The organism is Frigoribacterium sp. CFBP 13712 (assembly GCF_014842255.1).
Lineage (GTDB): Bacteria > Actinomycetota > Actinomycetes > Actinomycetales > Microbacteriaceae > Frigoribacterium.
Genome location: NZ_JACYVH010000010.1, coordinates 1 through 55,949 on the forward strand (window position 1 = coordinate 1; position 55,949 = coordinate 55,949).

Genomic DNA, 55,949 nt, shown 5'->3' on the forward strand with positions numbered 1-55,949 from the left:
ACTGGAGCGTCTCGCGCTGGCTCGGCAACGCGCCCTACACCGCCAAGGTGATCCAGTCGAAGAACGGCACCCCGCTGACCGCCACCCACACCGGGCCCACCATCACCCCCGCCCAGTAACACACCGGTCTGACCCGCCGAAGGGCGGGAGTCGCCTCGGCGACACGATGAAGCCCCGGGGCGAGCAAGCTGCTCGCCCCGGGGCTTCGTCGTGCGCGGGGTGCGGACGCCGGATGACGGCGCCCGCACCCGGTCAGGGCGCGGCGTCGGGCAGCGCCTCGTCGGATCGCAGGGCATCCCGCACGGTCTCGAGACCCGCCGGGTCGATCGCGAGGTACGACTGCCCGTCCGCCGACGTGCCCCCACCGGCGACCGGCAGGGTGACGGCGTGCAGGCTCGACGGCGTCAGCCCGCGCGAGCTCCAGCCGAGCTCGAGGAGGCGCGCCGGGGTCAACGACGCATCGACCGCCAGGTGGTCCGCCGTGACGCCGACGAACTCCGACACCCGAGCGGGGTCGGTCAGCGTGCCTCGGCTGACGACCCCCTGGGCCAGACCCGTCAGGAACGCCTGCTGGTTGCGGACCCGCTGGTGATCGGCGTCGGCGAACGAGTAGCGCTCGCGCACGAAGGCGAGGGCCGCGTCGCCGTCGAGGCGGTTCAGCCCCTGACGGAACTCGTGCGGACCCGCGGTGAAGGGCTGCTCGGAGTCGACGACGACCCCGCCCAGGGCGTCGGTCATGGCGCGGAAGCCCTCGAAGTCGATCTCGGCGACGTGGTCGACCCGCACCTCCAGCAGCTGCTCGACGGTCTGGACGGTGAGCGGCACGCCTCCCCAGCTGTAGGCGGCGTTGATCTTCGCCTCGCCGTGACCGGGCACCTCGACCCATGAGTCGCGCATGATCGAGAGCACCTCGACGGACGAGCGGTCGGCCGGCAGCCGGACGAGCATGATCGTGTCGGAACGCCCGCTCTCGCCCTCGACCCGGGTGTCGGACCCGAGCAGGAGGACGTCGACCGCCCCGTCGTCGTCGGCGGCCGGGCGCCCCTCGTACTCGGGGAGGGCGCCGGCGATCGTCGTCGAGCGGTCGTCGAACGACGCCCCCAGACGGACCAGGTAGCCGGCGCCGACCACCGCGGCCAGGACGGGCACGCCGACGAGAACGGCGAGCGTGACGACGACCACGGCCAGTCGCCGCCTCCGCCGCCGCTCGGCCTGTCGGCGTGCGCCCCGCGAGGGTGCGGGCTCGAGACCCAGCTCGGCGAGACCGTCGACGCTGTCGCTGCCCACGTCGCGGCCCGAGCGGGGCGCTCCGCCCGACGCGCTCACCGCACACCTCCGGCGGTCTCGGCCGCGTAGGCCTCGCCCAGCGTCGACGCCACGAACTCGGGGAACGACTGGACCTCGGGGTCGAACAGCTCCCCGTTGACGATCGCGGTGGGCGTCGACGTGATCGCCTCGACCGAGTCGTAGGGCAGGGGGCCGGCGAGCGCGCGGCTCGTGGCCGCGGTCACCCAGCCCGCGAAGCGCTGGTCGGCGACGCACTCGGCGACGGCCGAGGGATCGTCGAAGGGATGGGCCTCGTCGACGATCCGAGCCAGACCCTCGATCGAGTGCCCCCGGCTGCCCGGGTCGGGCTGAGCGGTGAAGAGGGCCTGGTTGACCGCCCAGAACCCGTCGGGCTCGAGGTCGGCGACGCAGGCGGCCGAGGCGGCGGCCCGCGTGGCGTACCGCGAGCCCAGCGACGACCGGTCCGTGACGGACAGCGGGTGGATCTGCACGGTCGCCGCGCCCGACTCGACGAGACCCGTGAGGTAGTCGGCGTTGTCGAGCTCGAACTGCGCGCACCCCGGGCAGTGGTAGTCGACGTAGACCGCGATGTCCGCCACGTCGGAGGCCCCGGGGGTCGGCGAGGCGTCGGGTTCGGCGTCGACGGCCCGGGCGGGCGATCGCTCGGCGACGAGACCGGTTCCGATGCGGACGCCGTCCGCGGCGGTGTTGGCGGGGCCCGATCCCGTCGGCGACGAGGCCGACGCCACGAGCACCGCGGCCACCGTGGTCACCAGCGCGAGCGCGACCACGGCCGAGCCGCCCTTCACCAGCGCGACTGTCGCGCGCTCCCGACGACGGGCTCGCCGTCGGCCCTCCTCCGCCTTGATGCGAGCCGCGGCCCGCGCATCGCTGCGCGCAGCATCGGGCCACCCGTCCGTCTGTGCCCCGTGGTCGTGTCGGGTGCCGTCGTCGTCGAGCATCCGCCCTCCTTCATCCTAGATAATTCCTCACATCATATTTCACGGGGGCGGTGCTGGCAATATCTCGGAACGAGCCTCCACCGCAGGGACGACGACAACGTCGGGGGCCAGCCCTAGGCTGACGCCGTGACTGCCTTCGACGACGACTACGACATCCGCACCTTCCCGGCCGCCCTGGCCCCCGAGTCCACCGACGACGAGCCGCGGGCCGATGCCGAGACGGCCCGCTGGGTCCGTGCCGAGGCGCTCGGATTCCACGAGGCGGCCCCCGACGAGAACGCCGTCGGCCGCACGGCCCGCCGACTCGCGGCCGACGGCCGCACCGAGACGGGCGTCTACCCGCGCGAGCCCCGCGACGGTTCCCTCGACGCCGAGGGCCAGCCCGTCGCGACATTCGAGTCGTTCGTCAAGTCACTCAACGTCGGCGGCGGCCGCCTGCTCGACGCGCATCTGATCTCGGGTGTCACCGTGCAGCCGACCCATCGTCGCCGCGGGCTCCTCCGCCGTCTGATGACCGACGACCTCGCGCGCGCCAAGGGCGCCGGTCTCGCGGTCGCCGCGCTGACCGCGAGCGAGGGCTCCATCTACCGTCGGTTCGGGTTCGGGGTGGGGGTGCGCGAACGCACGATCGAGGTCGACCAGCGCCGCGCCTCCGGCCTGCTCGGCGACCCCGAGGGCAGCACCGAGCTCGTCTCGCGCGACGCCCTCGTCGAGCTCGCGCCGGCGGTCTTCGCCCGGTACCACGCCCGCACCCCGGGCTCGATCGACCGACATGAGGGCGCGTGGAACCGCCTGCTCGGGCGCGAGCGCCCCGACGGCACCCCCGACCCCGCGGTGCGCGGCGCGGTGCACCGCGACTCGTCCGGGGTGGTCGACGGCTACGTCGCGTACCGCCTCGAGGGCGCCGACGGGGCGCGCACCCTCGTCGTGCTCGATCTCGTCTCGGCCACCGACGACGCCTACCTCGGCCTCTGGCAGCTGCTGCTCTCCGTCGACCTCGTCGCGACCGTGCAGTACGCCGGTGCGCAGCAGAGCGATCCGCTCGGGCACGCCCTCGTCGACGGGCGGGCCGTGCGGGTCACCCACGACGAGGACCACGTCTGGTTCCGGGTGCTCGACACCGTGGCGGCCCTGCAGGCGCGCCCCTGGGCGGCCGACGGGGTCGTGACGATCGCCGTGGGCGACTCGCTCGGGCACGCCGCCGGCACGTTCCGCGTCACGAGCGAGGGCGGCAGCGCGACCGTCAAGCGGGCCGCGGTGCGCCGGGCCGACATCGAGCTCGACGTGGCGACCCTCGGCTCACTCTGGCTCGGCGGCGTCGACCCCGTGACCCTCGCCGCGGCGGGGCTCGTGCGCGAACGCCGCAAGGGCGCGGTGCAGACCGTGCGGGCGATGATCGCCGCCGATCGACCGCTGCACAGCATCACCCACTTCTGATCCCGGCTTCTGATCCCGGCGTCGAGGGGTCACGACGCACCGCCGAGCCCCGAGGCGGGCGGCACGTCGTGACCCGTCGATGCGGAGACGCAGGAGACGCAGGAGGCGCGGGTCGGGTGACCCGCGCCTCCTGCGCCCTGGGATGGGGCACGGCGCCGCCGCGGCACGCGACGACGCCGTGGTCTCACACGGCCGAGCTGCGCTCGAGGCCGTTGGCCTGCGCCACGCCGCCGTACCAGCGCGCGCTGGGCTTGGGGGTGCGCTCGAAGGTGTCGCGGTCCCAGCCGATCAACCCGAAGGTGGGGCGGAATCCGCTGGCCCACTCGTAGTTGTCGAGGGCGCTCCAGTGCTGGTAGCCGAGCACCTCGATGCCCTCGTCGATGGTGTCGTGGATGTGCTCGAGGGCGCCCTGCGTGTAGGCGATGCGGCGGCTGTCGTCGGCGGTCGCGATGCCGTTCTCGGTGACCATGACGGGCACGTGGCCGCTGAGCTCCCACGCGCTGCGGATGCCCTCGGCGGCGGCCGGCGGCCAGAACTCCCAGCCGGTCAGCGTGGTCTCGAGCCCGTCGGCGACCGGGCGCGGCCCCTCGGGGCCGACGAAGGTCTGCGTGTAGGCCTGCACGCCGACGAAGTCGTCGCCGGCCGCCATCTCGCTGTACCAGTCGTCGCGGATGTAGCCGTACTCACGGGTCTTCTCGGCGGCGCCCGGCTCGTCGACGGCCTTGAACGCCTGGGTCGCGACCGTCCAGCCCGACTTGACGCCGGCGATCTGCGACAGCACCTCGCGGCTGCGCTTGTGCGAGGCGAGCAGCGCGTCGGCGACCTCGAGGTCGGGGTTCGGCAGACCGTACGCGACCAGGTTCGAGGCGTCCTCTCCGCCGGCGAGCATCGCGGCGATGTTCGGCTCGTTGATCGTGCAGACGTAGCGGACGCCCTCGCTCACCACCGGCAGGGCGAGCTCGGTGTAGCGGGCGAAGAGGTCGGCGGCGTCGGGTGCGCGCCAGAAGCCGTCGCGCTCGAACCAGCGCGGCACCGTGAAGTGCATCAGCGTGACGATCGGCTCGATGCCGAACTCGTGGCAGGTCTCGACCATGCGGCGGTAGTGCGCGATCTGCGCCTTGCTGACGACGCCGCGCTCGGGTTCGATGCGGGCCCACTCGATGCTGAACCGGTAGCTGTTCAGCCCCAGCTCGGCGAGCAGGCGGATGTCGTCGCGGAACCGGTTGTAGCTGTCGGCCGCGTCGCCGCTCGGCTCGACGATGGTCGTGCCGGGCGTGTGCTCGTGCACCCACCAGTTGGAGTTGACGTTGTTGCCCTCGATCTGGTGGGCCGCCGTCGCGGCGCCCCAGAGGAAGTTCTCGGGGAAGGTGAGCACGGAGTGCTCCTTTCGGTGATCGTGGAGGAGGAGCGGGTCAAGAGGCGCGGGTCGGCGCCGGCACGGAGCCCCAGAAGTCGGCGAGCAGCGCCACGGTCGCCTCGGGTTGCTCGATCTGCGGCGAATGCCACGCGCCGGCGACGATCTCGTAGCGGGCGCCGAGCCGGGAGGCCATGTCGCGCTGCCACGGGATCGGCCACGCGGCGTCCCATTCGCCGTGCGCGACGAGCACGGGCACGCCGGTGGCGGCGAGAGCCGCGGTGGTGTCCTCCGGCAGCTCGAGGATCCGCGCACCGCCGATCAGGCTGTGCGGGCTGGTCCGCCGCATGCGCATCCGGACGAACGCCAGCTCGGGGTCGAGGGCGGCGAGCTCGGCGTCGTCGAGGCCGAGCGTGATCGGGTTCGTCGAGTCGAACAGCGCGGCGCCGCCCTTCTCGGCGACGAGGTGCCGCTCGAGGTGCTTGCGATCGGGCCAGCCGTGCGGGCCCGAGCAGAGCATCGTGTACGACGAGAACAGCTCGGGCGCCTGCAGCACGGCCGCGCGGCCGACGACCCCGCCGAGGCTGTGGCCGAGCAGGTGCACGGGGCGACCGTCTGCGAGCAGCGGGGCGATGCGCACGATGTCGCGCGCCTCCTCGTCCAGGGTGTGATCGTCGAGCGAAGGAGGCGCGACCGAGTCGGCCTGACCGCGTCGCGAGACCACGATCACCTCGAAACCGGCGTCGCGCAGCAGCGGCATCGTGACGCGGAAGTCCTCTTTCGACCCGGTGTAGCCGGGGACGACGAGCACGGTGCCGACGGCGGGCCCGTCGGGCACCACGCGGTAGGCGCTCAGACGGCCGACGGGCAGGTCGATCGCCACCGTGTCGACCCCCTCGGCGACCGGCAGATCGCCGAACACGGGGTGCGGCGCGAAGTCGCGCAGGCTCATCGGAGCTCGCCTCGTGCGAGGGAGCGCCGCGGGTTCGGCACCGCGTCGAGCAGCTTGATCGTGTACGGATCCGTCGGCCGCTGCAGCACCTCGGCCGTGCCGCCCCGCTCGACCACGGCGCCCTGGTTGAGCACCATGATGTCGTCGGTGATCAGCCGCGCGCTGAGCAGGTCGTGGGTGATGTAGAGCAGCGAGACGCCCCACTGCTCGCGGAGATCCTCGAGCAGGGCGAGCACGCCGGCCCGCAGCGACACGTCGAGCATCGAGACCGGCTCGTCGGCGATGATCACCTGCGGGTCGCTGGCCAGAGCCCGGGCGATGACGACGCGCTGCCGCTGACCGCCCGACAGCTGGTGCGGCAGCTTCGCCGCGAACTGCTCGACCGGCGTCAGACCGACCGTCTCGAGCAGTTCGAGCACCCGGCGCCGCGCCTCCTGACCGGTGAGGCCCGTGAAGTTCACGACCGGGCGGGTGAGCGTGTACTCGACCGTGTGCAGCGGGTTCAGCGCCGCGTACGGGTCCTGGAAGACCATCTGCACGTCGCTGCGGAAGCTCCGCAGCGCGCGGCCCCGCAGCTTCGTCACGTCGGTGTCGCCGAACGTGACGCTGCCGCTGGTCGGGCGCTCGACGCCCGTCACCAGCTTGGCGATCGTGCTCTTGCCCGAACCGCTCTGACCGACGAGGGCCAGCGATCGACCCGGCTCGAGGCTGAACGAGACGTCGCGCACCGCGCGCACGGGCTCGTCGCCCCGCCGAGGAGGCGCGTAGGTCTTCGACACCCCGCTCACCACGATGGGCTGCTGCGCGATCCGCTGCCCGCGGGTCGACACGGTCGGCACCGAGGTGGTCGTGTCGACCCGGCGCTCGCCCCGCGCGTGACGGACCGAGCGGTCTTCGAAGCCCGGCAGCGAGACGACCTCGGCGCGCGGGTCGGCGTAGTGCGAGAGCAGCATGCGGGTGTAGTCGTCCTGCGGGTCCTCGAGCACGTCGAGGCTCGCCCCGTCTTCGACGATGCGGCCCTCGTGCATCACGAGCACCCGCTGCGCCGACTCGAGCACGATGCCGAGATCGTGGCTGATCAGCACGGCCGTGAAGCCCTCGCTGCGCTGCAACGCGATGATCGTGTCCATCACGGCGTGCTGCACGAGCACGTCGAGGGCCGTGGTCGGCTCGTCGAACACCATCAGCTGCGGCTCGAGCGAGAGCGCCAGGGCGATCGACACGCGCTGCCGCATGCCGCCCGACAGCTCGCCGGGGAACCTCGCGAGAACACTCGGGTCGAGCTCGACCTTCGAGACGAGCTCGACGGCTCGGCTGTGCCACTGGTCGCGCGGCACGTGACCGTGGGCCTTGAAGACGTCGACGAAGTGGTTGCGGATGGTGCGCACCGGGTTCAGCGCGTTCATGCCCGACTGCAGCACCATCGCGAAGCCGCCTTGCCGCTGCTGACGGAGGGCCTCGGTGCCGAGCGACTGCACGTCGGCGCCGTCGAACAGGATGCTGCCGCCGTTGGTGCGGGCCGGCGGCTTCTGCAGCCGGGTGAGCGCGTAGCCGAGCGTCGACTTGCCCGACCCCGACTCGCCCACCAGCCCGACGAACTCGCCGCGCTTCAGCTGGAACGACACGTGGTCGACGGCCTGGACCGGCTCGGCCCCGGCGCTCTCGTACACGACGCTCAGATCGCGCACGTCGAGGAGGACGTCCGCGGAGGCGGCGGTGGAGGCGGTGCGCTGGTTGGTGGGGTCCGTCGCGGTCATGCTTGCGCCTCCTTGGCCTTCTTGGCTCCGCCTTCGCGGAGGCGGGGGTTGCCGACGGCGTCGACGCCGAAGTTGATGAGGGTGAGGCTCATCGCGAGCAGGGCGATGCAGAGACCCGGTGCGAACAGCAGGATCCACTGACCGGTGAGCAGGGCGTTCGAGTTCTGCGCCCAGTAGAGGATCGTGCCCCAGCTGACGATCGACGAGTCGCCGAGCCCGAGGAACTCGAGGCCCGCCTCGGCGAGGATCGCGCTGGTCGCGGCACCGAAGAACGAGCCCGTGATCAGCGACGTCATGTTCGGCAGGATCTCGCGGAACACGATGCGCCCCGAGCTCTCGCCCGAGAAGCGGGCCGCCGTGACGAAGTCCCGCGAGCGCAGCGACTGCGTCTGGCTGCGGAGCACCCGCGCGCCCCACGCCCAGCCGGTCACGACGATGACCGCCATGATGACCAGGATGCCGCCGTTCTGCAGGTAGGCCGCGATGACGATCATCAGCGGCAGACCCGGGATGACCAGGAACAGGTTGACGATGAAGCCGACGACGTCGCCGCCGAAGCCCTTCATGTAGCCCCAGCTGAGACCGATCGCGACGGCGATGACGGTCGACAGCACGCCGGCGACGACACCGACGAGCACGCTGATGCGGGCGCCGTAGATCAGCTGGCTCAAGACGTCCTCACCGGCGGCGGTGGTGCCCATCCAGTGGGCCCAGCTCGCGTCGGCGCTGCGCTCGAAGCCGTTCTCGCTGCCGCCGTAGGGGGCCAGCAGAGGGGCGAAGATCGCCGTCAGCACGAAGACGCCGAGGATGATCACGCCGATCTTCGCCTTGGGGTTCGACCAGATGGTCGCGGCCATGCGGCCGATGGTGAGCCAGCGACTGGGCGCCTTCTGCTCGGCGGGGCCGCTCGGCGGCGCGCCCTCGGGCAGGTGGACGGACACGGTGGAGGTCATCGGCGGGTCCTTGGGTCGAGCACGCCGTACAAGATGTCGACGAGGAAGTTGGCGACGAGCACGCTGACCGTGATCATCAGGAAGAGGGCCTGCATCAGCGGGTAGTCCTGGCCGATGACGGCGTTGAAGAGCAGGTAGCCGATGCCGGGGTAGCCGAACACCTGCTCGACCAGGATCGAGCCGCCGACCACGCCGCCGAGCGCGAGACCGAAGCCGGTGAGGTTCGGCAGGATCGCGTTGCGGGCGGCGTAGCGCACGGCGACCGTGCGGCCCTTGAGGCCGTTCGCCTCGGCGAAGGTGACGTAGTCGTCGCCGAGCGTCGAGATCATCGCGTTCCGCATGCCGAGGATCCAGCCGCCGAGACTGGTCAGGAGGATCGTGATGGCGGGCAGGACGGCGTGCAGCAGGGCGTCGCCGACGAACGCGGGGGTGAACCCGGGCGTCGTCGTGGCCCCGTAGGCGCCGGTGGTCGGGAACCAGTGCAGCACGTAGCCCAGGAAGAACAGCAGCAGGAGCGCCGTCCAGAAGTACGGGAACGTGCTCATGAAGCTGCCCGACAGGGTCGGCAGCGAATCGAGCCAGGTGCCGCGCTTCCACGCGGCGGCCACGCCGATCAGGGTGCCGAGCACGAAGGCGATGATCGTGCAGACCCCGACGAGGATCAGCGTGTACGGCAGCGCCTGGCCGACCAGGTGGCCGACCGTCTCGGGGAAGAACGTGTAGCTCGTGCCGAAGTCGAGGCGCACGACCTGGCCGAGGTAGCTGACGTACTGCTCGAGCACGTTGCCGCTCGGCACGCCGAGCTGGGCCTCGATCGCGGCCCGGGTCGCGTCGGTGACGGGCCCGTTCTGCGACAGCTTCGCGATGGCGGCGTCGGTCGGGCTGCCCGGCATCAGCCTCGGCAGGATGAAGTTCAGGGTGACCGCGGCCCACAGGGTGAGCACGAAGAGACCGAGTTTCTGGGCGGCGTACTTCACTGGTCTCCCCCGTCGTTCTGCACGCGCTTCAGCTTCGTGAAGATCAGCAGCGGTGCCTGGTCGTAGTTCTGCGGGGCCATGTACGGGTCCTCCGCGGTGGGCCAGCCGGTGAACTTGGCGTCGTTGAACAGACCCCAGAGCCCGCCGTAGTAGAGACCGATCACGGGCAGCTGGTCGTAGACGACGTTCTGCAGCTGGTACGAGAGCCGCTGCTGGTCGGCGGGGTCGGTCGAGGCCTTCCACTCGTCGAGCAGCTCGTCGACCGCGGGGTCGCTGAAGCGCTCGTAGTTGGCGGCCGTGGTCTCGCCGATCGGCGTCGCGAAGTCGCTGTTCAGCAGGTTGTTGAACGCCTGGTACACGTTGCCGTTGCCCATGCCGCCCATCGCCATGTCGAACTCGCCGTTCGCGATGGCCGACTGGTAGCCGGCCGGCTGGGGAGCCTGGATCTGCACGTCGATGCCGATCGCGCCCAACTGGCTCCGCACCTCCTGAACCGCCCGGAGCCAGTCGGTGTAGCCGTTGGCCGTGAGGATCGTGATCTTCAGCTGCTGACCGTCGGGGCCGACGAGCCGGTCGCCCTGCTGCGTGTAGCCCGACTCGGCGAAGGCCGCGAGGGCGCCGTCGACGTCCTGCTCGATGATGCCGTCGTTCGGGATCGAGGGGTCGAGGTCGTCCTCCTGGTTGGGCAGGATGAGCCCGGTCTGCCCGGCCGGCTCGAGGTAGCCCTCGGTGGCCGACTCGGCGATCGGACCGCGGTCGAGCGCCAGCGCGATGCCGCGACGCACGTTCACGTCGTCGAAAGGCGCCTTGGTGAGGTTCGGCACGAGGCCGATCACACCGCCCGGCGGGAACCAGAAGTGGTTGTCGGGACTGGCCGCACCCCAGGTGCCCTCGACGTCGCTGATGAACGAGTACGACCAGTCGTAACCGCGCGTGACGGTGTCGAGCTGGTTGTTCGTCGCCGGCAGGATGAGGTGGCCGATCTCGATCTTGTCCGCCTGCCAGTACGACTCGTTCTTGTCCATCGAGTACTGCTGCGGCGAGTAGTTGCCGAGCGTGAACGGGCCGGTGCCGACGGGGTCGGGGTTGCGGAACGTGGTGGGGTCGTCGACGTCCTTCCACAGGTGCTCGGGCACGATCGTCGTCTGGCCGATGATCTCCATCGCCGGCACGTCGTCGGTCTGCAGGTGGAAGACCACGTGGTCGCCCCGGGTCTCGATGGTCTCGATGTGCTGCCAGGCGCCCTTGAGGTCGAGCGACGGATTCTCCTTGATGAGGTCGAACGTGTACACCACGTCGGCCGGGGTCATCTCGGTGCCGTCGGACCACTCGACGCCGCTGCGGATCGTCATGTCGACGGTGCGCGCGTCGGGCAGCGTCGTCTCGCTCGCGAGCCACGGCGTGATCTCGTTGTCGAGCGGGTTGATCTCGAGCAGGGGCTCGTAGATCCACGTGGAGGCGGTGCGCTTGTTCGTGAGGAACGGGTTGAAGTTCCGCTCGAACTGCGGGTTGCCCTTGTCGGCGTTGATCAGCATCGTGTCGTCGCCGATCGTCGGATCGGGTTGGCTGCGGATCTGGATGCTGCAACCGGCCAGCAGGAGCGCGGCCGCCGTGGCGGCCGCCGCTGCTCGCACCAGCGCGCGGGGTCTTGACGTGTGCTTCATCGCCACGGTTCTCTCATTCGTCGTCGAGGTGAGTCTGATGAGTGTAAGCGCATACATGGCGCAACGGCAAGCGGGTTCGCGGGGTGCGGCGGGTTCGTGTCATCGGCGGCGGGTCAGCGCTGACCCGCCGCCGGTGACGGGAACCCGCCGAACANTCGAGATCGAGAGAGTGCGCAGCCGGCCCTCACCTCGACCCGCCATCATCGAGAGCAGGCCGGGAACTCGATCCCGCCGCCGCCGAGGGAGGATGCCCATGGTCACCGCATCGCAGCTCGCCGCCCTCGCCCGCACCCTGCCCTCGGTCGAAGCCTCCGCCGACGCGATCGCGGCCGACTTCTACGATCGGCTGTTCGCGGCCCGACCCGATCTGCTGCGCGACCGCTTCAACCGCGGCGAGCACGCCCAGGGCCGCCAGGCCCGCGAGCTCGCCCGCACGATCGTGGCCCTCGCCGAGGCGATCATCGACGCCGCTCCGGGCAGCGGGACGAGCAGCAGCGCCCGCGCCGCCGAGACCCTGCACCCGACGGCACGGCAGGCCGGCGCCCCCACGCTCGCCGGGTCGACGGCGGCGGAGATCACCTCGCGACTCGCTCAGCGCCATGCCGCGCTCGGCATCCGCCCGGGCGACTACGCCGTGTTCGAGACGTCTCTGCGGGAGGCGATGCGCACCTCCCTGGCTTCGGACTACGACGCCGACGCCGACGAGGCGTGGACGGCGCTCTACCACCAGGTCACCGACGAGGTCGCGGCGGCCGTGACCGATCTCTACGCCAAGGCCGACCTCGAACCCGACGAGGAGTGGCGCGAGGCCCTCGTCACCGAGCACCGCATCGAGGCGGAGGACGTCGTGGCGCTGACCCTGGTCTCGGCGGACAGCGAGGCGCTGCCGCGGTACCGCGCGGGCCAGTTCGCGTCGGTCCAGGTCGAGCTGCCCGACGGCGCCCACCAGATCAGGCAGTACAGCCTGCGCGGCGGACACGACGAGCAGTGGCGGATCAGCGCGCGCGTCATCGACGGCGGCGGGTTCGTGCCCGACGGCGAGGTGTCGCAGCATCTGCGCGACGCGATCGCGGTGGGCAGCATCGTGCGGGTGTCGCCGCCGATCGGCTCGCTCACCATCGACGAGCTGGACGACGCGCCCCTGCTCTTCGTCTCGGCCGGCATCGGGTGCACGCCCGTGCTCGGCATGCTCGACCACCTCTCGCGCACCGAGCCGGCGCGCCGCGTCACGGTGCTGCACTTCGAGCGGACACCCGAACGGCACGCCCACCGCGCCGAGCTCGAGGCGCTCGTGGCCGGCATGCCGAACGCGTCGCTGCGCGTCAGCTACACGCAGGGGAGCCTGAGTGCGCTGGGGGCCGGGGCCGGCGGCGGGGGTGCCGGGGCCGGGTCGACCGGCGGCGGGCCGGTCGCGTTCGCCGGCGAGTCGATCGACGGCCCGGGCTCCTACCTCGACCCCATCGACCTCGGCACGGTCGCCCTCACGCCGCAGCACCGGGTGTTCCTCTGCGGGCCCGTGCCCTTCATGGCGATCGCCCGCGCCGCCCTGATCGGGCACGGCGTCGAGGCGGATCGGGTGCACTACTTCGTCTTCGGCCCCGACGACGGCAGCGTGACGGGCATCGACACCGGGCAGCGCGGGCGGTAGCCGGTCCGAGGAGGCGCGGGGGCCGGGCCGAGGAGGCGCGGGCCGGGTTCACGAGGCAGGGGCCGGGAGGTCGAGGGCCGGGCCGAGGAGGTGGGGGCTGCGGAGGCGCGGGCCGGCCTCAGGAGGTGCGAGCCGAACCCAGGAGGGGCGGGCAGCTCTCGCGGAGCAGGACCTCCACGGGCAGGGTGACGCGCTGCGGCGGCATCCCGGGGTCGGTCAGGCGCCGGACGATCGAGCGGACGGCGACGCGCCCCAGCTCGCCCATCGGCTGCCGGACCGTCGTGAGACGCGGAGTCGAGAAGCGACCGGCCTCGATGCCGTCGAAGCCCGTCACCCGCACCCGACCGGGCACGTCGACACCGGCCCGATCGAAGACGTCGAGCACCCCGAGCGCCGTCTGGTCGTTGGCGCACACGACGGCGTCGGGCAGCGCGCGCCCGCCGACCGCGGGCCCGGCACCGTCACGGGCACCGGCACCGGCACCTGCACCATCACCGGCAGAGCCCGATCCGGGGGCGAGCAGCGCCTCCGCGACCCGGCGTCCGCCGTCGCGGCTGAAGTCGCCGCGCTCGACGCGCACCCGGAGATCGGCCCCGCCGGCGGCCCGGCGTCCGGCGACGGCCTCGTCGAACCCGCGATGCCGGTCGGCCTCGTCGGGCGAGTCGGAGGGGCCGGTCACGTAGACGACGTCGGCGACCCCGCGCCCGTCGAGCACGAACGAGGTGAGGGCGCGCATGCCCGCGACGTTGTCGACGCTGACGTGATCGAGCTCGTCGCCCGGCCGCGAGTCGGCGAGGACGACCACGGGGATCCGCCGCGACACGTGCGCGAGCAGATCGGCCGGCACGGTCTGCGCCAGCACGGCGAGCCCGTCGACCCGCCCGGCGATGTCGTTGACGATCACCTCGCGACTCGACCCGCGACCGGCCGCGACCATCAGGGCGAACCCGCGCCGCCACGACTCGACCTCGGCACCGCGCAGAACCTCGTCGAAGTAGAGGTTGGCCGGGTTCGACCAGTGACCGCCGGTCGCCACCGGCCCGGCGACCCGCGCCTCCCTGTCGTCGAGGAGGGGGATGCGACTCGAGTCGGTCAGCACCGCCCAGTCGGGTTCGGGCTCGTCGATGGCGTCGTGCCCGGGGAGGAACAGCCCGAGCACGCCGTGCCGCCGCCCCGCCAGCCCGCGGGCCGCGCCACTCGGCACGTACCCGAGCGCGCGCACGGAGTCGAGCACCCGGGTGCGGGTCTCGGGGCGGACGTCGTCGGGTCTGCGGAGCACCCGCGACACCGTCGCGATCGAGACGGCGGCGTGCGCGGCCACGTCGTAGACGGTGGGGGCCTTCGTCACGGAGTCCTTCTTCAGCTGGCGGTCCGCACCATCCTAGGCATGCGACGAGGAGGCGCGGGTCGACCCGTGCCTCCTCGTCACGCCCTCGAGGGCGTCGGTCGCCTGCTCGGCGCGGCGCCTACTTCTCGGCGGGCAGCTGCAGCACCTGACCGACCGTGATGACGTTCGGGTCGGTGACGGTGTCGAGGTTCGCACCGGCCAGGGTGATCCAGCCGCCCTCGATGTCGAGGTCGGTGGCGATGAGGTCGAGGCTGTCGCCGGCCTCGACCGTGTAGGTCTCGCCGCTGGTCGGGACGGCGGCGATCTCGGGCACGACCGGCGCGGCGGGTGCCGCGGGCGCTGCCGCCTCGGCCGGGGCCGTCGTGGTCGACCCGGTGCTCGGCGCGGCGGCCTGGGGTGCCGGCGCTGCGGCGGGCGCGGGTGCCGGTGCCGGCGCTGCGGCGGGCGCGGGTGCCGCACCGCTGGTGCCGCTCAGTCCGAGCTGCGACGAGCACGAGGGCCAGGCGCCCCAGCCCTGCGACGCGAGGACGCGCTCGGCGACGGCGATCTGCTCGCTCTTGCTGGCGTTCGCGGCCGACCCGGTGCCGCCGTTGGCGGCCCAGGTGCTGGGGCTGAACTGGAGCCCGCCCGAGTAGCCGTTGCCGGTGTCGATCGACCAGTTGCCGCCGCTCTCGCACTGCGCGAGGGCGTCCCAGGTGGCGACGTCGGCCGCGCTCGCAGGTGCTGCGGCGAGCCCGATGCCGGCGCCGGCTAGGGCGACGACCGCGGCCGTGCCGAGCAGACCGCGGGTCTTGCCCCGGCCGGTCTTGGTGCGGGCGGACCCGGCGTCGTGGGCGGAGGTGGTGGCGCGTGTGATTCGTGACATGTGTACGTGTGCTCCGTCGAGGTCACCCCGGCACGGCGCTGACGCGCTCGAACCGCTGCCCGCCTCTCACCAGATAGGTCGGATGGCGGCGACCGCAGCCCGGGCAGCGGGGTGACGTGCGGTGCCGTCGTGACGCCCGCACGACGGCGGGATGTCTCGAGCCCCTGAGCGGGACAGCGGCCCACCGTAGTCACGAGGCCCGGGCGGGCCAAGCCCGACCGAGCGGTCCACCGGAGGCGCGGGTCGGGTTCTCCACAGGCCGATCGCGATGGCCATCGGCGACGACCCCCGAACGTCCGTGTTCGCTGGGAATCGGTCACGGCGCCTCGCCGAAGCCGGTCACCCCGGCGGCCGCGAGACTCTCGCCGAGCGCCGGAGCCATGTCGACGGCGAACGGGCCGGAGTAGTGCACGTAGTCGATCTTGACGACGGAGTCGCCCACGAAGGCCGGGCAGACGTTCTCGAGGCAGGTGAAGTCGCGGGCGTCGATCCACGGCTGTTCGCGGGCTGCGACGACCTCGCCGATCGCGACGGCCCGCTCGAGCCAGGGCCCGCCGACCCGGGTGATGCAGTCGACGGGCGACCCGCCGGGCCGGTAGCACTCGCGGACGCTCGCACCGGGCGGCGGGGGCGACAGGTGCACCACCTGTCCGACGTGCGGCTCGATCCGGTCGAGGTACCGGGCCAGCCCGTCGGCGAGCTCGGCCACCGTGGCGTCACGCCCCGCGTCGGCCAGGGGCATGGGCTCGTAGGTGTTCTGCACCACGACCACGTCGGGCTTCGTCGCCTCGACGGCCTCGAGCGTCGCGGCCCGGTAGTCGGCGCAGTCCGCGGTGTCGTCGGTGTCCCACGCGAGGTCGACGAACGAGCAGGCGAACCCGACCCGCCCGACGACCCGCAGGTCGCTGTCGGGCGCCTCGGCGAGCGCGACGAACGAGTCGAGCTGGTGCGCCGCCGTCGAGTCGCCGACCAGCATCACCGTCGTGCTCGCGTCGGCGGGCCCGAACGTGCAGCGCTCGACGGGGGCGAGTCTCGTGATGTCGCCGCAGGGCAGATTCGCACCCCCGGGCACGACCCCGTCGACGGGCGGGTCGAGCTCTGGCCAGGTGGTCGTGGCGAGGGCCGCGGCCACCTGCTCGCGGAGGGCCGTGCCGGCCGGGCCCACGGCCGGGGTGCCACCGGCCTCGTCGACGCCACCCGCGCCTCCTTCAGGTCCGTCGCCGTCGCCCGCTCCCCCCGCGGCATCCGTGCCGGAGGAACCCGGCGACCCCGAGGCACCGGTCGCACCCGCCGCGATCACCGGCGGCGCGGGCAGCGGGCGGACGTTGTCGGCCGCGAGGGCCACGACCGCGGCGGCGACGACGGCGAGCGCCCCGACCGCGGCCACTCGCTGCTCGCGGCCCCGACCGGGCGTGCGGGGGCGGTCGCCCCGACGCGGCCGGTCGCGGAGGCTCCACGACGCGGTCATGGCCGGCTTCTCGACGAGGTGGTGGCAGACGACGGCGAGCGAGGACGCCGCGATGTACACGGCCGCCGTCGACTCGGGCGCGATCGACCGGATGACGACGAGTGCCGGGAAGTGCCAGAGGTAGAGCGAGTAGCTGATGTCGCCGATGTAGCCGGCGACCCGGTTCGTCAGCACGACCGGCGATCGCGCGCCCGGCACCGAACCGCCGGCGAGGACGGCCAGGGTCGCCGCCACGGGCACGACGGCCCACGGGCCGGGGAACCCCCAGGCCTCGTCGATCATCGCCATCGAGGCGACGATGACCAGCAGCCCCAGCCACGACAGGAGAGTGCCCACCGCAGGAGGCGCGGCTCGCCAGACCCCGATCGTCACGGCCAGCAGCGCCCCCACGCCCAGCTCCCATGCGCGGGTGAGCGTCGAGTAGTAGGCGAGCACCGGGGCGTCCGCCGTCTGGACGACCGCCCAGACGAAGGAGGCGGCGCACACCACCACGAGGACGGCCGCGAGCACCCCGCGCAGTCGCCGGGCCGAGACCGCGGCGACGAGCAGCACGACGAGGGGCCAGACGAGGTAGAACTGCTCTTCGACCGACAGCGACCAGAAGTGCCGGAAGGGCGAGATCGGCCCGTCGGCGGCGAAGTAGTCGGTGCCCTGCGCCGCCTCGTGCCAGTTGGCCAGGAAGACCGCCGACCAGCCGGCGTCGACGGCCGACGAGATCAGACGGTTCGTCGACAGCAGACCCGCCACCGCCGCGAGGGTGACGACGAGCACGGCGAGCGCCGACGGCATCAACCGCTTGACCCGGCGGAGGTAGAAGCCGCGCATCGAGATGCGCCCCGTGCGGCTGTGCTCTCGGACCAGCAGACCGGTGATGAGGAACCCGGACAGCACGAAGAAGACGTCGACCCCGACGAAGCCGCCCCGGGGCCAGCCCGACACGTGCTCGACGACGACGGCCAGCACGGCCACCGCCCGGAGGCCCTGGATGTCGAGACGTCTGCCGCGGGGTTCTCGGCGGACGGCGCGACCCGCGGGCGCGCTGCCTTCTTGCGACATGGATCCTCCCGGGGTCGTCGACTCCCGGGAATGCTACATGCTTTTATGCCTCATGCCTGTGTAATCCATGATCAGGCCGCTGTTGTCCACAGGCCCTAGGCGCGGCCGCCCCTGGGGAGGGGAGATCGACCTCCGTCATCCACAGGCGAGGACGAGGACGAGCCCGAGCGGCGGCGACGGACGCCCCCGCCCACGACGAGCACGACACCGGCGATCACGAGAGCGGCTGCGGCCCAGAGACCCTGCGCAGGCTCCGACCCCGTGTAGGCGAGCTGCGCGGGCCCGCCGGCCGCGACCGCTACGGGCACCGTGCCCGCCGGGTCGGCCGCGTCGGCCGCGTCGGCCGCGTCGGCCGCGTCGGCCGTGCCCGCCGGGTCGGCCGGGTCGGCCGGCGACACGGGCACCGGCGAGTCGGGCGCACCCGGCCCACCAGGCACGGCGGGCGCACCCGGCACCTCGGCCGCAGCCGCCCTCACGCTGAAGGCCACGGGCTCGCCCTGCCCGGAGACGCTCCCGCTGAGGAGCACCTGCACCAGCCCCAGCGCGACGTGGTCGCCCTCGGGGACGCCGGTGAACTCGACGCGCCAGGCTCCCGTGGAGTCGGCGGTGACGGCCGTGGCGGTCACCGCGGAACCGGTGTCGAACGGCTCGGGAGGCGCGGGGTCGCCGCCGGCCTCGGCACGATCGGCCGCGGCGGCCAGGGCCGCGGCCGCAGCGGCGGACGCCTCCGCCCCCGCGACGCCGCCGGGCGGGACCAGGGCGACGGCGACGGCGGCACCCGGTGCCGCGAGACCCGTCACCACGACGCGGGAGCCGACGACGACCTGGCCCGCGGAGGGCGAGTCGATGCGCGGACCGGCCAGAGGGGCGCCGATCTCGACGTCCACCCGGTCGCTGCTGCCCGAGCTCCCGGTCAGCACGATCGTGCCCGGCCCCACCGGGGTGCCCGGGTCGAGTCGGCCGATCGATCCGAGGCGGCCGTCGGCGTCGGCGTCGAAGGCGGTGAGGTCCGCGGCCGGGCGGCCGACCCCGCCGACCTCGAGCGTCGGGGTCACCGTCTCGCCGGGCGCGAACCCGGCCCCGAGCAGTCGGAACGGCACACCGGCCTGCACCCGGCCGTCCGCGACGGCAGCGGTCGGGCCGAGGTCGAGGTCGTCGGTCACCGCCGCGAAGGCGTCGACCAGGCCGGCGCCGTAGAGCGCGGTGTCGCCGAGGTCGGTCGCCTGCGAGATCAGCAGCGCCCGCAGTTCTGCGGGCCCCGCGTCGGGGTGGACCGATGCCAGCAGCGCGGCCACGCCGGCCACGTGCGGCGACGCCATCGACGTGCCGCTGTACACGTCGAAGCCGCCCCCGAAGACGGTGCTGACGATGCCCGAACCCGGGGCGGCGATGTCGATCTCGCCCTCGCCGTAGTTCGAGAACGACGACTTCGCGACGCTGCCGTCGGGCTGCTGCGCGACCGAGGCCACGGTGACGACGCCGTCGACGCCGGCGGGCAGGTCGACGCAGCCCTGCGAGACGTCGCGGTCCTCGATGATCCGCGGCCCGGACACGTAGGCGCCCGCGGCGTCGTAGACGCCGTCGTCGGGGCTCGTCGACTCGGTGGTCTTGTTCGCGAGGTCGTAGTCCTCGTTGCCGGCGGCGGCGATGTTCAGCACGCCCTGCTGCTGCGACCAGGCGACGGCCTTCTCGACGGCGTCGAGCGCCGGCTGCTGCTCGGGCTGCCCCTCGCACCAGAACGCCCAGGGGTCGACGTAGTAGCTGCTGTTCGTGACGTCCATGCCCTCGGCGGCGGCCCACATGAAGCCGCAGAGCGCGTACTCGGGGTAGATGAAGCCGTCGTGGTTCACCACCTTGACGCTCGCCAGCGTGACGCCCGGCGCGACGCCGGTGATGCCGTCGCCGTCGGCGTCCGCGCCGATCGTGCCGGCGACGTGCGTGCCGTGCGATTCGCTGTCGTCGACGGGCACCCAGGCCGCCTGGTCGCCGTCGGGGATGCCATTGACCGAGCAGCCGACCGATGCCGCGGGGTCGACCTGCGACGCGAGGTCGGGGTGGTCGACGGCGATGCCGCTGTCGAGCACGCCGACCAGCACGTCGGCGTCGCCGGGTTCGATCGAGCGGGCCTCGGGGGCTCCGATCGCGTCCATGTCCCACTGCTGCGAGTCGAGAGGCGCCGCGGTGACGGCGGCCTCGGCGCGGGGCCGGTCGATGGACAGCGTGCCGCCCTCCCAGTCGGCCGCGACGGCGCCCTCGGTGACGGCCGCCTGGCGCGTGGGCCCGGCCGACTGCACCGCCGAGGAGGCGCGGATCGCGTCGAGGAACCCGGTGGCGGTCGACTGCGCGGTCACCACCCCGATCTCGGGGTAGCTCATCAGCACGATGCCGCCGGCTGCCACGACGGCCGCCCGCACCTCGGTCGTCGCGGCCTCGGTGGGGGCGACGTTGACGACGTAGTTCATGAGCTCGCCGGGGGCGAGCGCCTCCGGGGCGAGCGCCTCCGCAGCAGGCGCCTCCGCGGCAGCCTCCGCAGCAGGCGCCTCCGCGGCCGGCGCCGATGCGTCCGCGGCGGGGGCCGTGTCGACGGCGGGCGCCGGCTCGACGACCGGAGCAGGCGCCGGTGCCGGCTCCGCGGCGGACGCCGCCACCGGGGCGAGCACGAGCGCGCCGGCGAGCGCGAGGGCGGTGCCGAGGCGAACGCGCCCACGACCGGTCGGGTTGGTCACGTCTGCTCCTGTCGTCGCGCCAGGAGTCGTCGCGATCCGGCGCGGGCGCCGACCGACGTCCGGAACGGAGTCCTGCTCAGAGTAAGGCGCGACGCGAGATTCCGCACGACCCGCCGTGTTACGCCGGGTTGCCCGCCGCCCGATGCCGCGCCGGGGCGACTCGTAGCATCGACGGATGGCGACGACCGACACCATCTCGAATCTGCTCGACGAGCGACGGACGTTCCCCGCGCCTCCTGGGCTCGCCGCGACCGCGAACGTCACGGCCGCCGAGCACGCCCGCGCGGCAGCGGACCCGGTCGCCTTCTGGGAGGAGCAGGCGCACCGCCTCGACTGGGAGACCCCGTGGCGCACGGCGCACACCTGGTCGCCGGTCGCCGAGGGCCCCGACGGCGAGCTGACCGTGCCCGAGGCCACCTGGTTCGCGGGCGGTCGTCTGAACGTCGCGGTCAACTGCGTCGACCGGCACGTCGCCGCCGGTCGGGGCGACAAGGTCGCGCTGCACGTCGAGGGCGAGCCGGGCGACCGCCGCGACATCACCTACGCGCAGCTGCAGCGCGAGGTCGTCAAGGCGGCCAACGGACTGCGATCGCTCGGTGTGACGAAGGGCGACCGCGTGGTCGTCTACCTGCCGGTGATCGCCGAGACGATCGTCGTCACCCTCGCCATCGCCCGGATAGGCGCGATTCACTCGCTCGTCTTCGGCGGGTTCTCGGGCGAGGCCCTGAAGTTCCGGGTGGAAGACACCGGCGCGAAGCTGCTCGTCACCACCGACGGCCAGTTCCGCCGAGGAGGCGCGGTGCCGGTCAAGGCGAACGCCGACCACGCGGTCAGCGGCGACAACGGGATCGAGCACGTGCTCGTCGTCCGCCGCACGGGCGATCGGACCCCCGACCTGCCCTGGACGGACGGACGCGACCTCTGGTGGCACGACGTCGTCGACCCTCAGCCCGACACCGACTCCCCCGAGCACTTCGACGCCGAGACGCCGCTGTTCATCATGTACACGAGCGGCACGACGGGTCGGCCGAAAGGGCTCGTGCACACGAGCGGCGGCTACCTCACGGCCGCGAGCTACACGCACTGGGCCGTCTTCGACGCGAAGCCCGACGACGTCCACTGGTGCACGGCCGACCTCGCGTGGGTCACGGCGCACACCTACGAGATCTACGGGCCGCTCTCGAACGGCCTCACGCAGGTGATCTACGAGGGCACTCCCGACACCCCGCACCCCGCCCGGCATCTCGAGATCATCGAGCGGTACGGCGTGACGACGTACTACACGGCGCCGACCCTCGTGCGGACGCTGTCGTCGTGGTTCCCCGACGGACTCCCCGACACGTACGACATCTCGTCGCTGCGCCTCCTCGGCACGGTCGGCGAGGCCATCAACCCCGAGGCGTGGGTGTGGTTCCACGAGCAGTTCGGGCGCGGCGAGTGCCCCATCGTCGACACCTGGTGGCAGTCCGAGACGGGTGCGAGCGTCATGGCGCCTCTGCCCGGGGTCGACACTCTCAAGCCCGGCTCGTCGCTGCGGGCGCTGCCGGGCGTCTCGACGGCCGTCGTCGACGACGCCGGAGCGCGCGTGCCGAACGGCGCCGGCGGCTACCTCGTCGTACAGCGGACCCCGCCGTCGCTGGCCCGCACCGTCTGGGGCGACCCCGAGCGGTACCGCGACTCGTACTGGGCGAAGTACTGGCGTCAGGGCTGGTTCTTCTCGGGCGACGGCGCGAAGTACGACGCCGACGGCGACATCTGGGTGCTGGGCCGCGTCGACGACGTGATCAACGTGTCGGGACACCGGCTGTCGACGATCGAGATCGAGTCGTCGCTGGTGGCGCACCCGCTGGTGGCCGAGGCCGCGGTCGTCGGGGTCGCCGACGAGCGCACCGGGCAGGCGATCGCCGCGTTCGTGGTGCCGGCGGCGAGGCCCGCAGGAGGCGCGGTGCCCGACGCCGGGTCCGCTTCCGAACCGCAGGTCTGGGCTCCGCTCGCGGGGTCGCTGTCGAGCGTGCTGCGAGCGCACGTGGCCGACCAGATCGGCCCCATCGCCAAGCCCGCCACCGTGCTCGTCGTGCCCGACCTGCCGAAGACCCGCTCGGGCAAGATCATGCGCCGGCTGCTCGGCGACATCGTCGACGGTCGCCCCCTCGGCGACACGACGAGCCTGCAGGACGACACGGTGCCCGGTCGGGTGGCGGCGATCCTCGCCGAGGCGACCCGCGCCTCCTGACGCCCGCTCAGACCCCGGGAACTCGCTCAGACCCTGGTTCGCGCACCGGGGTCTGAGCGGATTCCTGGGGTGTCGATCGAGGTGACTCGAACTGGGCCCGGCAGGCACCTCAGGGCACCGTTCGGGTCACCTCGATGCGCCGACCGCGACCCGCAGGCCGCCGGCCTCGCGCGGCGCGACCTCGACCGCCCACCCGTGGGCGCGGGCGATCGAGGCGACGATCGCGAGACCGAGGCCGCTGTGCCGGGCGGGCACCGCGCCTCCGGAGCCTGCAGCCACCGGTGCCGCCACCGGTGCCGCCGTCGGAGCGACGCGCGTGAACGGCCGCGTCAGCGTGGCGGCGACCTCCGGGTCGACGACCGGCCCCGAGTTCTCGACGACGACGACCGAGTCGACCGCGTCGACCGCGTCGACCGAGCCGCTCACACGCACCCACCCGCCGGGCTCGTTGTACTCGACGGCGTTGGCCACGAGGTTGCGGACCAGCTGCCCCACGAGCACCGCATCGCCCTCGACGGTGCGGAACGAGCCGCGGTCGACGACCAGGTGCACCGAGGAGGCGCGGGCCGCGTCGGCGACGCCCGTCACCACCTCGTCGACGACGTCCCCGACGGCGACCGGCTCGAGAGCCCCGGCGGCCAGCCCGCGGTCGGCCGTCGCGAGGGCGAGCAGACTCTCGACGAGGTGCTCGCTGCGACGGTTGACCTCGAGCAGCTGATCGCGGATCGCGACGACCTCGTCGGGCGTGGGGTCGTCGAGGCCGATCTGCAGCGCGGCGCGCTGCACGGCCAACGGCGTCCGCAGTTCGTGCGACGCGTAGGCGACGAAGCGGCGCTGGGACTCGAACGAGGCCTCGAGCCGGTCGAGCAGCCCGTCGATGGTCGACGCGACCCGCGAGAGCTCGTCGCTCGGGCCGGTCAGACCGATGCGCTCGTGCAGGGTGCTCGCCGTGATGCGCTGGGTCGCGGCGACGATGTCGTCGATCGGGCGGAGCAGGCGGCGGCTCACGAACCACCCGGCCCCGGCCGCGATCACGGACGCCGCCGCGACGCCGACGGTCGACCAGATCAGCTGCTGCCGCGCCACGATCGTCCCGACGACGCGAGCCGCGGTCAGGGTGTCGTCGCCCGGCTCCGCGCTGCCGACGGGACGCTCGACGGCGATCGGCGAGCCCGGCGACGACGCAGACCCCGAGGACGACGGAGACCCCGGTGACGACGGAGACCCCGGTGACGACGGGACGCCCTCGAGGCTGAGGGCGACGCCCTGCGACGTCGCGACGCCGACGGCGAGCAGCACGAGCGCGGCGAGGACGGCGAAGACGACCCCGAACGTGGTCGCCGTGCGGAGGCCGATGCTCCGCCGCCTCCGGTTCAACGACCCGAGACCGTCGGCCGCCGGAGTCGTCGGGGGCGTCGGAGTCGTCGGGGCCGCCGGGGGTGCCGGTCTCACAGCCGGTAGCCGCGACCGGGGACGGTGCGGATCGGATCGGGCTCGCCGAGCTTGCGGCGCAGCTTGCTGACGGTGACGCGCACGGCGTTCGTGAAGGGGTCGATGTTGGCGTCCCAGACCTTCTCGAGCAGCTCCTCCGCGCTGACGATGCGCCCGTCGGCCTGCAGCAGGACCTCGAGCACCATGAGCTCCTTCGTGGACAACCCCAGGTCGAGCCCCCTGCGGGTCGCGAGGTGGCGGTTGGTGTCGAGCTCGAGGTCGCCCGATCGGAGCACCGGGGGCGTCGCCGCCCCCGAGCGGCGTCCGAGCGCTCGCACCCGCGCCACGAGCTCGGGGTACTCGAACGGCTTCGCCAGGTAGTCGTCCGCTCCGAGCTCGAGCCCGCCGACGCGATCGTGCAGGTCGCCGGCCGCCGTGAGCATGAGGATGCGCGTCGCGTCGCCCCGCTCGGCGACCTGTCGTGCCACCACGTCGCCGTGGAGGCCCGGCAGGTCGCGGTCGAGCACGACCACGTCGTAGTCGTTGACCGCGAGCATCTCGTCGGCCTCGTCTCCGCGGTAGGACACGTCGACGGCCATCGCCTGCCGCGACAGCCCCGCGGCGACCAGGTCGGCCAGCGCCACCTCGTCGTCCACCACCAGGACTCGCATCGATCCCCTCCCGTCGTCCTCCGCCGCCGCCGTCCAGGCGACGAGAATTATTCACATCATATTACGGACATCGCGTTTCGCCGACGTAACCGTCGAGGCCACGGCCCCGAGACACCGCCCTCGGTGAGATGGTCACCGATCTCCGCACGACGACCCGGTACGGAGCCGCCCATCATCACGCCAGAGAAAGGCACCCCATGACCTCCACCTCCCCCGCATCCGCGTCGTTCCGTGACCGCCGGTCCGCGCGTCGACGCACATCCGCCCTCGGCACGCTCTCAGTCTGCGCCGTGCTGCTGCCGGCCCTGCTGGCCGGATGCAGCACGGACGACGACGCCACCTCCGCCGCCACGTCGGCGGGCGGCGGCACGAGCGCGTCGGCCCAGCTCGGACAGTGCCTCCGCGACGCCGGGTACGACGTCGACGATCCCGACCTCGACGAGGGCATGGTCGTGGCCGTCCCGAACGGGGCGGACGCCGACGAGTACGCGGCCGCGTTCGCCGAGTGCCGTGAGGGCCTGCCCGAGTCCGCGGTCGGCGGGGAGGCCGCCGAGGAGCCCTCCGCGGCCGAACTGGCCGAGTGGCAGGAGTCCCAGCTGAAGGTCGCCGAGTGCGTCCGCCAGGAGGGCTTCGAGGACTTCCCCGACCCGGTCGACGGCGCGTTCCCGCAGACGAGCTGGAGCACCACCAGCAGCACCCCCGAGCAGGACGCCTTCTTCGCCTGCAGCGAGCGGTTCGGCCCCTCCGCCGAGGGGTCGGGCGAATGAGCCCCGCCCGCCAGCCCGACCGCCCCCCTGGCCACCGCCCGGCGCACCGCCGGGCCCTCGTCGGCGTCGTCGCGGGCGCGCTCTGCGTCGCGGCTCTGACCGGCTGCTCGCTCATCGAGGGCGGGGCCGGCGGCAGCGCTCCGTCTGCCTCGGCCGTCGGCGCTCAGCGCCCCACCGCCCCCGTCGTGCTCGGCGACCTCGTCGACGGCAAGCGGATCCCCGCGGCCCTCGGCTACGGCACCCCGGTGCCGCTGACGTCCGCCGGGACGGGCGTCGTCACCGGGCTCCCGGCCTTCGGCGAGGAGATCGGCCGCGACGGCGTCCTCTACTCGGTGGACGAGAGCCCGGTGCGGGCGATGCACGGGGCCGTGCCGCTCTGGCGCCCCCTCGTGCAGGGTCTGCGCGGGGCCGACGTCGCCCAGCTGAAAGAGAACCTGCGCGCACTCGGCTACGAGGTCTCGGACGGCGAGTGGTTCGACTCCTCGACGCGCGACGCCGTCACGCGCTGGCAGACGGACCGGGGGCGGACGCGCACCGGCGGCCTCGATGCGTCCGACATCGCCTTCGTCCCCGGCGACATCCGGGTCGCCGACCCGATCGGGCGGGTCGGCGACGAGGCGGGCTCGGCCGTCTACGGCTACACCCCGACCGCACTCGTGGTGACGGCCTCCGTCTCGCCTCCCGACCTCGCCCGGTTCCCCGGCGGCGGGCCCGTGGAGGTCCGCCTGCCCGACGGCACCACGGTGCCCGGCTCGGTCCAGGCCGTGGGCGAACCCTCCGGAGGCGCGGGTGACGACCCGGCGCCGGGTGGCGACGACGAGGTGGTCGTCACCGTCGGGCTCGACGGCGATCCGCCCGAGGGGACGTCGACGTCGACCGCGGTCGACCTGGTGGTGGACGGCGAGCGCCGCGAGGGCGTGCTGAGCGTCCCCGTGACGGCCCTCCTCGCCGGAGACGACGGTTACGTCGTCGAGGTCGTGCGGTCGGGCGGCGAGACCGAGCGCGTCCCCGTGACGACCGGTCTCTTCGCCCAGGGGCGGGCCGAGGTCTCGGGCGACGGGCTCGCCGAGGGCGACGAGGTCGTGGTGCCGTCGTGAGCGGGGTCGAGACCGTGGGCGGTCTCGTCGGGACGACCCGCGCCTCCTCGGAGGCGACGACGACCCCGACGGCCGCCGAGGCCGTGCTCGAGCTGCGCGGCGTGACGAAGGTCTACGGCGGGCTGGCCGCCCTCGGGGGCGTCGACCTGAGCGTGACCCGGGGCGAGTTCCTGGCGGTCGTCGGGCCGAGCGGCTCGGGCAAGTCGACCATGCTGAACGTCATGGGCACGCTCGACCGCCCGACGACCGGATCGGTCCGGGTGGCCGGTCACGAGGTCGGAGGGCTCGGAGACGACGCCCTGTCGAGACTCCGCGCCGAGCACATCGGCTTCGTCTTCCAGCACTTCCACCTCGCCTCGGGTGCGACGGCCACCGAGAACGTGGCCGACGGGCTGCTCTACGCCGGCGTCCCCCGCCGCGAGCGCATCGACCGGGCCCGCGGCGCCCTCGACCGCGTCGGCCTGGGTCACCGCGTCGATCACCGCCCGCATCAGCTCTCCGGCGGCGAGAAGCAGCGCGTGGCGATCGCCCGGGCCATCGTCGGCGAACCCGCGCTGCTGCTCGCCGACGAACCCACGGGCGCCCTCGACTCGGTGTCGGGCGCAGCCGTCCTGCGTCTGCTCGACGACCTGAACGCCGGCGGGACGACCGTGGTGGTCATCACGCACGACCTGTCGCTGGCGGCCACCCTGCCCCGCCGGGTTCGCATGCGCGACGGTCTGATCGAGGGCGAGGTGCTCCCGTGAGCCGGCGTCGACCCGGTCGGCTGTCGACGCGCGACCTGGTCGGACTCGGCGTCTTCGGGCTGCGGACCCGACCCGCGCGCGTCGTGCTGTCGGCGCTCGGCATCGCGATCGGCATCGCGGCGATGATCGCCGTCGTCGGGATCTCCTCGTCGAGCCAGGCGGCTCTCGCCCGGGTGCTCGACGGCCTCGGTACGAACCTGCTGCAGGTCACCCCCGGTCGGGACGCCCTCGGCACGGACGTCCCTCTGCCCGAGGCCTCGCGGGACATGCTCGACCGCCGCCCGGACGTCGAGCAGGCGGCCGGTGTCGGCCGGGTGCCCGGTCAGCGGGTCTACCGGAGCGATCGGATCCCCGCGGCGGCCTCGGGCGGCATAACCCTCGACGTGGCCCTCGGCGACCTCGAGGGGGTGCTGCGCAGCGAGATGTCGTCGGGCACCTGGTTCGGCGACGCGTCCGACGATCTGCCCCAGGTCGTGCTGGGGTCGACGGCCGCCGCCACGCTCGGTCTCGACCGGGTGCATCCGGGCAGCCGCGTCTGGATCGACGGCCGCTGGGTGGCGGTGGTCGGCGTGCTCGCGCCGCTCCCCCTCGCCCCCGACCTCGACAGCTCCGCCCTCGTGCCCGAGTCGACGGCCGCCGACGAGTTCGGCTGGGACGGCCGCCCCACCCGGCTGTTCGCGCGAGCCGACCCCGAGCGGGTCGCGGCCGTACGGGACGTCCTCGCCCGCACGGTCAACCCCGCCGAGCCGACGGCGGTCACCGTGAGCCGGCCGTCCGAGGCGCTCGCCGCCCAGCAGGCGTCCGAGGCGTCGTTCACCGGGCTGCTGCTCGGCATCGGCGGGGTGGCGCTGCTCGTCGGCGGCATCGGAGTGGCCAACACCATGGTCATCACGGTGCTCGAGCGCCGGGCGGAGGTCGGGGTGCGGCGAGCGCTCGGCGCACGCCGTCGGCACATCCGCGACCAGTTCCTGGTCGAGTCGCTGCTGCTCTCGCTGCTTGGAGGCGCCGTGGGCGTCGCGCTCGGGGCCGCGGTGACGGCCGTGTTCGCGCTCAGCCAGGGCTGGCCCGTCGTGGTGCCGGCGTGGGCGGCGGTCGGCGGGCTGGTCGCGACGGTCGTGATCGGCGGCGTCAGCGGGCTCTACCCCGCGTCGCGGGCGGCGCGCATCCCGCCCACGTCGGCGCTCGCGGCGGCCTGACCCGCGCTCGCGGCCTCATCGATGTGACCCGGATCGCGCCCCGCAGGCGTGACAGGGCCCCGTTCGCGTCACCTCGATGGCCGTGGGTCGCCGAGACCCCAGGAAACCGCTCGGACCCCAGCGCGCGCACGGGGGCCTGAGCGGACTCCTGGGGTCGGGGCGCGCGCGGCAGCGCGCGCGGGGCTGGTGCCGCACAGCGCGGGCTGGTTGGCTGGGGGCATGTCCATCTCCTCCACGGCCGAGAAGGCCGAACTGCTCCGCTCGCTGCACGTCCCCGGCGATCCGCTGATCGTGACGAACGTGTGGGACAGCATCACGGCCCGCATCGTCGCCGGCGCACCGGGCGTGCGCGCCCTGGCCACCGCCTCCCACTCCATCAGCGAGGCGCACGGCGTCGAGGACGGCGAGGGCCTCGACGTCGACGAGATGCTGGCCGCGTCGCGCATCATCATCCGGTCCGTCGACCTGCCGGTGTCCGTCGACTTCGAGAAGGCCTACGCCTCGGACGCCGCCGGCACGCTCGACAACGTCTTCCGACTCATCGAGGAGGGCGCCGCCGGCCTCAACATCGAAGACAGCATCGGCCAGGCCAAGGCCCCGCTCTACGACATCGACACGCAGGTCTCGAAGGTCGCCGCCGCCCGCCAGGCCGGCGACCGCGCCGGGGTGCCCATCGTCATCAACGCCCGGGTCGACGCCCTGGCCGGCGACCCCGACAGCTTCGACGACGCCGTCACGCGCGCCAACGCGTACCTCGCCGCCGGCGCCGACTGCGCCTTCGTGCTCGGACTCGGCACCGAAGACCTCGTCAAGGCCGCCCTCGACCGCATCGACGGCAAGATCAGCGTCATCTCGAACCCGTCGGCCGTGCCCCTGGCCCGTCTCGCCGAGCTCGGGGTCTCGCGCGTCAGCTTCGGCCCCACCACCATGGGTCTGACGCTGTCGCACCTGCGCGACGCCGCCGCCACGCTCACCGCCCGCGGCGAGTACCCGGCCGAGCTCGGCTTCTCCTTCTGAGCCGAGCCCCACGCGACACCCCGAAACCCGCGCTACACCTCGAGAGATCGGGGTGTAGCGCGGGTTTCGGGGTGTAACACGCGGCCAGCCCGGCGCGCGGCCGGCCCGGCGCGCGGCCGGCCCGGCACGCGGCCAGCCCGGCACGCGGCCGGCGTGGCGCGCGCTCAGTCGCGGCGCTTGCCCGAGTCGGGCTCGTCGGGCTCCGGGTGGTCGTCCGACGGGGCCGATCCGCCCTCGCCGTCGGCCTCGGGTCGCTCCTCGCCCTGACGCGCCATCTCGGCGGCCGCCGCCTGGCGCAGGCGCATGCCCTCGAGCTCGTCCTTGGCGAGCGCGGCGGCCTTCTTCTCGGTCTGCGCCGTGTCGCGCGGCGGCAGCAGGATCTCGCTCTCGGCCTTCATGCCGGCCTGCAGCTGACGTCCGCGCTCGAGCTCGGCATCGAACTCCGCGCCGAAGAGCAGCGCGTTGTTGGTGATCCAGAGCCAGAGCAGGAACACGATCACGGCGCCGAGCGAGCCGTAGGTCGCGTTGTAGTTCGAGAAGTTCGCGACGTAGAAGCCGAAGCCGACCGACGCGATCAGCCAGATGACCAGGGCGACGAGCGACCCGATGCTCATCCACTTGAACTTCGGCTGCTTGATGTTCGGGGCCCAGTAGTAGAGCACGGCCACGATCACGATGGCGATCACCGCGAGCACGGGCCACTTGACGATGTTCCAGACGAAGACCGCCGTCGATCCGAGTCCGACCAGGTCGCCGACCGTCTGGGCGACGGGCCCGCTGAGCACGAGGATCAGCCCGGCCGCGACGATCAGCACGACCGTGAACGCGGTGACGCCGAGCATCGTCGGGCGCAGCTTCCAGATCGGGCGACCCTCGTCGATGCCGTAGATGCGGTTCATGGCGCGCCCGAAGCCGCCGACGAACCCGGAGGCCGACCACAGCGCGCCGAGCACACCGACGATCAGGGCGACGCCGGCCGCCGGCGACCCGGTCAGCTGCTCGATCGGGCCCTCGAGCAGCTTCGCGACGTCGGGCGACCCCAGCTGCCGGATGATGTCGAGCACCGCGTCGGCCGTCGCCCCGGCCTGCCCGACGACCCCGAGCAGCGACACGATCGCCAGCAGAGCCGGGAAGATCGCGAGCACGGCGTAGTAGGTCAGACCCGCGGCGAGGTCGGTGCACTGGTCGCGGGTGAACTCGCGGAGCGTCTTGCCGAGCACGTACCCCCACGAGGGCTTCGACACGTCGGTCAGCTCCTGCGGTTTGCGCTCGTCGTCCGCCGACGGCGCCTGCTGCTCGCGCTCGGTGCTCTTCTGGGCCATGGGGTGTCCTGTCGTGGAGATGCGGGTGGTGAGCCCAGGAGGCGCGGTGCCGGTCGCGAGGACCGCCACCGCGCCGGGGCGGTCGCCACCGGCCGGCCGATACCGGCCGGTCGGCGCCGAGGCGGTCAGCGCCGGGCGACCTTGACGACGCCGGCGACGATGGCCGCCAGGCCGGCGGCGCCCGCGGCGGCCGCCGCGACGACCGGCTTCGGGTCGTCGGAGTACCGCCGCTTGACGCTCGCCTTGAGGCGGCGGGCGTGCGCCGGCACGCTCAGCTTGTCTTCGATGGCGTCGAGCGTCGCCGCGAACTCCTCGCGGGTGCGCGCGAGGTCGAGCTCGATCTCGGGGATGCTCGCGCCGGGGCGCGGGCCCTTCTCGTCTTCCGGGGCCGTCTCGTCGCGCGAGCCGCCGGACTTCTCGGCCCGCGCCTCCTCGGCCCTCGCCTCGGCGAGCTCGCGCTCGGGGTCGGGCTTCGGCTCGATCTTCCCGGCCGGGTCAGTGCTGCGGGGAGTCATAGGTTCCCTGGCCCTTCAGAGCGGTGACGTCGGCCTTGACGCTGGCGACCGTCTTCTCGGGGGTCGGCGGCACGCCCTTCTTCAGCGCCTTGACGCCCAGCAGGGCGAGCACGGCGGTGATGATCAGCAGCACGGCGGCGACGATCAGCGCGGCCAACCACGGGGCCACGACGGTCGACAGCCCCAGCACGGCAGCGGTCAGCAGCACCGCGAGCAGGAAGAACCCGAAGAGCGCGGCGCCGACGAGCAGACCCGCACCGACCCCGACCTCTTTCAGCTTCGTCGAGAGCTCGGTCTTGGCGAGGGCGATCTCACCGCGGATGAGGCGCGAGATCAGCTCGGGCAGGCTGCCGAGCAGCGAGCCGAGCGACTTCTTCGTGCTCTCCTGCGGGTTCTTGAGGTCAGTCACCGACGCTCACTCCCGGGAGCTTCGAGGTGCCGTTGTCGCGGTCGCCGGTGTCGGCGTCGCCCTTGTCGGCACCGGTGGCGGACGCGCCCTTCGATCCCACCTCGTCGGCCTTGGCCTTCGCCTGGTCGGCGACCTTGTCGGCCTTCTTCGTGGCGGACTTGACGGTCGACTGGGCGGCGGAGGCGGCGTCGTTCGCGACGTCCTTCAGCTTGGATCCGACGACGGGGGCGTTGTCCTTGACGAAGTCCTCCGCCTGGTGGACCGTCTTCTGCACCGAGGGGTTCTCCCACAGGTCGCCGGCGCGGTCCTTGATCTTGATGTAGGCGCCACGGCCCGCGCGGGCTCCGAGGACGTACCCGACAGCCGCTCCTGCGACGAAGAGGATCTTGCCTTTCATGAGTGCTCCTAGTTGCTCGTTGTCGTGCTCTGGACTCTCCACGCTGGCACAGCACGGCCCGGGAGGCCCAGATTGACCTCTATCGGGCGGATCTCAGCCCGATGCCGACGGCCTCGGGCGTCAGAGGGCGCCCGGTGACGCCGACGGCCGCCAGCGCGGCGGCCACGACCCGCAGCACGCACCAGCCGAAGAGCACCACGATCAGCACGTTGCGGGCCGCGAGCACCACCACCGCGAACGGATTCAGATCGAGGAGGGGCAGGTACAGGATCGGGAACACGAGCGTCGTCAGACCGGCCGACCAGCCGATGAGCAGGGCCGGCACCCGGAACTGCTCGGGCCGGAGCGCCAGCCCGACCGCGACGACGGGCGCGATCCACAGCACGTACTGCGGCGAGCCGACCTTGTTGAGGGCGACGAACGTGGTCGTCAGCGCGAGGGCGCCGAGCAGCACGACGCCGGTCTCGTCGACGGCCCGGGCACCGCGACGGGCACCGGGCAGACCCAGGGCGGCGACGGCGACGAGCACGGCCAGCGCGAACAGCACCCCGAACATCAGACCGGTGCTGCCGTTGATCAGCACCGAGGCGCCGGGCCCCATGACCTCGTTCGTCGCGAGCCCCACGTTCTCGTAGACGGAGGCGCCGGGCACCCCGAGCATCGCCATCCAGAGCCAGGGGGTCGCCATCGGCGCCTCGACCTGCAGGCCGCGGCTCGACTGCATCGTGACGAAGCTGTCGAGGTGCGAGGCGCCGCCGCCCACGACGACGAGCCCCACGATGGCCGCGCTCGTCGCGACGCCCGCCCCGACGATGGAGCCCCGACGGCGCGACACCGCGACGGCGGCGGCGACGACCGCGGCGGGCCAGACCTTGATCCAGGTCGCGAGGGCGAGCAGCGCGCCGGCGACCCTCGGCCGGGTGGCGAGCATCAGCAGCCCGGCCACGACGAGCGGGGCGCTGAACCCCTCGAGCCGCAGGAACGCCACGGGGCTCAGCAGGAACAGGATGAGCAGCCACCACCAGGCGGCCGTGGCGTCGACGGTGCGTCGCCCGCGGTCGGTGAGCAGCCAGAGCGCCCCGGCGTTGACGGCGGTCAGCAGCAGCAGCCAGACGAACTGGTAGAGCGACTCGCCCAGGATGTTCGACAGCACGATCGGCCCGAGCGCACCCGCGGGGTAGACCCAGTCGAAGTCGAGCACCGGCCAACGGCCGTCGGCGAGCGCGCCGCTCGCCCACGAACGGTAGAGCGGGAGGTCGCCGGTGACGTCGCCGGTGAGCATCATCGGCGTCAGGGCGAGCATCACGGTGAGGTGCAGGCTGACGAACGCCCACCAGATCGCGTGCGGGTGCCGGCGGATGACCGCCCAGCGCTCGGCGACGCGGTGCCCCGTGTCGTTCCAGGCACGGGCCCGGCGGAGGGCGGCGGCGGATCGACTGAGGCGAGGACTCACGACGCGACCATAGGGGGCGTACCTATCACGGAGGTGAACATCGGGAGGCGCGTCGGTTCGTCCGCCGCCTCGGGCCACGGCCGTCTCGCGCCAGGGCCGTCTCGGGCCGGGGCCGTCTCAGGCCAGGGCGACCCACCAGATGAGCAGCATCGTCGTGACGAAGCCCGACAGGAAGTTCAGCGTCAGGAACCGCTTCCAGCCGCGGTTGACGCCCTCCGCGTCGGCGTCGGCGACGTTCCACCACGGGGCGCAGCTGATCGCGTAGACCACGGGGATGATCGCCGCGATCGGGCCGGGGAACTCGGTGAGGGTCATCAGCACCCCGGCGAGGAGGTACGCCACGACCGAGAACCGGACGGTCGCCTTCGCCCCGATGACCGTGGCGATCGACGCGATGCCGCCCTCGCGGTCGGCGAGGACGTCCTGGACGGCGCCGAACGCGTGACTGGCCATCCCCCAGAGGAAGAACGCGCCCAGCAGCGCGACGAGCTGCGGCGTGACGGTCGCGCCGGCGAGCGCGAGCCCGTAGACGGCGGGGCTGACGAAGTGCGTGCTCGACGTGATGGAGTCGACGAACGGGCGTTCCTTGAAGCGCAGCCCGGGCGCCGAGTAGGCGATGACGGCGAAGACGCTGATCGCCAGCACGAGCCAGCTCAGCGGGCTGCCGACGATCACCAGGAAGATCAGGAACGGCACGTTGGTGACGACGGCGGCCCACAGCGTCGTGCGGTGCAGACCGCGGTCGAGCAATGCGCCCTCGACCCCGCCCTTGCGCGGGTTGCGGAGGTCGCTCTCGTAGTCGAAGACGTCGTTGATGCCGTACATCGCGAGGTTGTAGGGCACCAGGAAGTACACGATGCCGACGATCGCGATCAGCCAGGGGACGGCGCCGAAGTCGAAGAAGCCGGTCGCGTCCGACTGCAGGACGGTGGCGACGGTGCTCGAGCCGTCCGAGTCGAGCGGCACGTACGACCCGCCGTACGCGACGGTGCCGCTCGCCGACGTCAGGATGAACGCCGCCGCGAACGGGAACGCCGTGTTGATCCAGCTGAGGGGCCGTGACGACCAGAACAGGGCGGTCAGCGTCTTCATGAGCGCGCCTCCTTCGGGGCCCGGCGTCCGCCGAGCAGGGTCCACACCGACGGCAGCAGCACGAGCGCGGCCACCGAGTAGGCGAAGTCCTCGAGGGGGGCGATGCCGATCTTCACGCCGCTGATGCGGTCGGGCGCGTAGTCGACCAGACCGACCCCGATCATGATGTTGTCGAAGACGGCGGTCATCAGCAGCAGCACGACCGTCGAGAGGCCGGCCGCGCGCACGCGGGCGACACGGGCGGCCGAGGAGGCGCGCTCGGCCCGACCGCGCCACCAGGCAGCCAGCACGGCGGCCCCCGCCACCACGGCCACGAGCGCGAGGAACACGGCGTTGATCGCCCAGTACGTCATGAGGCGCCGCCCTCTCGACGGGAGGCGCGACGATCGACGATCAGCCGTGTGCCGGCGAGGAGGTTCATCGTCAGGTAGCAGAGCAGCGTCAGGAAGAAGACCTCTTCGAGCGGCAGCTCGGGGGCGATCTGGATGCCGGTCATGAACGACGTCTCGCCTCGGAAGAACACCCCGGTGTCGATGCCGACGATGTCCCAGATCAGGAAGAACACGACGCCGACCAGCAGCGTCACGAACGCCCGCGGGGCGTCACGCCAGAAGAACAGCGTGAACCGGCGGTCGAGCATCGCCATGCCGAAGATCGAGATGCAGAGGGCGACGAGGTAGAGCAGGCCCATCAGGCGGCGGACTCGGACCGGGGAGGCGCGCTCGAGGTCGACTCGCCCGGCTCGGGCAGCGGCTCGGTGCTGCGGTCGCCACGCAGGTTCTTCAGCAGGATCTCGGCGCTGATCAGGCACATCGGCAGACCGATGCCGGGTCGCACCGAGCCGCCGACGTAGAAGAGGTTCTCGACGTGCTCGGACGTGTTGCCGGCGCGGAACATCGCGCTCTGGTCGAGGGTGTGGGCCGGGCCGAGCATGCTGCCGCTCCAGGCGTTGACGTCGTCGACGAAGTCGCGGGGGCCGCGGGTGCGCCGCAGGACGACGCGGTCGGCGAGGTCGGAGACGCCCGTCCAGCTCGCGATCTGCTCGATCACGAGGTCGGCGAGCCGCTCGATCAGCGTGTCGCCGTCTCCGTCGACGTCGCCGCGACCGAGCGCCGGGTCGGCGGGCAGCGGGACGAGCACGAAGAGATTCGTGTGACCCTCGGGCGCGGTCGACGGGTCGACGGTGCTCGGCTTGCAGACGTAGAGCGAGGGCGGGTCGGGGATGCGCTTGTCGGCCCCGAAGATGCGGTCGAAGTTCTCGTGCCAGTCGTTCGCGAACAGCAGCGTGTGGTGCTCGAGCTCGGGGATCTCGCCCTCGACGCCGAGGTACATCAGCAGGGCGCTCGGCCCCGGGTCGCGCTTCGTCCAGTAGTCGTCGTCGAAGGTGCGGAGCGACGGGGGCAGCATCGTGGTCTCGATGTGGTGCAGATCGGCGGCCCCGACCACCACGTCGGCCTCGAGGCGCTGCGCCTCGCCGTCGGCGTCGACGTACTCGACCCCGGTGGCGACGCCCCGCGAGCGCACCCGGCCGGCACGACCCTCGCCGACGACGGGCTCGGCGGTCGTCACGCGCGTGACCGACGCCTCGGTCTCGATGCGCACCCCCGCCTCGCGGGCCACGCGCTCGATCGCGTCGATGACGGTGATCAGGCCGCCGCGCGGGTAGAGCACGCCGTCGTCGAGGTCGAGCGTGCTCATCAGGTGGTACATGCTCGGCGTCTTGAACGGCGAGGATCCGAGGAACACCGCGGGGTAGCCGAGGATCTGCCGCAGTCGCGGCTCCTTCACCGTGCGCGACGCGAACGTGTCGAGGTCTTGGAGCAGGAGGCGCGCGAGCTTCGGCAGACGGACGACGACGTCTCCGCGCAGCAGGGGCCCGACGCTCTCGAAGCTCGTGTAGAGGAACCTCTGCTTGGCCATCTCGTACGTGTCGCGGGCCGACCGCAGGTAGCTGCGCATGCGGTCGCCGCTGCCGGGCTCGATCGACTCGAACAGCGCGACGTTCTCTTCGAGACCGCGGGGGACGTCGATGGGCGCGTCGGACCCGCCGTCGGCCGACGGCTCGAAGTAGACGCGGTAGCCGGGGTCGAGCTCGACGAGGTCGAGCTGCTCGGCCGACGACGTGCCCATCAGCCGGAAGAAGTGGTCGAACACCTCGGGCATCAGATACCAGCTGGGGCCGAGGTCGAAGCGGAACCCGTCGTGGCTCCAGGAGCCGGCGCGACCGCCGACGGCGTCGTTCTTCTCGAGCAGCACGACGTCGTGGCCCTCGCGGGCGAGCAGCGCCGCCGAGGCCAGACCGCTGATGCCGCCGCCGATCACGACGGCGCGCGAGCCGTGCCGCTCGACGGTGGTGTCTCCGGTGGCGCGGTCGAGCCAGGGTGTGCTCACGAGGTCCTCTCGGCGGGGCGGTCGGGGATGCGGGTGGTGCGGCCGGCGGCGGACGCGAGGGCGATGCGGACCTTCACCGGGTCGGGCACGCGGACACGGGCGCGGATGAGCGAGGAGGCGGGGGTCGCCTCGAGACGGCGGTTCAACTCGGCGAACAGGCCGTGCGCCAGGGCGACCGCGCGTCGCGACGTCGCGGGCAGCACGGGGATGATGTCGCCGGCGACCCGGAGGTCGTCGTCGATGTCGGCCACGAGGCGGGCCTTGGTGGCCTCGTCGAACGAGCCGACGTCGACCCCGGGGAAGTAGCTGCGGCCGAGCTGCTCGAAGTCGGCCGCGAGGTCGCGCAGGAAGTTCACCTTCTGGAAGGCCGCGCCGAGGCGCCGGGCGCCCTCGTCAAGCTCGGCGACGGTCGACGACGGGAACGCGTGCCCGAGGAGGAACGCGCGGAGGCACATCAGACCGACGACCTCGGCCGAGCCGTGGACGTAGCGGTCGAACGACTCGGCGTCGTGCTCGCGGGCGCTGAGGTCGGCGCGCATCGAGGCGAAGAAGGGGCGGGTCAGCTCGCTGCCGAAGCCGGCGGTGCGCGCGGTTCGGGCGAAGGCGTGCACGACGAGGTTCGCGCTGAAGCCCGTCTCGATGGCCCGCTCGGTCTCGGCCTCGAACTCGTCGAGGCACCGCGCGGACGACTCGGGGTCGAGCCCCGCCTCGGCGGCCGGCCCGTCGACGATCTCGTCGGCGACCCGCACCAGCGCGTAGACGTTCTCGACATGCTGACGGACGTCGGCGCCGAGGAGGCGCGAGGCCAACCCGAACGACGTCGAGTACCGACGGATCACCCCCGACGCCGTCTGGTCGGCGACGGTGTCGTACAGCGCGAGGCCGGTCATCGGACCCTCTCGAGGACGGTCGAGACGAGCGGGCTGAGGGCGTCTCGGAGGGCGTCGCCGATCGCGGGGCCCTCGAGCACGGCCAGGGCCCGTGCCGCGTGCTGCTCGACGAGCGTCTCGGCGAACGACCGGGCACCGCACGCCTCGAGCCTGCTGCGCACGTGCGCGGCCTCGTCCGGGGTCAGATCGGCCTTGCCGACGAAGGGCTGGATCGCGAACCACTGGTCGGTCGTCGCGGCGTGCGCGATCAGCACGGTGCGCTTGCCCTCGCGGAGGTCGCCGAGCGTCGTCTTGCCCGTGCTCTCTTCGGTGCCGAAGACGCCGAGCAGGTCGTCGACCAGCTGATAGGCGACCCCGACCTCGCGGCCGAACTCGCCGACCGCGTCGACGACGTCGTCGCCGGCCCCGGCCAGGACGGCGCCGGCCTGCAGCGGGGCCTCGAACGAGTAGACCGCGGTCTTCGCGCGCTCCATGTTCAGGATCTCGTCGACCGTCGGCACGTCGTCCGACAGCGAGAGCTCGACGTCGACCATCTCGCCGCCGGCGCTGACGAAGATGGCCTCGTCGAGGATGTCGAGGAGGCGCGCCTGGACCCCGCTCTCGCACCGCACCTGCATGAGGAGGCGGCTCGCACCGGTCAGCGCGAGGTCGCCTGCGATGACGGCGGCCGACATGCCCCGGTGCTCGGCTGCGGGCGTCGAGAGACCGGCGGTCGTCGCGGTGTCGCGGTAGCTGCCCGAGACGTTCGGGATGCCGCGCCGTGAGAAGTCGCGGTCGATGACGTCGTCGTGCACGATGAGGGCGGTGTGCAGCAGCTCGAAGGCCGCCCCGACACCCGCCACGGCGTCTTCGTCGCCACCGCCCAGGGCGTCGTACGCCGTGAAGACCATGCGCGGGCGGAACCGCTTGCCGCCGGCGCTGTTGCGCTCGAGCACGGACCAGAGGTCGACGTAGCGCGAGCCGACCGACTCGGCCCGGCGTTTGGCCAGGCTGAAGAAGCCGTCGAGGACGGCGTCGACACGCTCATGCCGCTCCCGCGTCCGTTCGCGAAGAAGTTCACCGTCCACGCCAGGCAGACTACCTCTCATGACATCCGAGAAACCCTCCTCAGCGGTCGAGCCCCACGAGATCGCTCCGGGGCCGCAGGCCGAGCTGGTCGTGCTGCTCGACGAGTCGGGCGAACCGGTCGGGACGACCGAGAAGGCGACCGTCCACACCGCCACCACGCCCCTGCACCTCGCCTTCAGCTGCCACGTCGTCGACGACCTCGGTCGTGTGCTCGTGACCCGGCGCGCCCTGTCGAAGAAGACCTGGCCCGGTGTCTGGACGAACTCGTACTGCGGCCACCCGGCCCCCGGCGAGACGCCGGCCGACGCCGTCCGCCGCCGCGCCTCGCAGGAGCTGGGCATCGAGGTCAGCGACGTCGAGGTCATCCTCCCCGACTTCCGCTACATCGCCACCGACGCCTCGGGCGTCGTCGAGAACGAGATCTGCCCCGTGTTCACCGCCCGGGTGATCGGCACGCCCGACCCGTCGCCCGACGAGGTCGCCGAGTGGGCCTGGGTCGATCCGGCCGAGCTCCGCCGCGCCGTGGCCGCCGCGCCCTTCGCCTTCAGCCCGTGGCTCGGGTGGCAGCTGGAGGCGTGGCCCGCGACCGCGTGACGCCCGCCGGGTCGGCGACCCGCGCCTCCTCGGGTCGGCGACCCGCGCCTCCTCGGCTGGTCCGCTCCTAGCAGCGTCGCCGCGCCCTGGCAACCCCCTTCACCGCGTTCGGCGCCGTCTCTAGGTTGAGAGCGTCCCCGCGCGACCGCCGGGGCTCTTCGACGGAGGGCGGACCGATCGTGACGAGCACCTATCGGAGCGACCCGGCCACCGAACCCGTCCGGATCGTCGGCTACTCGAAGCCCCGCACCCGCACATCCGACGATGTGACCGACCACCGTCGGCAGAACGTCGCGGCCGGCCGCCCCCGACCGGACGCCGACTCCCGCGTGCGGTACGTGGACTTCCTCGTCACGCGACGCGACGACCGGACGGGCTGAGACGACGGACCGCCCCGCCGCTCGACGGATCGAGGGGCGGGGCGGTCTGCGGTCGACCTGCTCGCGACCGGCGCGCTGGGTGACCGGTGCGGCGAGCGACCGACTCAGCGGGGGCGCAGCTGCTGGGCGGCCGGGCAGTCGAACGGGTCGCGGGCGGCGAGCCCGACCCGGTTCAGGTAGCGGACGACGATCCCGTACGACTTCGTGATCGTGGTCTCGGTGTACGGGATGTCGTAGGAGGCGCAGTGCTGCTTCACGAGGCGGCTCGCGGCCCGCAGATGCGGGCGCGCCATGCTCGGGAACAGGTGGTGCTCGACCTGGTAGTTCAGCCCGCCCATGAACGCGGTCGAGAAGCGGCCCGTGATGTTGCGCGACGTCAGGACCTGCTTGCTGAGGAAGTCGACCTTGGCGCCCTCGGGGATGATCGGCATGCCCTTGTGGTTCGGGGCGAACGACGAGCCCATGTAGAGGCCGAAGACGGCCATCTGCACGCCGATGAACGCGAAGGCCATGCCGAGCGGCAGGAACCAGAACACGACGCCGAAGTACAGGGCCAGACGCACGGCGATGAGCGTGATCTCGAGCGCACGGCCCTCGACCTTCTGACGCCCCAGCAGCGTGCGGAACGACGTCACGTGCAGGTTGACGCCCTCGCCGAGCAGCAGCGGGAAGAAGAAGTAGCCCTGGCGGCGCGTGATGAAGCCGAGCACGCCCCGCTGCTTCGCGGCGTCCTCTTCGAGGAACGAGATCGTGTCGAAGGCGATGTCGGGGTCTTTGCCCTTGGTGTTCGGGTTCGCGTGGTGACGCGTGTGCTTCGTCATCCACCACGCGTAGCTGATGCCGACGACCCCGGCGGCCAGCACGCGGCCGACCTTGTCGTTCGTCGTGCCCGACGCGAAGACCTGACGGTGCGACGCCTCGTGGGTGAGGAACGCGAACTGCGTGAGGATGACCCCGAGCGCCGCGGCGATCAGCAGCTGGAACCAGCTCGACCCGAGCAGGACGAAGCCGGTGGCGGCACCGCCGAGGCTCAGCACGAGCACGACGAAGACGGTGATGTAGAAACCGGTGCGACGCTTGAGGAGGCCCGCGTCGCGCACGCTCTTCAGCAGCTCGGAGTAGGTGCTCGTCGGCTTGCTGACCCGGCCGGGGACGGTGGCCCGGAAACCGGAGTCGGCGAAGCGGTCGGTGGTCGGGGATGGTGCAACGGACGTCATCGGGCTCCGGCGGTGGTCGACTTCCCAGCCGCGTGTCGTGAGCGATGCGCCCTTGGATGTAGCGACCGTAAGGGAGCCCCCTGGGTAACCGTCGTGAGAAGGGGTGAGCGACGGGTGATCGTCCCGGAGGCCTGTCAGGGGAGGGGCGGTAAACTCCTCGGGTTCCCCGACGCCCGAAAGAGGTCCCGTGTCTGCCCATCCCGACGCTGCCCGCAGCGCGCGCTACTGGCCGGTCCCGCTGCTCCGCGCGGTGCCCGCCCTGGCGATGGGCGTGATCATCACGTTCTCACCCGACCATTCGGCCCGCATCGGGCTCATCGTCTTCGGGGCGGCGACCCTGGTCGCCGGGCTCGTCCTCGCGCTCGGCGCGGCGACCCGCCTGTCGTCCGACCCGTCGAGTCGGACGCTACAGCTGGTGCAGGGCGTCGTGGGTCTCCTGGCCGGCATCGCGGCGCTCGTCTTCTCGTCGGGCGGGCTGACCGTGCTCGTCGCCGTCGTCCTGGCCTGGGCCTTCGTGACCGGGGCACTCGAGCTCGTCACGGGTCTGCGGCGTCGCGGCCGTTCGCCGCTCGCCCGTGACTGGACGACCGTCGGGGCGCTGACGCTCGCGCTCGCCCTGGCCTTCGTGCTCGTGCCGCCCGACTACGCCCGCGAGCTCGGCGGCATCGAGCGGATCGAGGGCGTGCTGACCTCGTCGACCGTGCTGGTCGGCCTGCTGGGCGCGTACGGTGCCCTCGTCGGCGTGTTCCTCGTGATCGCGGGCCTGTCGCTCAAGTGGCAGACCACGACACCCGACCCGGCGGGGATCCCCGCCCACCCCGCTTCAGACGCCGACACCAGTTCAGACGGAGTACCCCAGAGATGACCCAACCCAGCTGGCGCGACCGCGTCCGCCCCGCCGAGTTCCTCGGCCTCAGCGCGGTGTTCGCCGTGTTCATCGGCGTCGTCGTGCTGCTCACCACCCGCGAACTCGACCTCGCGCTGATCTTCCTCTGCATCGGCTTCATCGTCGCCCTCGTCGTGATCGCCATGCTCGCCCTCGCGGCGAAGCCCAACGACGACGAGCAGCACGAGCTCGACGACGCCGACAAGCCGCGCGGGCACTGACCGGCGCCGGCGGGACCCGCCGACTCGCGCCTCCTCGGCTCCGCCCTGCGCGGTGCGGTGCTGAGCGGTGCGGTTCTGCGCGCTGCGGTTCTGCGCGCTGCGGTTCTGCGCGCTGCCCACGGGAGGTTCGGCGGGTTCCCGTCACTCGCGGCGGGTCAGCGCTGACCCGCCCCCGATGACACGAACCCGCCGCAGGGTCTTCCGGCCCGTCCGCAGCACGCCCACGGGGGTTCGGCGGGTTCCCGTCACTCGCGGCGGGTCAGCGCTGACCCGCCCCCGATGACACGAACCCGCCGAAGCGCGCCGGCGCACGAGTGGCGGGCTACGCCAGGCGGTCGACCAGCTGCGACGCGATGCCCGTGTACGTCGGCGGTGTCAGCGCGGTGAGCCGGCGCTTCGCGTCGTCGCCGACGTCGAGCCCCTCGACGAACGCGACGAGCTCGGCCTGCCCGACCCGCTTGCCCCGGGTGAGCTCCTTCAGCATCGCGTAGGGATCGGCGATCGACGAGCGGCCGGCGACGACCTCGGCGCGGATCACCGTCTGGATCGCCTCGCCGAGCACCTCCCAGTTCGAGTCGAGGTCGGCTTCGAGGGCGACCGTGCCGACGGCGATCTCGCCGAGCCCGCGGCGCAGGTTGTCGAGCGCGAGCATCGAGTGACCGAACGCGACGCCGATGTTGCGCTGCGTCGACGAGTCGGTGAGGTCGCGCTGCTGGCGTGAGGTGACGAGCGTCGAGGCGAGCGAGTCGAGCAGGGCGCACGAGAGCTCGAGGTTCGCCTCGGCGTTCTCGAACCGGATGGGGTTGATCTTGTGCGGCATCGTCGACGAGCCCGTCGCGCCGACCTGCGGGATCTGCGTGAAGTACCCCATCGAGATGTACGACCAGACGTCGGTCGCGAGGTTGTGCAGCACCCGGTTCGCGTGGGCGACGCGCGAGTACAGCTCGGCCTGCCAGTCGTGCGACTCGATCTGGGTGGTGAGCGGGTTCCAGGCGAGGCCGAGGCTGTCTTCGACGAAGGCCCGCGAGATCTCGGGCCAGTCGGCCGACGGGTCGGCGACGACGTGCGCCGAGAACGTGCCCGTGGCGCCGCTGAACTTGCCGAGGTACTCGGTCGCGACGATCTGCGCGCGGAGGCGCTGCAGGCGGTGCACGAAGACCGCGAACTCCTTGCCGACCGTCGTCGGGGTCGCGGGCTGGCCGTGCGTGTGGGCGAGCATCGGCACGTCGCGCGCGTCGGTCGCCCAGCGCGTCAGGGCGTCGATCACGGCGTCGAAGGCGGGCAGCCAGACCTCGGCGACGGCGGCCTTGACGGTGACGGCGTACGAGAGGTTGTTGATGTCCTCGCTGGTGCAGGCGAAGTGGGTCAGCTCGGCGATCGAGTCGAGGCCGAGGTCGGTCAGGCGCGCCCGCACGTAGTACTCGACGGCCTTGACGTCGTGGCGGGTGGTGGCCTCGAGACCGGCGAGCTCGTCGATGGCGTCTTGACCGAAGTCGGCGACGATCGCCCGGAGCGCCCGCTTCTGCGACTCGTCGAGCGGGCTCGAGCCGAAGGCCCCGCGCTCGGTCTGCGCGATCAGCCACTCGACCTCGACGTGCACGCGGGCCCGGTTGAGACCGGCCTCGCTGAGGTGGTCGCCGAGCGAGCCGACGGAGGCGCGGTACCGGCCGTCGAGGGGGCTGAGGGGCTGAGGGGGCAACGTCATGAGGGTCCCTTGCGGAGTGCTGGTTCGATCTGGCGGAAGAGTGCGGCGCACGACTGCTCGACCAGGTCGAGGACCGTGTCGAACATCGCGGCGTCTGAGTAGTACGGATCGGGGACGTCGGTGCCCGTCACACCCGCACGCGCGGCCGCGGCGGGATCGAACGTCAGCAGCAGCTGCACCTTCGACCGGTCGGCGTCGTTCGTCGCCCACGAGCGGAGGATGCGCTCCTGCCCCCGGTCGAACGCGACGACGAGGTCGTGCCGCGCGAAGTCGTCGGTGGCGAACTGCTTGGCCCGGTGACGCGAGCCATCGTATCCGCGGGCCGCGAGGGCGGTCTCCGTGCGCGGGTCGGCGCCTTCGCCGACGTGCCAGTCGCCGGTGCCGGCGGACGAGATGACGAGGTCGTCGCCGTGCCCGGCCGCGTCGGCGAGCGACCGCAGCACCGTCTCGGCCATGGGCGAGCGGCAGATGTTGCCGGTGCAGACGAAGCAGACGCTGAAGCGGTTCACCGCCGGCGGTCGCCGGACTCGACGATCGGGCGGACGACGATGCCGATCAGCCAGGCCAGGATCGCGAGCACGAGGGCGCCGAGCACGCCCCACCAGAAGCCCTCGATCTCGAGGCCGAAGCCGATCAGGCCCGAGATCCAGGCGACGATGCCGAGCAGCAGCCCGTTGACGATCAGCGACACGAGCCCGAGGGTGAGGACGTAGAGGGGGAACGCGACGACCCGGATCGCCGTGCCGACGACGCCGTTGACCACGCCGAAGATCAGCGCGACGAGCAGGTACGTCAGCACCGTCTCGGTGGTGCCGCCCACGCCGTAGGGGTCGACGTCGACACCCGACACGATCAGGGTGGTCAGCCAGAGGGCCACGGCGTTGATGAGCAGCCTCACGATGAATCGGGTCATCCCCCCATCATGCCGAACGGGCGCCCTCGCGCGGTAGTGCGGCGTCCCACCGAGGAGGCGCGGTGCCGCGTCATCCGTCGGTGGCAGCCCCTAGGGTGGCCGGGTGATGACTCCCGTTCGACTTCGCCCCGAGATCGCCGCCCTGCCGCCGTACCGACAGGGCAAGCAGGCGTCGCCCGACGCCTTCAAGCTGTCGTCGAACGAGAACCCGTTCGAGCCGCTGCCGGCCGTCGTCGAGGCCCTCCGCGGCGCCGTCACGGTCAACCGCTACCCCGACGCGACGGCCGCGGCGCTCCGCGGCGCCCTGGCCGAGAAGTTCGGCGTCACCATCGACGAGGTGCACGTCGGCGCGGGGTCCGTCTCGCTGCTGCTGCAGTTCATCCAGGCCGCCGCCGCCCCCGGCGACGAGGTCGTCTACGCCTGGCGCTCGTTCGAGGCCTACCCGGGGCTCGTCACCGTGGCCGGCGCGACCAGCGTGCAGGTGCCCACCCGCGCCGACGGCAGCCACGACCTCGAAGCCATGGCCGCGGCCGTCACCGACCGCACGCGCCTGGTCGTCGTCTGCTCGCCGAACAACCCGTCGGGCACCACGGTCACCACCCACGAGTTCGAGACCTTCATGTCGGCCGTCCCCGACGACCTCCTGGTGATCCTCGACGAGGCCTACGCCGAGTTCGTCACCGACCCCGACGCGGTCGACGGCGAGTCGCTGACCGAGCGCCACCCGAACCTCGTCGTGCTCCGCACCTTCTCGAAGGCGTACGGGCTGGCGGCACTGCGCGTCGGGTACGCGATCGGCGCCTCCTCGGTGCTCGACGCCGCTCGGGCCACCGCCATCCCGCTGTCGGTCACCGAGCAGGGGCAGGCGGCCGCGCTCGCGTCGCTCGCCCACGAGTCCGAGCTGATGACCCGCGTCGACCGGATCGCCATGCTGCGCGACCAGGTGCGACAGGCGCTGATCGACCAGGGCTGGGACGTCCCGGCAGCCCAGGGCAACTTCGTCTGGCTGCCCACGGGCGAGCAGACCGCCACCGCCGCGGGCGTCTTCGCCGACCACGGGATCATCGTCCGGCCGTTCGCGCCCGAGGGCATCCGCATCACGATCGGCGAGCCGTCGTCGGTCGACAGACTGCTGCACGCGGCCCAGCAGGTGCGCCTGAACACATCACTCTGACGGCATGTAGCCGCCGGTAGAATGGTCGTCATGTCTTCCATCGATGCGGAACACGGCGTCACGACGGTCCAGCTGCTCAGCCCGACGGGCGAGCTCGTCGAATCCGACGCCGGTGCCGAGTTCCAGCCCTACATCGACGCCCTCGGCGACGACCGGTTGCGCGCCATGCACCGCGACATGGTCCTCACCCGTCGCTTCGACCGCGAGGCCGCCGCGCTCGCCCGTCAGGGGCAGCTCGCCCTGTGGGTGCCGAGCCACGGTCAGGAGGGGGCCCAGGTCGGCGTCGCGCACGCGTCCCGGCCGCACGACCACCTCTTCCCCTCGTACCGCGAGCACGCCGTCGCCCTGGCCAAGGGAGTCGACCCGGTCGACATCCTCCGCCTGCTGCGCGGCCACACCCACGGTGGCTGGAACCCGGCCGAACGCGGCAACTTCCACGTCTACACGCTCGTGATCGGGTCGCAGACCCTGCACGCCACGGGCTACGCGATGGGCCTCACGATCGACGGCAAGACGGGCAGCGGCGACCCCGAGGTCGACGAGGCCGTCATCACCTTCTTCGGCGACGGCGCCACCAGTCAGGGCGACGTCAGCGAGGCGCTGGTCTTCGCGGCGAGCTTCCAGACCCCCGAGCTGTTCTTCCTGCAGAACAACCAGTGGGCGATCAGCGTGCCCGTCGCCACCCAGTCGCGCACCCCGCTGGTCAACCGCGCCATCGGCTTCGGCGTGCCCGGCACCCGCATCGACGGCAACGACGTGCTCGCCAGCTACGCGGTCAGCCGCCGCGACCTCGACGCCGCCCGCAGCGGCGGCGGTCCGCGCTTCATCGAGGCGATGACGTACCGCATCGGCGCGCACACGTCGTCCGACGACCCGACCAAGTACCGCACCGACGACGAGCTGCAGAGCTGGATCGCCCGCGACCCGATCGACCGCTTCGAGGCGTTCCTCCGCTCGCGCGGCGAGGGCGACGCGTTCTTCGCCGGGCTCGAGGCCGAGGGCGACGACCTCGGTGCCGACATCCGTCGCCGCACGCTCGAGCTGCCGAAGCCCGAGGCGTCGTCGATGTTCGAGCACGTCTACTCCGAACCGCACCCCGTCATGCGCGAACAGCGCGAATGGCTGGCCTCGTACGAGAACAGCTTCGGCCCGACCGCCGACCCGACCACGGCCGACACCGACGGAGGACGCGCATGACCGACACCGCCCCGAACCCGACCACGACGGCCGACGCGACGGCCGCCGGCGAGCCGACCCGCGCCTCCCTCGAGACCATGCCGCTCGGCCGCGCCATCAACGCCGGTCTCCGCAAGGCCCTGGCCGACGACCCCCGCGTGCTGCTGATGGGTGAGGACATCGGCACGCTCGGCGGCGTGTTCCGCGTGACCGAGGGGCTGCAGGCCGAGTTCGGCGCGAACCGCGTCATCGATACGCCCCTCGCCGAGTCGGGCATCGTCGGCACAGCCATCGGACTCGCGATGGGCGGGTTCCGACCCGTCGTCGAGATCCAGTTCGACGGCTTCATCTACCCGGGCTTCGACCAGATCACGTCGCAGCTGGCCAAGATGACGGCACGCCACGAGGGCACCCTGCAGATGCCCGTCGTCATCCGGGTCCCTTACGGCGGGCACATCGGCGCGGTCGAGCACCACCAGGAGAGCCCCGAGGCGTACTTCGCCCACACGGCCGGCCTGCGGGTCGTCAGCCCGAGCACCCCGCACGACGCGTACTGGATGATCCAGGAGGCCATCGCGTCGAACGACCCGGTCATGTTCTTCGAGCCCAAGAGCCGCTACTGGCCCAAGGGCGAGGTCGACCGCACCGACCCGCACGCGCCGCTGCACGCCAGCCGCGTCGTCCGCACCGGCACCGAGGTCACGCTGCTCGGCCACGGCGCCATGGTCAGCACGCTGCTGCAGGCCGCCGAGATCGCCGCCGCCGAGGGCATCAGCGTCGAGGTCGTCGACCTGCGCTCGCTGTCGCCGGTCGACTACGGCCCCATCCTCGAGTCGGTCCGGAAGACCGGCCGACTCGTCGTCGCCCAAGAAGCCCCCGGCTTCGTCAGCGTCGGCTCCGAGATCGCCGCGACGGTCGCCGAGAAGGCGTTCTACTCGCTCGAGGCCCCCGTGCTGCGGGTCAGCGGCTTCGACACCCCGTTCCCTCCGGCGAAGCTCGAGACGCTGTACCTGCCTGACGCCGATCGCGTCCTCGAAGCCGTCGACCGCGCCCTCGCGTACTGAGAGAGATCTTCATGACCAGCGAATTCGCTCTGCCCGACGTCGGCGAGGGCCTCACCGAGGCCGAGATCGTCGAATGGCGGGTCGCCCCGGGCGACACCGTCCAGATCAACCAGGTGCTCGTCGAGATCGAGACGGCCAAGTCGCTCGTCGAGCTGCCGTCGCCCTTCGCGGGCGTCGTCGAGAGCGTGCTGGTCGCCTCGGGCGAGACGGTCGACGTCGGCACGCCGATCATCCGCATCGGCGACGGAGGCGCGCCCCGCACCCCGGGCGACCGCGCCGCCGAAGCCGAGGCGTCCGAATCGGGTGGACTCGCCCGCACCGCCCAGGTCGTCTCGCAGAACGAGCAGGCGCTGTCCGAGCAGCGGGCCAGGGGTCTCGACACCGCGTCGATCCCGGTCGTGACTACCCGCGCCTCCTCGGGGGCGGACGACGCTGCCGCCGCGGCACCTGCGGCTGCTCCCATCGCCACCGCGCCCGCCGCACCGGCTGCGCCCGCCGCACCGGCTCCGTCGGCGGAGGACGTCGCGGCCGGCGGCGGCACCGGCTCGGTCGCCTCGGCACCCGCCGAATCAGACGACAGCGGCTCGGGCGCCGTGCTCGTGGGCTACGGGGCCGCGGGCGGATCGGGCTCGACCCGACGCCGCAAGCCCGCCCAGACCGAGGTCGACGCCCGTCAGCTGCGCGTCGCCGAGCAGGCCCGCCGCCGCCCGACCACGTCGGTGCCGGCCGCGCAGGCCCTGCCGATCATCGCGAAGCCGCCGATCCGCAAGCTCGCCAAGGACCTCGAGGTCGACCTGTCGATCGTGCAGCCCACCGGTCTCGCCGGCGAGGTCACCCGCGACGACGTGATCCGCCACGCGCAGCAGGCCAGCGTGTTCCGCAACATCGAGACGCCCGAGTGGGGCGAGGAGCGCATCGAGCGGATCCCCGTCAAGGGCGTCCGCAAGGCGATCGCCCGGGCGATGACCTCGTCGGCGTTCACCGCGCCGCACGTCAGCCTGTTCGTCGACGTCGACGCGACCCGCACGATGGAGTTCGTGAAGCGCCTCAAGGCGTCGCCGCAGTTCGCCGGCGTCAAGGTCTCGCCCCTGCTGATCATGGCGAAGGCGATCATCTGGGCCGTGCGTCGCAACCCGATGGTGAACAGCGCGTGGACCGATAAAGAGATCCTCGTACGGCACTTCGTCAACCTCGGCATCGCCGCGGCGACCCCGCGCGGGCTGATCGTGCCGAACGTGAAAGAGGCCCAGTCGATGAGCCTGCTCCAGCTCGCGCAGGCGCTCGAGCAGCTCACCCTCACGGCACGCGACGGCAAGACGACGCCGACCGACATGCAAGACGGCACCATCACCATCACGAACATCGGCGTCTTCGGCATGGACACCGGCACGCCGATCCTCAACCCGGGCGAGGTCGCCATCGTCGCCCTGGGCACGATCAAGCAGAAGCCGTGGGTCGTCGACGGCGAGGTCCGCAGCCGCATGGTGACGACGATCGGCGCCAGCTTCGACCACCGCGTGGTCGACGGCGACGTCGCGAGCCGCTTCGTGGCCGACGTCGCGAGCGTGCTCGAAGAGCCGGCGCTGCTGCTCGACTGAGCCGGCTCTGCCATCCAGGAGGGGCGGTGCGGGGAGTCCCGCACCGCGCCTCCTCGGCGTCCTGTCGTAGGGTCGTGTCGACGACACGTCATGACCGGACGGGACCACCGCCGGTCGACTCGAGGAGGGGCCGGTCCGCCATGCCGCAGCACATCGTCGACGGGTCGGTGCCGAAGCACGAGCAGCTCCGCGGCATCCTGCAGGAGATGGCGGCGACCGAGCTGCCCGCCGGCGCCGCCGTGCCGAGCGAGCGCCAGCTGATGGCCGACTACGGCGTCAGCCGCATCACCGTGCGGGAGGCGGTCGGCCAGCTGGTCAACGAGGGCTGGCTCACCCGGGTGCGCGGCAAGGGCACCTTCGTGGCCCACCGCGTGGTGCAGTCGACCCTGCACCTGGCCTCGTTCACCAGCGAGATGACGTCGCTCGGGCATGTTCCGAGCACGGTCGTGCTGGTGCGCGACGAGGCCGTGCCTCCTGCCGACACCGCCGCGGCGCTCGAGATCGCACCCGGCGAGACCGCGTTCCGGGTGAAGCGCCTGCGCCTCGCCGACGGCGAACCGGTCAGCATCGACGACGCGTGGTTCCCGGCCGCGCGCTTCGCCGGGCTGTTCGACCACGACCTGACCCTGTCGCTCTACCGCCTCTTCGGCGACGAATACGACCTGCCCGTCACCCGCGCCCGGCAGACGGTCTCTGCGGAGGGCGCCTCGGCCGAGACGGCGACGCTGCTCGGCACGCGCGACGGCGCGCCCGTGCTGTTCTTCGACCGCGTGTCGTACTCGGGCGACGTGCCGGTCGAGCACTCGGCGACCTGGTACCGCTCCGACCGCTACCGCGTGTCGATGCAGGTGTCGTCGACGGAGCCGCAGGGCTGACGCGAGCCCGGCGCCGCGGTCAGACGGTGAAGAGGGCGTCGCCCGGCGCGACCGACGTGCCCACCGCCTCCTGCGACACGGTGTCGGGTGCGCTGTCGAGCACGACGACGGGGCAGACCGCCGAGTAGCCCGCCTCGGCGACGACGGCCGGGTCGAAGGTCACGACGAGCTCGCCCGCGGCGACGTTCGCGCCCTCGGCGACGGCCAGCTCGAAGCCCGAGCCGCCGAGCTTCACGGTGTCGATGCCGACGTGCACGAGCACGCCGACGCCCGACTCGTGCACGACGACGAACGCGTGCGGGTGCAGCTTGACGACCTCGCCGGCGATCGGCGAGAACACGGCCACGAGACCGGCACCGGCACCCCGCCCCGCAGGAGGCGCGCTCGGCTCGATCGCGACGCCCGCCCCCACCAGCTGGCCGGCGAACACCGCGTCGGGCACGTCGGCGAGCGCCACGACCCGCCCGGCGACCGGGGCCGTGACGACCGTCACGCGTCGAGGAGGTCGTTGATGTCTTCGGCGAGGGTGTCGGCGATGGTGCCCACGATCACCTGGACGCTGCCGCCGGCGTGGACGACGGCGGTCGCACCGGCCGCCTTGAGGGCGGCGTCGTCGACCAGCGAGACGTCTCTGACGTCGGTGCGCAGGCGGGTGATGCAGCCTTCGATCTCGTCGATGTTGTCGGCGCCGCCGAGTCCGTCGATCATGGCCTGTGCTTTCGACATGAGCTGTTCTCCTCCATCGCGGGTGACATGACCCGGTTCTGCTGACACGGAACGCGGGTTCCCAGTTGACACCATCCGCCGGTCTGAGGAAACTACCACTCACTGGTCATGACCGGACAGGACCGGACAGGCCTCAGATCGACCGGCACCGTGCCCACGACGATGCCCCGGCCGACTGCTCATCGACGAGAGGATCCGCGCATGACGACGTCCGAGACCGAGGCTGCACCGGCCGCAGCGCCGAAGAGGGGTGCCGGCGCGTTCGCCGTGCTGCAGCGCCTCGGGCGCAGCCTCATGCTGCCCATCGCGGTGCTCCCCGCCGCGGGGCTGCTCCTCCGGCTGGGCCAGCCGGACCTGCTCGGGGGCATCCCCGGGTTCGAGACCGGAGGTTCGGTCATCAGCGCGGCGGGCAACGCGGTCTTCACCTGGCTGCCGCTGATCTTCGCGGTGGGCATCGCGATCGGCTGGGCGAAGAAGTCCGACGGCTCGACGGCCCTGGCCGCCGTGGTCGGCTACATGGTCATCGACGGCGTGTTCGAGGCCATGTCCCCTCTCGTGCTGGCGGGCGAGACGACGGCGACCGGCGATCCGGCGGTCATCGACTACGGCGTGCTCGGCGGCATCGTCATGGGTCTGCTGTCCGCGGTGCTCTGGCAGCGCTTCTACCGGACGAAGCTGCCCGAGTTCCTCGGCTTCTTCTCCGGCCGTCGACTGGTGCCGATCCTCACGGCCGGCACGGGTCTGGTCGTCGCGTCGTCATGTCGTTCGTCTACCCGATCTTCAACGCGGCGCTCACCTGGGTGGGCACGGCCGTGGCGTCCAACGACGTGGTCGGCGGCGGTGTCTACGGGGTCGTCAACCGCCTCCTGATCCCCACGGGTCTGCACCACATCCTGAACAACATCGTGTGGTTCCTGGTGGGCGACTACTCGGGCGCCGACGGCACGGTCTACCGCGGCGACCTGACCCGGTTCTTCCAGGGCGACCCGAGCGCCGGCGTCTTCATGACCGGGTTCTTCCCGATCTTCATGTTCGCCCTGCCCGCCGCGGCCCTCGCGATCTGGCGTCACGCCCGCCCCGAGAAGAAGAAGCTGATCGGCGGCATCATGCTGTCGACCGCGCTGACGGCCTTCCTGACGGGCATCACCGAGCCACTCGAGTTCTCGTTCATGTTCGTCGCCTGGCCGCTCTACGTGGTGCACGCTGTGCTGACGGGCACCTCGATGATGCTGGTCAACGCGCTCGACATCCACAACGGGTTCTCGTTCTCGGCGGGTCTGATCGACTACGTGCTGAACTTCTCGATCTCGCAGAACTCGATCTGGCTGATCCCGATCGGGCTCGGCTACGCCGTCGTCTACTACGTCATCTTCAGCTTCGTGATCAAGAAGTGGAACCTCAAGACACCGGGTCGCGAAGACGACGACGCGAGCGCCGAGTCGGTCGAGGCCGCCACGAAGGCGTAGCCGCGCTCGGGCTCCGGGGCACCAGACCCCAGCGGATCGCCGAGGCCCTCGTGCGCGCACGGGGGTCTCAGCGCGTTCCCGGGGTCTCGGCGGTTCCGAGGAGGCGCGTCGCGGGTCGGCAGCCGAGCCGCGCCTCCTCGTCTTGACAATCATTATCAGTAGCAATAGCGTCGACGACATGAACCTCCGCCGCACCCTGCCCCTGCTCGCCCTGCCCGCCGCGGCGGCCCTCGTGCTGAGCGGCTGCTCGTCGTCGGGGTCGGCGGGCGCGGCGGGCGACGACGGTTCAGGAGGCGCGATCTCGGTCGTCGCATCGACCAACGTCTACGGCGACATCGCTCAGACCGTCGGCGGCGACGCGGTCGACGTCACCAGCATCATCAGCGACCCCTCGCAAGACCCGCACTCGTACGAGGCCGACGCCCGCACCCAGCTCGCGGTCTCGCGGGCCGACGTCGTGATCGAGAACGGCGGCGGCTACGACGCTTTCGTCGACACGATGCTCAGCGCGAGCGACTCGTCGGCCGCGGTCGTGAACGCCGTGGACGTCTCGGGCCTCGACCCCGACGCCGAGGGGCACACGGACGACGAGCACGCCGACGACGAGCACAGCGACGAGGCCGAGCCCTCCGCCGACGCCACGAGCGACGACCACGCCGACGAGCACGAGCACGACCACGGCGCGTTCAACGAGCACGTCTTCTACAGCCTGCACAGCATGGGCGCCCTCGCCGACGAGATCGCGCACCAGCTGGGCGAGATCGACCCCGACCAGGCCGACACCTTCACCGCGAACGCCGACGCGTTCGGCGACCGCGTGGCCGATCTGGAGGCGCAGGCCGCCGAGATCAAGACGGCGCACGATGGCGAGTCGGTCGCCTACACCGAGCCGGTGCCCGGCTACCTCTTCGACGAGATGGGTCTCGTGAACGTGACCCCCGCCTCCTTCTCCGAGGCCATCGAAGAGGGCGACGACGTGTCGCCCGCGGTGCTCAACGAGACGCTCAAGACCTTCGCCGACGGCCGGGTCGACCTGCTCGCCTACAACGAGCAGACCTCGAGCCCCGAGACCGAGGCGGTCGAGAAGGCCGCCACCGACGCCGGCGTCGCCATCGTGCCGGTCACGGAGCTCCTCCCGGAGGGGGATGATTACATCTCGTGGCAGCAGAGCAACATCGACGCGATCAAGGCGGCACTCGACCGGTGACCCAGCGGCACCCCGACGACTCCGTCGCCGTCGCGACCCGCGCCTCCTCGGCCGGGCGCGACGGCGACGCCGTGCTGCGCCTGCGCGACGCCGGCGTCGGCTTCGGCGACCGGACCCTCTGGTCGGGGCTCGACCTCGACGTCGCCCCCGGCGAGTTCATCGCCGTGCTCGGCCCGAACGGCGCCGGCAAGACCACCATGCTGCGGACCATCCTCGGTCAGCAGGAGCTCACCGCCGGCACCATCGAGTTCCTCGGCAGGCCGGTCGCCCGCGGGCACCGCCGCATCGGGTACGTGCCGCAGCAGCGCCTGATGGAGACCGGTACGCCGCTCCGCACCCGCGACATGATCGCCCTCGGCGTCACCGGCCACCGCTGGGGCCTGCGCCGCGAGAGCGCCGCCGAACGGGCCGCCATCGACGCCCTCGTCGACGAGGTGGGCGCGACCTCGTTCGCCGACGCCCCCGTCGCCTCGCTCTCGGGCGGCGAGCAGCAGCGCGCCCGCGTCGGCCAGGCACTCGCCGCCGACCCCGCCCTGCTGCTCTGCGACGAGCCGCTGATCTCGCTCGACCTGCGGCACCAGCGCGGCGTCACCGAGCTGCTCGACCGTCAGCGCCGGGCCCGCAACACGGCCGTCGTCTTCGTCACGCACGACGTCAACCCGATCCTCGACGTCGTCGACCGGGTGCTCTACCTGGCCGGGGGCTCGTTCCGCATCGGCACCCCCGACGAGGTGCTGCAGGCGCCCGTGCTGAGCGAGCTGTACGGCACCCCGGTCGACGTCATCCGCACGATGGGGCGCATCGTCATCGTCGGCAGCCACGGGCACGACGATCATCACCTCGAGCCGCTCGACGACGACGGAGGGCCGCGATGACCGACCTGTGGGCCCAGCTGTTCTCGTTCCAGGACTTCGGCGAGCTCGTCGCCCTCGTCAAGAACTCGATCATCGCCGGCGCCGTGCTCGGCCTGGTCGGCGGGTTGATCGGCCCGTTCGTCCTCACACGCAACATGCCGTTCGCCGTGCACGGCATCAGCGAGCTGTCGTTCGCCGGCGCGTCGGCCGCCCTGCTCTTCGGCGCCAACGTCGTCGCGGGGTCGCTCGTCGGCAGCGTCGTGGCGGCCCTGCTGATCGGTGTGCTCGGGTCGCGGGCGCGCGAACGCAACTCGATCATCGCGGTGCTCATGCCGTTCGGCCTCGGGATCGGCATCCTCTGCCTCGCCCTCTACCAGGGCCGGTCCGCCAACCGGTTCGGCCTGCTGACCGGTCAGATCGTCGCCGTCGACAACCCCCAGCTCGGCTGGCTGATGACCATCTCGGCCGTCGTGATCGTCACGCTGCTGGTCGTCTGGCGCCCGCTCACCTTCGCCAGCGTCGACCCCGACGTGGCCGCCGCCGCCGGCATCCCGGTGCGGACCCTCGGCATCGTGTTCATGCTCGTGCTCGGCCTCGCCGTCGCCGTGTCGGTGCAGATCGTCGGCGCCCTGCTGGTGCTCTCGCTGCTCGTCACCCCCGCCGCCGCGGCCCTCCGGCTCACGGTGAACCCGCGGCTGGTGCCGCTCTTGAGCATCGCCTTCGCCGTCACCTCGGTGGTCGGCG

51 protein-coding genes and 1 pseudogene (1 of these 52 running past the window's edge) are annotated in these 55,949 nt (G+C 72.4%); 21 read left to right on the forward strand and 31 right to left on the reverse strand.

The genetic code is table 11. The features are described from left to right. Positions 1-252: 252 nt before the first annotated feature. A complete protein-coding gene (locus IFT51_RS15235; protein WP_192061600.1) occupies positions 253-1,326 on the reverse strand; it encodes an LCP family protein in 1,074 nt (357 codons plus the stop codon). Then, positions 1,323-2,249 (reverse strand): thioredoxin domain-containing protein, encoded by a 927-nt coding sequence (locus IFT51_RS13425; RefSeq protein WP_192061601.1) that lies wholly within the window; start codon positions 2,247-2,249, stop codon positions 1,323-1,325. Before IFT51_RS13425 ends, IFT51_RS15235 begins: the two co-directional genes overlap by 4 nt. A gap of 126 nt (positions 2,250-2,375) precedes the next feature. Here IFT51_RS13425 and IFT51_RS13430 point away from each other — a divergent pair, with 126 nt between their 5' ends. Then, positions 2,376-3,686 carry a GNAT family N-acetyltransferase gene (locus IFT51_RS13430; RefSeq protein WP_192061602.1) on the forward strand — a complete coding sequence of 437 codons (1,311 nt, stop codon included), beginning with the start codon at positions 2,376-2,378 and terminating at the stop codon, positions 3,684-3,686. Between the two features lie 184 nt (positions 3,687-3,870). Here the strand turns inward: IFT51_RS13430 and IFT51_RS13435 are convergent, their stop codons facing one another. From IFT51_RS13435 to IFT51_RS13460, 6 genes are read right to left on the reverse strand one after another with little or no spacing between them, the layout of a single operon-like run. After that, complete coding sequence (locus tag IFT51_RS13435) at positions 3,871-5,061, reverse strand: family 1 glycosylhydrolase (RefSeq protein ID WP_192061603.1); 1,191 nt, start codon at positions 5,059-5,061, stop codon at positions 3,871-3,873. Between the two features lie 37 nt (positions 5,062-5,098). Beyond that, positions 5,099-5,992, reverse strand: a complete 894-nt coding sequence (locus tag IFT51_RS13440) for an alpha/beta fold hydrolase (RefSeq protein ID WP_192061604.1) — start codon at positions 5,990-5,992, stop codon at positions 5,099-5,101. Continuing rightward, entirely contained in the window at positions 5,989-7,749 is a 1,761-nt protein-coding gene (locus tag IFT51_RS13445) for an ABC transporter ATP-binding protein (RefSeq protein WP_192061605.1), read from the reverse strand. Before IFT51_RS13445 ends, IFT51_RS13440 begins: the two co-directional genes overlap by 4 nt. After that, a complete protein-coding gene (locus tag IFT51_RS13450) occupies positions 7,746-8,702 on the reverse strand; it encodes an ABC transporter permease (RefSeq protein ID WP_192061606.1) in 957 nt (318 codons plus the stop codon). The genes IFT51_RS13445 and IFT51_RS13450 overlap by 4 nt, the downstream gene beginning before the upstream one ends. Next, positions 8,699-9,679: an ABC transporter permease gene (locus tag IFT51_RS13455; protein WP_192061607.1), complete on the reverse strand. Its 981-nt coding sequence runs from the start codon at positions 9,677-9,679 to the stop codon at positions 8,699-8,701. The genes IFT51_RS13450 and IFT51_RS13455 overlap by 4 nt, the downstream gene beginning before the upstream one ends. Beyond that, positions 9,676-11,343, reverse strand: coding sequence for an ABC transporter substrate-binding protein (locus IFT51_RS13460; protein ID WP_192061608.1), 1,668 nt, complete (start codon positions 11,341-11,343; stop codon positions 9,676-9,678). Before IFT51_RS13460 ends, IFT51_RS13455 begins: the two co-directional genes overlap by 4 nt. Positions 11,344-11,596: 253 nt before the next feature. On the opposite strand from IFT51_RS13460, the gene IFT51_RS13465 reads away from it, so the two are divergent. Continuing rightward, positions 11,597-12,991 carry a globin domain-containing protein gene (locus IFT51_RS13465; protein ID WP_192061609.1) on the forward strand — a complete coding sequence of 465 codons (1,395 nt, stop codon included), beginning with the start codon at positions 11,597-11,599 and terminating at the stop codon, positions 12,989-12,991. 118 nt (positions 12,992-13,109) lie between these two features. On the opposite strand, the gene IFT51_RS13470 is transcribed toward IFT51_RS13465, so the two are convergent. The 4 genes from IFT51_RS13470 to IFT51_RS13485 all read right to left on the reverse strand — a co-directional run bounded on the left by IFT51_RS13470 (position 13,110) and on the right by IFT51_RS13485 (position 20,454). Then, positions 13,110-14,339, reverse strand: coding sequence for a substrate-binding domain-containing protein (locus IFT51_RS13470; protein ID WP_192061610.1), 1,230 nt, complete (start codon positions 14,337-14,339; stop codon positions 13,110-13,112). A 118-nt stretch (positions 14,340-14,457) separates the two neighbouring features. Beyond that, positions 14,458-15,204: a transglycosylase family protein gene (locus IFT51_RS13475; protein ID WP_192061611.1), complete on the reverse strand. Its 747-nt coding sequence runs from the start codon at positions 15,202-15,204 to the stop codon at positions 14,458-14,460. Positions 15,205-15,520: 316 nt separating this feature from the next. Continuing rightward, complete coding sequence (locus IFT51_RS13480) at positions 15,521-17,728, reverse strand: acyltransferase family protein (RefSeq protein WP_192061612.1); 2,208 nt, start codon at positions 17,726-17,728, stop codon at positions 15,521-15,523. A gap of 95 nt (positions 17,729-17,823) precedes the next feature. Beyond that, on the reverse strand, positions 17,824-20,454 hold the full coding sequence (locus IFT51_RS13485; protein WP_192061613.1) for a S8 family serine peptidase: 2,631 nt from the start codon (positions 20,452-20,454) through the stop codon (positions 17,824-17,826). Positions 20,455-20,629: 175 nt separating this feature from the next. On the opposite strand from IFT51_RS13485, the gene acs reads away from it, so the two are divergent. Next, positions 20,630-22,687 carry an acetate--CoA ligase gene (gene acs, locus IFT51_RS13490; RefSeq protein ID WP_192061614.1) on the forward strand — a complete coding sequence of 686 codons (2,058 nt, stop codon included), beginning with the start codon at positions 20,630-20,632 and terminating at the stop codon, positions 22,685-22,687. A gap of 126 nt (positions 22,688-22,813) precedes the next feature. On the opposite strand, the gene IFT51_RS13495 is transcribed toward acs, so the two are convergent. Continuing rightward, positions 22,814-24,139 carry a HAMP domain-containing sensor histidine kinase gene (locus IFT51_RS13495; RefSeq protein WP_192061615.1) on the reverse strand — a complete coding sequence of 442 codons (1,326 nt, stop codon included), beginning with the start codon at positions 24,137-24,139 and terminating at the stop codon, positions 22,814-22,816. Further along, positions 24,136-24,789, reverse strand: coding sequence for a response regulator transcription factor (locus IFT51_RS13500; protein WP_192061616.1), 654 nt, complete (start codon positions 24,787-24,789; stop codon positions 24,136-24,138). The genes IFT51_RS13495 and IFT51_RS13500 overlap by 4 nt, the downstream gene beginning before the upstream one ends. Before the next feature lie 197 nt (positions 24,790-24,986). Here IFT51_RS13500 and IFT51_RS13505 point away from each other — a divergent pair, with 197 nt between their 5' ends. The 5 genes from IFT51_RS13505 (at position 24,987) to IFT51_RS13525 (ending at position 29,612) form a co-directional block, all read left to right on the forward strand. Continuing rightward, a complete protein-coding gene (locus IFT51_RS13505) occupies positions 24,987-25,556 on the forward strand; it encodes a hypothetical protein (RefSeq protein WP_192061617.1) in 570 nt (189 codons plus the stop codon). Further along, on the forward strand, positions 25,553-26,653 hold the full coding sequence (locus IFT51_RS13510) for a peptidoglycan-binding protein (RefSeq protein ID WP_192061618.1): 1,101 nt from the start codon (positions 25,553-25,555) through the stop codon (positions 26,651-26,653). Before IFT51_RS13505 ends, IFT51_RS13510 begins: the two co-directional genes overlap by 4 nt. A gap of 83 nt (positions 26,654-26,736) precedes the next feature. Continuing rightward, entirely contained in the window at positions 26,737-27,399 is a 663-nt protein-coding gene (locus IFT51_RS13515) for an ATP-binding cassette domain-containing protein (RefSeq protein WP_192061665.1), read from the forward strand. Beyond that, the gene (locus IFT51_RS13520; protein ID WP_371740811.1) at positions 27,396-28,595 is read left to right on the forward strand and encodes an ABC transporter permease; all 1,200 of its coding nucleotides are present in this window, start codon (positions 27,396-27,398) and stop codon (positions 28,593-28,595) included. The genes IFT51_RS13515 and IFT51_RS13520 overlap by 4 nt, the downstream gene beginning before the upstream one ends. 219 nt (positions 28,596-28,814) lie before the next feature. Next, positions 28,815-29,612, forward strand: coding sequence for an isocitrate lyase/phosphoenolpyruvate mutase family protein (locus IFT51_RS13525; RefSeq protein ID WP_192061619.1), 798 nt, complete (start codon positions 28,815-28,817; stop codon positions 29,610-29,612). Positions 29,613-29,776: 164 nt separating this feature from the next. On the opposite strand, the gene IFT51_RS13530 is transcribed toward IFT51_RS13525, so the two are convergent. The 11 genes from IFT51_RS13530 to IFT51_RS13580 form a co-directional block, all read right to left on the reverse strand. Further along, positions 29,777-30,934, reverse strand: coding sequence for a YihY/virulence factor BrkB family protein (locus IFT51_RS13530; protein WP_192061620.1), 1,158 nt, complete (start codon positions 30,932-30,934; stop codon positions 29,777-29,779). A gap of 125 nt (positions 30,935-31,059) precedes the next feature. Continuing rightward, on the reverse strand, positions 31,060-31,449 hold the full coding sequence (locus IFT51_RS13535) for a DUF3618 domain-containing protein (protein ID WP_192061621.1): 390 nt from the start codon (positions 31,447-31,449) through the stop codon (positions 31,060-31,062). Further along, on the reverse strand, positions 31,430-31,858 hold the full coding sequence (locus tag IFT51_RS13540) for a phage holin family protein (protein ID WP_192061622.1): 429 nt from the start codon (positions 31,856-31,858) through the stop codon (positions 31,430-31,432). Before IFT51_RS13540 ends, IFT51_RS13535 begins: the two co-directional genes overlap by 20 nt. Then, positions 31,851-32,255 carry a YtxH domain-containing protein gene (locus IFT51_RS13545; RefSeq protein WP_192061623.1) on the reverse strand — a complete coding sequence of 135 codons (405 nt, stop codon included), beginning with the start codon at positions 32,253-32,255 and terminating at the stop codon, positions 31,851-31,853. Before IFT51_RS13545 ends, IFT51_RS13540 begins: the two co-directional genes overlap by 8 nt. 79 nt (positions 32,256-32,334) lie before the next feature. Further along, the gene (locus IFT51_RS13550; protein ID WP_192061624.1) at positions 32,335-33,708 is read right to left on the reverse strand and encodes a glycosyltransferase 87 family protein; all 1,374 of its coding nucleotides are present in this window, start codon (positions 33,706-33,708) and stop codon (positions 32,335-32,337) included. Between the two features lie 117 nt (positions 33,709-33,825). Then, a complete protein-coding gene (locus IFT51_RS13555; protein ID WP_192061625.1) occupies positions 33,826-34,800 on the reverse strand; it encodes a prenyltransferase in 975 nt (324 codons plus the stop codon). Then, the gene (locus IFT51_RS13560) at positions 34,797-35,153 is read right to left on the reverse strand and encodes a lycopene cyclase domain-containing protein (protein ID WP_192061626.1); all 357 of its coding nucleotides are present in this window, start codon (positions 35,151-35,153) and stop codon (positions 34,797-34,799) included. The genes IFT51_RS13555 and IFT51_RS13560 overlap by 4 nt, the downstream gene beginning before the upstream one ends. Continuing rightward, positions 35,150-35,491 carry a lycopene cyclase domain-containing protein gene (locus tag IFT51_RS13565; RefSeq protein ID WP_192061627.1) on the reverse strand — a complete coding sequence of 114 codons (342 nt, stop codon included), beginning with the start codon at positions 35,489-35,491 and terminating at the stop codon, positions 35,150-35,152. The genes IFT51_RS13560 and IFT51_RS13565 overlap by 4 nt, the downstream gene beginning before the upstream one ends. After that, entirely contained in the window at positions 35,491-37,191 is a 1,701-nt protein-coding gene (gene crtI, locus IFT51_RS13570; protein WP_192061628.1) for a phytoene desaturase family protein, read from the reverse strand. The genes IFT51_RS13565 and crtI overlap by 1 nt, the downstream gene beginning before the upstream one ends. Next, a complete protein-coding gene (locus IFT51_RS13575; protein WP_192061629.1) occupies positions 37,188-38,081 on the reverse strand; it encodes a phytoene/squalene synthase family protein in 894 nt (297 codons plus the stop codon). Before IFT51_RS13575 ends, crtI begins: the two co-directional genes overlap by 4 nt. Next, the gene (locus IFT51_RS13580; protein ID WP_243215272.1) at positions 38,078-39,148 is read right to left on the reverse strand and encodes a polyprenyl synthetase family protein; all 1,071 of its coding nucleotides are present in this window, start codon (positions 39,146-39,148) and stop codon (positions 38,078-38,080) included. The genes IFT51_RS13575 and IFT51_RS13580 overlap by 4 nt, the downstream gene beginning before the upstream one ends. A 19-nt stretch (positions 39,149-39,167) precedes the next feature. On the opposite strand from IFT51_RS13580, the gene idi reads away from it, so the two are divergent. Together idi and IFT51_RS13590 are read left to right on the forward strand one after the other, a co-directional pair. Beyond that, a complete protein-coding gene (gene idi / locus IFT51_RS13585) occupies positions 39,168-39,743 on the forward strand; it encodes an isopentenyl-diphosphate Delta-isomerase (RefSeq protein WP_192061631.1) in 576 nt (191 codons plus the stop codon). Between the two features lie 179 nt (positions 39,744-39,922). Continuing rightward, complete coding sequence (locus tag IFT51_RS13590; protein ID WP_192061632.1) at positions 39,923-40,123, forward strand: hypothetical protein; 201 nt, start codon at positions 39,923-39,925, stop codon at positions 40,121-40,123. 104 nt (positions 40,124-40,227) lie between these two features. On the opposite strand, the gene IFT51_RS13595 is transcribed toward IFT51_RS13590, so the two are convergent. Next, positions 40,228-41,340, reverse strand: a complete 1,113-nt coding sequence (locus IFT51_RS13595; protein WP_192061633.1) for an acyl-CoA desaturase — start codon at positions 41,338-41,340, stop codon at positions 40,228-40,230. Positions 41,341-41,527: 187 nt separating this feature from the next. On the opposite strand from IFT51_RS13595, the gene IFT51_RS13600 reads away from it, so the two are divergent. Next, positions 41,528-42,205 carry a DUF308 domain-containing protein gene (locus IFT51_RS13600; protein WP_320480086.1) on the forward strand — a complete coding sequence of 226 codons (678 nt, stop codon included), beginning with the start codon at positions 41,528-41,530 and terminating at the stop codon, positions 42,203-42,205. Next, positions 42,202-42,447 carry a hypothetical protein gene (locus IFT51_RS13605; protein WP_192061634.1) on the forward strand — a complete coding sequence of 82 codons (246 nt, stop codon included), beginning with the start codon at positions 42,202-42,204 and terminating at the stop codon, positions 42,445-42,447. The genes IFT51_RS13600 and IFT51_RS13605 overlap by 4 nt, the downstream gene beginning before the upstream one ends. A gap of 322 nt (positions 42,448-42,769) precedes the next feature. On the opposite strand, the gene purB is transcribed toward IFT51_RS13605, so the two are convergent. The 3 genes from purB to IFT51_RS13620 are packed head-to-tail and all read right to left on the reverse strand — an operon-like array spanning position 42,770 to position 45,065. Beyond that, a complete protein-coding gene (gene purB, locus IFT51_RS13610; RefSeq protein WP_192061635.1) occupies positions 42,770-44,152 on the reverse strand; it encodes an adenylosuccinate lyase in 1,383 nt (460 codons plus the stop codon). Then, entirely contained in the window at positions 44,149-44,607 is a 459-nt protein-coding gene (locus IFT51_RS13615) for a low molecular weight protein-tyrosine-phosphatase (RefSeq protein ID WP_192061668.1), read from the reverse strand. Before IFT51_RS13615 ends, purB begins: the two co-directional genes overlap by 4 nt. Before the next feature lie 50 nt (positions 44,608-44,657). Further along, entirely contained in the window at positions 44,658-45,065 is a 408-nt protein-coding gene (locus IFT51_RS13620) for a phage holin family protein (RefSeq protein ID WP_192061636.1), read from the reverse strand. A gap of 106 nt (positions 45,066-45,171) precedes the next feature. Here IFT51_RS13620 and IFT51_RS13625 point away from each other — a divergent pair, with 106 nt between their 5' ends. The 5 genes from IFT51_RS13625 to IFT51_RS13645 all read left to right on the forward strand — a co-directional run bounded on the left by IFT51_RS13625 (position 45,172) and on the right by IFT51_RS13645 (position 50,952). Next, on the forward strand, positions 45,172-46,239 hold the full coding sequence (locus IFT51_RS13625; protein ID WP_192061669.1) for a histidinol-phosphate transaminase: 1,068 nt from the start codon (positions 45,172-45,174) through the stop codon (positions 46,237-46,239). Positions 46,240-46,269: 30 nt separating this feature from the next. After that, on the forward strand, positions 46,270-47,436 hold the full coding sequence (locus IFT51_RS13630) for a thiamine pyrophosphate-dependent dehydrogenase E1 component subunit alpha (protein ID WP_192061637.1): 1,167 nt from the start codon (positions 46,270-46,272) through the stop codon (positions 47,434-47,436). Continuing rightward, entirely contained in the window at positions 47,433-48,479 is a 1,047-nt protein-coding gene (locus IFT51_RS13635) for an alpha-ketoacid dehydrogenase subunit beta (protein WP_192061638.1), read from the forward strand. Before IFT51_RS13630 ends, IFT51_RS13635 begins: the two co-directional genes overlap by 4 nt. A gap of 11 nt (positions 48,480-48,490) precedes the next feature. Beyond that, a complete protein-coding gene (locus tag IFT51_RS13640; protein ID WP_192061639.1) occupies positions 48,491-50,077 on the forward strand; it encodes a dihydrolipoamide acetyltransferase family protein in 1,587 nt (528 codons plus the stop codon). 140 nt (positions 50,078-50,217) lie between these two features. Further along, complete coding sequence (locus IFT51_RS13645; RefSeq protein WP_192061640.1) at positions 50,218-50,952, forward strand: GntR family transcriptional regulator; 735 nt, start codon at positions 50,218-50,220, stop codon at positions 50,950-50,952. 19 nt (positions 50,953-50,971) lie between these two features. Here the strand turns inward: IFT51_RS13645 and IFT51_RS13650 are convergent, their stop codons facing one another. Next, positions 50,972-51,445, reverse strand: a complete 474-nt coding sequence (locus IFT51_RS13650) for a glucose PTS transporter subunit IIA (protein ID WP_192061641.1) — start codon at positions 51,443-51,445, stop codon at positions 50,972-50,974. Beyond that, positions 51,442-51,678 (reverse strand): glucose PTS transporter subunit EIIB, encoded by a 237-nt coding sequence (locus IFT51_RS13655; RefSeq protein ID WP_192061642.1) that lies wholly within the window; start codon positions 51,676-51,678, stop codon positions 51,442-51,444. Before IFT51_RS13655 ends, IFT51_RS13650 begins: the two co-directional genes overlap by 4 nt. 201 nt (positions 51,679-51,879) lie before the next feature. Between IFT51_RS13655 and IFT51_RS13660 the strand changes: the two are divergent. The 4 genes and pseudogenes from IFT51_RS13660 to IFT51_RS13675 all read left to right on the forward strand — a co-directional run. Continuing rightward, positions 51,880-53,144: pseudogene (locus tag IFT51_RS13660) on the forward strand (PTS transporter subunit EIIC). Between the two features lie 178 nt (positions 53,145-53,322). Next, positions 53,323-54,351 carry a metal ABC transporter solute-binding protein, Zn/Mn family gene (locus IFT51_RS13665; RefSeq protein ID WP_192061643.1) on the forward strand — a complete coding sequence of 343 codons (1,029 nt, stop codon included), beginning with the start codon at positions 53,323-53,325 and terminating at the stop codon, positions 54,349-54,351. Positions 54,352-54,422: 71 nt separating this feature from the next. After that, the gene (locus IFT51_RS13670; protein WP_192061670.1) at positions 54,423-55,226 is read left to right on the forward strand and encodes a metal ABC transporter ATP-binding protein; all 804 of its coding nucleotides are present in this window, start codon (positions 54,423-54,425) and stop codon (positions 55,224-55,226) included. Then, positions 55,223-55,949: the 5' portion of a metal ABC transporter permease gene (locus tag IFT51_RS13675; RefSeq protein WP_192061644.1), read on the forward strand. The gene runs 167 nt beyond the window's last position; only the first 727 of its 894 coding nucleotides appear in the window; its start codon is at positions 55,223-55,225; the stop codon falls past the right edge of the window. Before IFT51_RS13670 ends, IFT51_RS13675 begins: the two co-directional genes overlap by 4 nt.

What these genes read in the sequence shown, in the direction of transcription:
- IFT51_RS13425 (WP_192061601.1), bottom strand. Translation starts at nt 2,249, where the DNA reads ATGCTCGACGACGACGGCACCCGACACGACCACGGGGCACAGACGGAC.
- IFT51_RS13440 (WP_192061604.1), bottom strand. Translation starts at nt 5,992, where the DNA reads ATGAGCCTGCGCGACTTCGCGCCGCACCCCGTGTTCGGCGATCTGCCG.
- IFT51_RS13445 (WP_192061605.1), bottom strand. Translation starts at nt 7,749, where the DNA reads ATGACCGCGACGGACCCCACCAACCAGCGCACCGCCTCCACCGCCGCC.
- IFT51_RS13450 (WP_192061606.1), bottom strand. Translation starts at nt 8,702, where the DNA reads ATGACCTCCACCGTGTCCGTCCACCTGCCCGAGGGCGCGCCGCCGAGC.
- IFT51_RS13460 (WP_192061608.1), bottom strand. Translation starts at nt 11,343, where the DNA reads ATGAAGCACACGTCAAGACCCCGCGCGCTGGTGCGAGCAGCGGCGGCC.
- IFT51_RS13465 (WP_192061609.1), top strand. Translation starts at nt 11,597, where the DNA reads ATGGTCACCGCATCGCAGCTCGCCGCCCTCGCCCGCACCCTGCCCTCG.
- IFT51_RS13475 (WP_192061611.1), bottom strand. Translation starts at nt 15,204, where the DNA reads ATGTCACGAATCACACGCGCCACCACCTCCGCCCACGACGCCGGGTCC.
- IFT51_RS13480 (WP_192061612.1), bottom strand. Translation starts at nt 17,728, where the DNA reads ATGTCGCAAGAAGGCAGCGCGCCCGCGGGTCGCGCCGTCCGCCGAGAA.
- acs (WP_192061614.1), top strand. Translation starts at nt 20,630, where the DNA reads ATGGCGACGACCGACACCATCTCGAATCTGCTCGACGAGCGACGGACG.
- IFT51_RS13500 (WP_192061616.1), bottom strand. Translation starts at nt 24,789, where the DNA reads ATGCGAGTCCTGGTGGTGGACGACGAGGTGGCGCTGGCCGACCTGGTC.
- IFT51_RS13505 (WP_192061617.1), top strand. Translation starts at nt 24,987, where the DNA reads ATGACCTCCACCTCCCCCGCATCCGCGTCGTTCCGTGACCGCCGGTCC.
- IFT51_RS13510 (WP_192061618.1), top strand. Translation starts at nt 25,553, where the DNA reads ATGAGCCCCGCCCGCCAGCCCGACCGCCCCCCTGGCCACCGCCCGGCG.
- IFT51_RS13525 (WP_192061619.1), top strand. Translation starts at nt 28,815, where the DNA reads ATGTCCATCTCCTCCACGGCCGAGAAGGCCGAACTGCTCCGCTCGCTG.
- IFT51_RS13530 (WP_192061620.1), bottom strand. Translation starts at nt 30,934, where the DNA reads ATGGCCCAGAAGAGCACCGAGCGCGAGCAGCAGGCGCCGTCGGCGGAC.
- IFT51_RS13535 (WP_192061621.1), bottom strand. Translation starts at nt 31,449, where the DNA reads ATGACTCCCCGCAGCACTGACCCGGCCGGGAAGATCGAGCCGAAGCCC.
- IFT51_RS13545 (WP_192061623.1), bottom strand. Translation starts at nt 32,255, where the DNA reads ATGAAAGGCAAGATCCTCTTCGTCGCAGGAGCGGCTGTCGGGTACGTC.
- IFT51_RS13555 (WP_192061625.1), bottom strand. Translation starts at nt 34,800, where the DNA reads ATGAAGACGCTGACCGCCCTGTTCTGGTCGTCACGGCCCCTCAGCTGG.
- IFT51_RS13560 (WP_192061626.1), bottom strand. Translation starts at nt 35,153, where the DNA reads ATGACGTACTGGGCGATCAACGCCGTGTTCCTCGCGCTCGTGGCCGTG.
- IFT51_RS13565 (WP_192061627.1), bottom strand. Translation starts at nt 35,491, where the DNA reads ATGGGCCTGCTCTACCTCGTCGCCCTCTGCATCTCGATCTTCGGCATG.
- IFT51_RS13575 (WP_192061629.1), bottom strand. Translation starts at nt 38,081, where the DNA reads ATGACCGGCCTCGCGCTGTACGACACCGTCGCCGACCAGACGGCGTCG.
- idi (WP_192061631.1), top strand. Translation starts at nt 39,168, where the DNA reads ATGACATCCGAGAAACCCTCCTCAGCGGTCGAGCCCCACGAGATCGCT.
- IFT51_RS13595 (WP_192061633.1), bottom strand. Translation starts at nt 41,340, where the DNA reads ATGACGTCCGTTGCACCATCCCCGACCACCGACCGCTTCGCCGACTCC.
- IFT51_RS13605 (WP_192061634.1), top strand. Translation starts at nt 42,202, where the DNA reads ATGACCCAACCCAGCTGGCGCGACCGCGTCCGCCCCGCCGAGTTCCTC.
- purB (WP_192061635.1), bottom strand. Translation starts at nt 44,152, where the DNA reads ATGACGTTGCCCCCTCAGCCCCTCAGCCCCCTCGACGGCCGGTACCGC.
- IFT51_RS13615 (WP_192061668.1), bottom strand. Translation starts at nt 44,607, where the DNA reads ATGGCCGAGACGGTGCTGCGGTCGCTCGCCGACGCGGCCGGGCACGGC.
- IFT51_RS13620 (WP_192061636.1), bottom strand. Translation starts at nt 45,065, where the DNA reads ATGACCCGATTCATCGTGAGGCTGCTCATCAACGCCGTGGCCCTCTGG.
- IFT51_RS13625 (WP_192061669.1), top strand. Translation starts at nt 45,172, where the DNA reads ATGACTCCCGTTCGACTTCGCCCCGAGATCGCCGCCCTGCCGCCGTAC.
- IFT51_RS13630 (WP_192061637.1), top strand. Translation starts at nt 46,270, where the DNA reads ATGTCTTCCATCGATGCGGAACACGGCGTCACGACGGTCCAGCTGCTC.
- IFT51_RS13635 (WP_192061638.1), top strand. Translation starts at nt 47,433, where the DNA reads ATGACCGACACCGCCCCGAACCCGACCACGACGGCCGACGCGACGGCC.
- IFT51_RS13640 (WP_192061639.1), top strand. Translation starts at nt 48,491, where the DNA reads ATGACCAGCGAATTCGCTCTGCCCGACGTCGGCGAGGGCCTCACCGAG.
- IFT51_RS13645 (WP_192061640.1), top strand. Translation starts at nt 50,218, where the DNA reads ATGCCGCAGCACATCGTCGACGGGTCGGTGCCGAAGCACGAGCAGCTC.
- IFT51_RS13655 (WP_192061642.1), bottom strand. Translation starts at nt 51,678, where the DNA reads ATGTCGAAAGCACAGGCCATGATCGACGGACTCGGCGGCGCCGACAAC.
- IFT51_RS13665 (WP_192061643.1), top strand. Translation starts at nt 53,323, where the DNA reads ATGAACCTCCGCCGCACCCTGCCCCTGCTCGCCCTGCCCGCCGCGGCG.